At 65.4% G+C, this 56,709-nt stretch carries 49 protein-coding genes; 33 read left to right on the top strand and 16 right to left on the bottom strand.

All coding sequences use genetic code 11. The features are described 5' to 3' along the window. On the top strand, positions 1 to 699 hold the full coding sequence (locus ACE3OV_RS00245; RefSeq protein WP_374323845.1) for a YXWGXW repeat-containing protein: 699 nt from the start codon (positions 1 to 3) through the stop codon (positions 697 to 699). A gap of 39 nt (positions 700 to 738) precedes the next feature. On the opposite strand, the gene glnE is transcribed toward ACE3OV_RS00245, so the two are convergent. Continuing rightward, positions 739 to 3,450, bottom strand: coding sequence for a bifunctional [glutamate--ammonia ligase]-adenylyl-L-tyrosine phosphorylase/[glutamate--ammonia-ligase] adenylyltransferase (gene glnE / locus ACE3OV_RS00240; RefSeq protein ID WP_374323843.1), 2,712 nt, complete (start codon positions 3,448 to 3,450; stop codon positions 739 to 741). Between the two features lie 101 nt (positions 3,451 to 3,551). Between glnE and ACE3OV_RS00235 the strand changes: the two genes are divergently transcribed. From ACE3OV_RS00235 to aroG, 5 genes are all read left to right on the top strand, one after another. Further along, positions 3,552 to 7,448, top strand: a complete 3,897-nt coding sequence (locus ACE3OV_RS00235) for a YhdP family protein (RefSeq protein WP_374323840.1) — start codon at positions 3,552 to 3,554, stop codon at positions 7,446 to 7,448. Next, complete coding sequence (locus ACE3OV_RS00230; protein ID WP_374323839.1) at positions 7,445 to 8,254, top strand: carbon-nitrogen hydrolase family protein; 810 nt, start codon at positions 7,445 to 7,447, stop codon at positions 8,252 to 8,254. Before ACE3OV_RS00235 ends, ACE3OV_RS00230 begins: the two co-directional genes overlap by 4 nt. Before the next feature lie 9 nt (positions 8,255 to 8,263). Then, on the top strand, positions 8,264 to 9,709 hold the full coding sequence (gene tldD, locus ACE3OV_RS00225; RefSeq protein ID WP_374323837.1) for a metalloprotease TldD: 1,446 nt from the start codon (positions 8,264 to 8,266) through the stop codon (positions 9,707 to 9,709). Between the two features lie 31 nt (positions 9,710 to 9,740). Then, entirely contained in the window at positions 9,741 to 10,358 is a 618-nt protein-coding gene (locus ACE3OV_RS00220) for a cytochrome c (RefSeq protein WP_374323835.1), read from the top strand. Positions 10,359 to 10,433: 75 nt separating this feature from the next. Then, the gene (gene aroG, locus ACE3OV_RS00215; RefSeq protein WP_374323833.1) at positions 10,434 to 11,525 is read left to right on the top strand and encodes a 3-deoxy-7-phosphoheptulonate synthase AroG; all 1,092 of its coding nucleotides are present in this window, start codon (positions 10,434 to 10,436) and stop codon (positions 11,523 to 11,525) included. A 1-nt stretch (position 11,526) separates the two neighbouring features. Here the strand turns inward: aroG and ACE3OV_RS00210 are convergent, their stop codons facing one another. Together ACE3OV_RS00210 and queD are read right to left on the bottom strand one after the other, a co-directional pair. Continuing rightward, positions 11,527 to 12,672 carry a patatin-like phospholipase family protein gene (locus ACE3OV_RS00210; RefSeq protein ID WP_374323831.1) on the bottom strand — a complete coding sequence of 382 codons (1,146 nt, stop codon included), beginning with the start codon at positions 12,670 to 12,672 and terminating at the stop codon, positions 11,527 to 11,529. Next, positions 12,669 to 13,121, bottom strand: coding sequence for a 6-carboxytetrahydropterin synthase QueD (queD, locus tag ACE3OV_RS00205; protein ID WP_374323830.1), 453 nt, complete (start codon positions 13,119 to 13,121; stop codon positions 12,669 to 12,671). The genes ACE3OV_RS00210 and queD overlap by 4 nt, the downstream gene beginning before the upstream one ends. A gap of 47 nt (positions 13,122 to 13,168) precedes the next feature. On the opposite strand from queD, the gene ACE3OV_RS00200 reads away from it, so the two are divergent. Beyond that, complete coding sequence (locus ACE3OV_RS00200) at positions 13,169 to 13,999, top strand: radical SAM protein (RefSeq protein ID WP_374323828.1); 831 nt, start codon at positions 13,169 to 13,171, stop codon at positions 13,997 to 13,999. A 37-nt stretch (positions 14,000 to 14,036) separates the two neighbouring features. Here the strand turns inward: ACE3OV_RS00200 and ACE3OV_RS00195 are convergent, their stop codons facing one another. Next, a complete protein-coding gene (locus ACE3OV_RS00195) occupies positions 14,037 to 14,342 on the bottom strand; it encodes a helix-turn-helix domain-containing protein (RefSeq protein ID WP_374323826.1) in 306 nt (101 codons plus the stop codon). Between the two features lie 276 nt (positions 14,343 to 14,618). Between ACE3OV_RS00195 and ACE3OV_RS00190 the strand changes: the two genes are divergently transcribed. The 24 genes from ACE3OV_RS00190 (at position 14,619) to ACE3OV_RS00075 (ending at position 40,207) form a co-directional block, all read left to right on the top strand. Further along, complete coding sequence (locus ACE3OV_RS00190; protein ID WP_374323823.1) at positions 14,619 to 15,056, top strand: CBS domain-containing protein; 438 nt, start codon at positions 14,619 to 14,621, stop codon at positions 15,054 to 15,056. A 59-nt stretch (positions 15,057 to 15,115) separates the two neighbouring features. Beyond that, complete coding sequence (aroC, locus tag ACE3OV_RS00185) at positions 15,116 to 16,216, top strand: chorismate synthase (RefSeq protein WP_374323821.1); 1,101 nt, start codon at positions 15,116 to 15,118, stop codon at positions 16,214 to 16,216. Positions 16,217 to 16,267: 51 nt separating this feature from the next. Next, positions 16,268 to 16,531, top strand: a complete 264-nt coding sequence (locus ACE3OV_RS00180; protein ID WP_374323819.1) for a YdcH family protein — start codon at positions 16,268 to 16,270, stop codon at positions 16,529 to 16,531. Positions 16,532 to 16,571: 40 nt separating this feature from the next. Further along, on the top strand, positions 16,572 to 17,759 hold the full coding sequence (locus ACE3OV_RS00175) for an MFS transporter (protein WP_374323816.1): 1,188 nt from the start codon (positions 16,572 to 16,574) through the stop codon (positions 17,757 to 17,759). A gap of 31 nt (positions 17,760 to 17,790) precedes the next feature. Beyond that, the gene (gene leuC, locus ACE3OV_RS00170) at positions 17,791 to 19,197 is read left to right on the top strand and encodes a 3-isopropylmalate dehydratase large subunit (RefSeq protein ID WP_374323814.1); all 1,407 of its coding nucleotides are present in this window, start codon (positions 17,791 to 17,793) and stop codon (positions 19,195 to 19,197) included. 12 nt (positions 19,198 to 19,209) lie between these two features. After that, a complete protein-coding gene (locus tag ACE3OV_RS00165) occupies positions 19,210 to 19,338 on the top strand; it encodes an entericidin A/B family lipoprotein (protein WP_374323812.1) in 129 nt (42 codons plus the stop codon). A gap of 9 nt (positions 19,339 to 19,347) precedes the next feature. Continuing rightward, positions 19,348 to 19,989 carry a 3-isopropylmalate dehydratase small subunit gene (gene leuD, locus ACE3OV_RS00160; RefSeq protein ID WP_374323810.1) on the top strand — a complete coding sequence of 214 codons (642 nt, stop codon included), beginning with the start codon at positions 19,348 to 19,350 and terminating at the stop codon, positions 19,987 to 19,989. A gap of 9 nt (positions 19,990 to 19,998) precedes the next feature. Then, entirely contained in the window at positions 19,999 to 21,054 is a 1,056-nt protein-coding gene (gene leuB, locus ACE3OV_RS00155; RefSeq protein WP_374323808.1) for a 3-isopropylmalate dehydrogenase, read from the top strand. Positions 21,055 to 21,105: 51 nt separating this feature from the next. Further along, positions 21,106 to 22,239: an aspartate-semialdehyde dehydrogenase gene (gene asd / locus ACE3OV_RS00150; RefSeq protein WP_374323806.1), complete on the top strand. Its 1,134-nt coding sequence runs from the start codon at positions 21,106 to 21,108 to the stop codon at positions 22,237 to 22,239. 263 nt (positions 22,240 to 22,502) lie between these two features. Further along, positions 22,503 to 25,433, top strand: a complete 2,931-nt coding sequence (locus tag ACE3OV_RS00145) for a FimV/HubP family polar landmark protein (RefSeq protein ID WP_374323804.1) — start codon at positions 22,503 to 22,505, stop codon at positions 25,431 to 25,433. A gap of 62 nt (positions 25,434 to 25,495) precedes the next feature. Continuing rightward, positions 25,496 to 26,086: a hypothetical protein gene (locus ACE3OV_RS00140; RefSeq protein ID WP_374323802.1), complete on the top strand. Its 591-nt coding sequence runs from the start codon at positions 25,496 to 25,498 to the stop codon at positions 26,084 to 26,086. Continuing rightward, on the top strand, positions 26,083 to 26,871 hold the full coding sequence (gene truA / locus ACE3OV_RS00135) for a tRNA pseudouridine(38-40) synthase TruA (RefSeq protein WP_374323800.1): 789 nt from the start codon (positions 26,083 to 26,085) through the stop codon (positions 26,869 to 26,871). Before ACE3OV_RS00140 ends, truA begins: the two co-directional genes overlap by 4 nt. After that, positions 26,868 to 27,497: a phosphoribosylanthranilate isomerase gene (locus ACE3OV_RS00130; protein ID WP_374323798.1), complete on the top strand. Its 630-nt coding sequence runs from the start codon at positions 26,868 to 26,870 to the stop codon at positions 27,495 to 27,497. Before truA ends, ACE3OV_RS00130 begins: the two co-directional genes overlap by 4 nt. Before the next feature lie 129 nt (positions 27,498 to 27,626). After that, positions 27,627 to 28,832, top strand: a complete 1,206-nt coding sequence (gene trpB / locus ACE3OV_RS00125) for a tryptophan synthase subunit beta (protein ID WP_374323796.1) — start codon at positions 27,627 to 27,629, stop codon at positions 28,830 to 28,832. Positions 28,833 to 28,834: 2 nt separating this feature from the next. After that, positions 28,835 to 29,641 carry a tryptophan synthase subunit alpha gene (trpA, locus tag ACE3OV_RS00120; RefSeq protein ID WP_374323794.1) on the top strand — a complete coding sequence of 269 codons (807 nt, stop codon included), beginning with the start codon at positions 28,835 to 28,837 and terminating at the stop codon, positions 29,639 to 29,641. Continuing rightward, positions 29,638 to 30,507, top strand: a complete 870-nt coding sequence (accD, locus tag ACE3OV_RS00115) for an acetyl-CoA carboxylase, carboxyltransferase subunit beta (protein ID WP_374323792.1) — start codon at positions 29,638 to 29,640, stop codon at positions 30,505 to 30,507. The genes trpA and accD overlap by 4 nt, the downstream gene beginning before the upstream one ends. After that, entirely contained in the window at positions 30,504 to 31,811 is a 1,308-nt protein-coding gene (gene folC / locus ACE3OV_RS00110; protein ID WP_374323790.1) for a bifunctional tetrahydrofolate synthase/dihydrofolate synthase, read from the top strand. Before accD ends, folC begins: the two co-directional genes overlap by 4 nt. A gap of 3 nt (positions 31,812 to 31,814) precedes the next feature. Next, entirely contained in the window at positions 31,815 to 32,681 is an 867-nt protein-coding gene (locus ACE3OV_RS00105; RefSeq protein WP_374323788.1) for an SPOR domain-containing protein, read from the top strand. Next, positions 32,678 to 33,169 carry a CvpA family protein gene (locus tag ACE3OV_RS00100; protein ID WP_374323786.1) on the top strand — a complete coding sequence of 164 codons (492 nt, stop codon included), beginning with the start codon at positions 32,678 to 32,680 and terminating at the stop codon, positions 33,167 to 33,169. The genes ACE3OV_RS00105 and ACE3OV_RS00100 overlap by 4 nt, the downstream gene beginning before the upstream one ends. 14 nt (positions 33,170 to 33,183) lie before the next feature. Further along, the gene (gene purF, locus ACE3OV_RS00095; protein WP_374323783.1) at positions 33,184 to 34,719 is read left to right on the top strand and encodes an amidophosphoribosyltransferase; all 1,536 of its coding nucleotides are present in this window, start codon (positions 33,184 to 33,186) and stop codon (positions 34,717 to 34,719) included. Positions 34,720 to 34,721: 2 nt separating this feature from the next. Then, positions 34,722 to 35,909: an O-succinylhomoserine sulfhydrylase gene (locus ACE3OV_RS00090; protein ID WP_374323781.1), complete on the top strand. Its 1,188-nt coding sequence runs from the start codon at positions 34,722 to 34,724 to the stop codon at positions 35,907 to 35,909. Next, positions 35,906 to 37,147 carry an HD-GYP domain-containing protein gene (locus tag ACE3OV_RS00085; RefSeq protein WP_374323778.1) on the top strand — a complete coding sequence of 414 codons (1,242 nt, stop codon included), beginning with the start codon at positions 35,906 to 35,908 and terminating at the stop codon, positions 37,145 to 37,147. The genes ACE3OV_RS00090 and ACE3OV_RS00085 overlap by 4 nt, the downstream gene beginning before the upstream one ends. 52 nt (positions 37,148 to 37,199) lie before the next feature. Beyond that, entirely contained in the window at positions 37,200 to 38,474 is a 1,275-nt protein-coding gene (locus tag ACE3OV_RS00080; RefSeq protein WP_374323777.1) for a DEAD/DEAH box helicase, read from the top strand. A 74-nt stretch (positions 38,475 to 38,548) separates the two neighbouring features. Further along, positions 38,549 to 40,207: a fatty acid--CoA ligase gene (locus ACE3OV_RS00075; protein ID WP_374323775.1), complete on the top strand. Its 1,659-nt coding sequence runs from the start codon at positions 38,549 to 38,551 to the stop codon at positions 40,205 to 40,207. 9 nt (positions 40,208 to 40,216) lie between these two features. Here ACE3OV_RS00075 and ACE3OV_RS00070 read toward each other — a convergent pair whose 3' ends face one another. From ACE3OV_RS00070 to ACE3OV_RS00040, 7 genes are all read right to left on the bottom strand, one after another. Beyond that, positions 40,217 to 40,834, bottom strand: a complete 618-nt coding sequence (locus tag ACE3OV_RS00070) for a DUF2238 domain-containing protein (RefSeq protein WP_374323773.1) — start codon at positions 40,832 to 40,834, stop codon at positions 40,217 to 40,219. Beyond that, entirely contained in the window at positions 40,821 to 42,650 is a 1,830-nt protein-coding gene (recQ, locus tag ACE3OV_RS00065; RefSeq protein ID WP_374323771.1) for a DNA helicase RecQ, read from the bottom strand. Before recQ ends, ACE3OV_RS00070 begins: the two co-directional genes overlap by 14 nt. After that, positions 42,647 to 43,381: a UDP-2,3-diacylglucosamine diphosphatase gene (locus ACE3OV_RS00060; protein WP_374323769.1), complete on the bottom strand. Its 735-nt coding sequence runs from the start codon at positions 43,379 to 43,381 to the stop codon at positions 42,647 to 42,649. Before ACE3OV_RS00060 ends, recQ begins: the two co-directional genes overlap by 4 nt. After that, positions 43,378 to 43,869 carry a peptidylprolyl isomerase gene (locus ACE3OV_RS00055; RefSeq protein ID WP_374323767.1) on the bottom strand — a complete coding sequence of 164 codons (492 nt, stop codon included), beginning with the start codon at positions 43,867 to 43,869 and terminating at the stop codon, positions 43,378 to 43,380. Before ACE3OV_RS00055 ends, ACE3OV_RS00060 begins: the two co-directional genes overlap by 4 nt. 10 nt (positions 43,870 to 43,879) lie before the next feature. Next, positions 43,880 to 44,440 (bottom strand): peptidylprolyl isomerase, encoded by a 561-nt coding sequence (locus tag ACE3OV_RS00050; protein ID WP_374323765.1) that lies wholly within the window; start codon positions 44,438 to 44,440, stop codon positions 43,880 to 43,882. Position 44,441: 1 nt separating this feature from the next. Beyond that, the gene (locus ACE3OV_RS00045; RefSeq protein WP_374323763.1) at positions 44,442 to 45,614 is read right to left on the bottom strand and encodes a murein L,D-transpeptidase family protein; all 1,173 of its coding nucleotides are present in this window, start codon (positions 45,612 to 45,614) and stop codon (positions 44,442 to 44,444) included. A gap of 128 nt (positions 45,615 to 45,742) precedes the next feature. Next, positions 45,743 to 46,834 carry a tetratricopeptide repeat protein gene (locus tag ACE3OV_RS00040; RefSeq protein WP_374323761.1) on the bottom strand — a complete coding sequence of 364 codons (1,092 nt, stop codon included), beginning with the start codon at positions 46,832 to 46,834 and terminating at the stop codon, positions 45,743 to 45,745. A gap of 102 nt (positions 46,835 to 46,936) precedes the next feature. Here ACE3OV_RS00040 and cysS point away from each other — a divergent pair, with 102 nt between their 5' ends. Beyond that, positions 46,937 to 48,307, top strand: coding sequence for a cysteine--tRNA ligase (cysS, locus tag ACE3OV_RS00035; protein ID WP_374323758.1), 1,371 nt, complete (start codon positions 46,937 to 46,939; stop codon positions 48,305 to 48,307). A gap of 167 nt (positions 48,308 to 48,474) precedes the next feature. Here the strand turns inward: cysS and dnaJ are convergent, their stop codons facing one another. From dnaJ to grpE, 3 genes are all read right to left on the bottom strand, one after another. After that, positions 48,475 to 49,626 (bottom strand): molecular chaperone DnaJ, encoded by a 1,152-nt coding sequence (gene dnaJ, locus ACE3OV_RS00030; RefSeq protein ID WP_374323756.1) that lies wholly within the window; start codon positions 49,624 to 49,626, stop codon positions 48,475 to 48,477. Positions 49,627 to 49,723: 97 nt separating this feature from the next. Beyond that, complete coding sequence (gene dnaK / locus ACE3OV_RS00025; protein WP_374323754.1) at positions 49,724 to 51,667, bottom strand: molecular chaperone DnaK; 1,944 nt, start codon at positions 51,665 to 51,667, stop codon at positions 49,724 to 49,726. Between the two features lie 67 nt (positions 51,668 to 51,734). Further along, positions 51,735 to 52,289: a nucleotide exchange factor GrpE gene (grpE, locus tag ACE3OV_RS00020; protein WP_374323752.1), complete on the bottom strand. Its 555-nt coding sequence runs from the start codon at positions 52,287 to 52,289 to the stop codon at positions 51,735 to 51,737. 153 nt (positions 52,290 to 52,442) lie between these two features. Here grpE and ACE3OV_RS00015 point away from each other — a divergent pair, with 153 nt between their 5' ends. After that, positions 52,443 to 53,801 carry a protein kinase gene (locus ACE3OV_RS00015; protein WP_374323749.1) on the top strand — a complete coding sequence of 453 codons (1,359 nt, stop codon included), beginning with the start codon at positions 52,443 to 52,445 and terminating at the stop codon, positions 53,799 to 53,801. Positions 53,802 to 53,843: 42 nt separating this feature from the next. Here the strand turns inward: ACE3OV_RS00015 and ACE3OV_RS00010 are convergent, their stop codons facing one another. Together ACE3OV_RS00010 and ACE3OV_RS00005 are read right to left on the bottom strand one after the other, a co-directional pair. Then, positions 53,844 to 55,463, bottom strand: coding sequence for a methyl-accepting chemotaxis protein (locus ACE3OV_RS00010; protein WP_374323747.1), 1,620 nt, complete (start codon positions 55,461 to 55,463; stop codon positions 53,844 to 53,846). A gap of 35 nt (positions 55,464 to 55,498) precedes the next feature. Beyond that, entirely contained in the window at positions 55,499 to 56,548 is a 1,050-nt protein-coding gene (locus ACE3OV_RS00005) for a VCBS repeat-containing protein (RefSeq protein ID WP_374323744.1), read from the bottom strand. Between the last annotated feature and the right edge of the window lie 161 nt (positions 56,549 to 56,709).

Here is a 56,709-nt window from a genome sequence, read left to right as displayed (position 1 = left end):
ATGAAGCGCAAGCTCATCCTGATCGCGCTGCTCGGCAGTTTGCTCGGCGCTTGCGCCGTGGTGCCGGCCGATCCTTATTACGACGACGATGTGATCGTCACCGCACCGCCGCCACCGCGCGTCGAGTACCCAGGATACGCGCCTTATCCCGGTCATGTCTGGATCAGCGGTTACTGGTCCTGGGGCGGTCGGCAGCATGTCTGGGTACCGGGACGCTGGGTTGAACCGCGCCCGGGCCATGTCTGGGTGCAACCGCGCTGGGTCCAGGATGGACGTCGCTGGCGCATGCATGAGGGGCGCTGGGAGGCCGGTCCGCCGCACCGCGGGGCGCCGCCGCATGTCGTGCCGCCGCCGCACGTGGTACCGCCACCGCGGCGCGATTTCGATGATCGGCGTGACGACAGACGCGATGACCGGCGTTTCGACCGCCGGGACGACCGTCGGGATGACCGTCATTGGCCAGGGCAGTCGCCGCGTGGCCGTGACGATGGGCAGTCGGGCCGCGACTACCGTGGCGGTACGCCACATGTGGTGCCGCCGCCCCGCCCGCGCGACGAGGGTCGCACGCGGCGCGACTATCGGGCCGATCCGCCACCGCCGCGCAGTGATCGCGACTATCGGCGCGAACAGCGCAAGCGGGACGAGGCGCGGGATGCCGTGGATCGCTACCGCAATTTGCCGCCCGATACCGATCGCTGAACAGCTTCTCCCCAAACGGCGGCCACGGGCCGCCGTTTTTCATCCGGCACCGTGGCTGGCGCCAAACACCGTCTGCCACAGGGCAGCGACGGCAGCAATGTGCTTTTCCACCTGTTCGCGCGGCACCGGTGCCTTCGGTGTTGCCGACAGGCGGCGGGCGTGCTGCAGGCGGCGGTATTCGCGGTAGGCATTGCCGGCAGCCAGCGCCTGCGCCGGATCGATCAGGCCCAGCTCGCCGGCAATGCGCAGCAGCGCGATGTTGCCCAGGTTGCCGGTCAGTTCGCAGTGCCGGTGGGCGTGCCCGAGCACCAGGTACTGGACGATGAACTCGACGTCGATGATGCCGCCTGGGTCGTGCTTGAGGCCGAACATTTCATCGCTGTTCGAGGCGTGCGCGTCGTACATCTTCTGGCGCATGGCGACGACCTCGTCGCGCAGCTTGTCGAGATCGCGCGGCTGGCGCAGGATTTCGCAACGGATGCTCTCGAAGCGAGCGCCCACTTCGCTATCGCCGGCGCAGAAACGCGCCCGGGTCAGCGCCTGGTGTTCCCAGGTCCAGGCGTGCTTGAGCTGGTAGTCGCGGAAGGCGTCGACGGTCACCGCGAGCAGCCCGGCGTCGCCGTTCGGACGCAGGCGCAGGTCGGTCTCGAACAGGATGCCGGCCGGCGTCTGGCTCGACAGCCAGGTGTTCAGGCGCTGGGCCAGGCGGGTGTAGTTCTCCTGCGCGTCCTGGTCGTCATCGTCGTAGAGGTAGACGAGGTCGAGGTCGGAGGCGTAGCCGAGTTCCTTGCCGCCCATCTTGCCGTAGCCGATGACGGCGAAGCGCGGCGTTTCGCGGTGGCGTTTCTTGATCTTGGTCCAAACCAGCGGCAGGGTTTCCTGGACGATGCTGTCGGCCAGTTCGGTGAGGTGGTCGGACAGCTTTTCGATGGTCTGCAGGCCGGCCAGGTCCTGGGCCAGCAGGCGAAACACCTGGCCGTGGTGCATCTCGCGCAGGATGTCCATCTCGCGTTCGGTGTCGTCGCGGTGGTCGGCCAGATTGCGTTGCAGCAGGTCGCGGAAAGCGGCCCAGTCGGTGGCGATTTCGTAGAGCCGGGGATCGAGCAGTTCGTCGAGGAGCAGCGGGTGACGGTTCAGGTAGTCGCTCGCCCAGGTCGAGGCGCCGACCATGTCGGCGACGCGCTTCAGGGCCAGCGGATATTGTTGCAGTAGCGCCAGGTAGGCGCCGCGGCGGGCGATGCCTTCGAGCAGGGCGATGCCGCGGACCAGCGTCGTGTCCGGGTCGGGCGTCTGGCCGGCAGCTTCGATCAGGCGCGGGCCGACGGCGTCGAGGCGCTGCCGGTTGCTCGCCGGCAGTTGCTGGTAGCGGCTGGAGCTGCGCAGGTCGCCGAGGCGGGCAATGGCGTCGGCCGGCCGGCGGAAGCCGAGGTTGCCGAAGGCTTCGAGCGCGGTGTCGTCGTCGAGCTGGCCGAGCCAGAGGCCGGTCAGCGGGTGGTCGCCGGCTTCCGGGTCGGAGAAGACCGCTTCGAAGTGGCGGCTGACCTTCTGCCGGTGATCGTCGAGTACGGCGAGCAGCGCCGGCCAGTCGGCGAAATCCATGCTCGCCGCGATCTTCTGGCGCTCGTCCGGATCGCTCGGCAGCATGTGTGTCTGCGCGTCGTTCACGTACTGCAGTCGATGTTCCAGGCGGCGCAGGAAGACGTAGGCGGCGTGTAATTCCTGTTCGGTCTCGGCCGGGATCAGCTGGCGCCCGACCAGCAGCTTGAGCACCTGCAGGGTCGGCCGGATTTGCAGGCCGGGGTCGCGGCCGCCGCGGATCAGCTGGAACACCTGGGCCATGAACTCGATTTCGCGGATGCCGCCGGGGCCGAGCTTGATGTGGTCGACCATGTCCTTGCGCGCGACCTCGCGGCGGATCTGCGCGTGCAGGTCGCGCATTGCGTTGATCGCGCCGAAGTCGAGGTACTTGCGGAAGACGAAGGGGCGGGCGATCTTCTGCATCGCTTCGACCCATTCCGGCTGCAGGTTGATGCCGGCGTTCATCGTCCGCCCCTTGATCCAGGCGTAGCGTTCCCACTCGCGACCCTGGGTGATGAAGTAGTTTTCCAGCGAGTCTAGCGAGCAGACCAGCGGGCCGGAATCGCCGTTCGGGCGCAGCCGCATGTCGACGCGGAAGACCTGGCCGTCGGCGGTGATGTCGCCAAGCGCCTGGATCACGCGCTTGCCCAGACGGGTGAAGAAATCGTAGTTTTCGATCGACTTCGGGCCGGCGGTGTCGCCTTCCTCGGGATAGACGAAGATGTAATCGACGTCGGAGGAAACGTTCAGCTCGCGCCCGCCGAGCTTGCCCATGCCGATCACCAGCAGGCGCTGCGGCCGGCCGCGGCTGTCGAGCGGCTCGCCATAGGTGGCGGCGAGCTGGCGGTGGTAGTGGGCGAGGGCGAAGTTGGTGGTGACGTCGGCGAGCAGGGTCATGCTCTCGACCACTTCGGCGAGCGGCGCCAGACCGCACAGGTCGCGCAGCATCAGGTGGGCCATGGCGCGGTGACGCAGGCGGCGCAGCGCCGACTTGAGTGCTTCGTCGTCGGCGAAATCCTGGGTCAGCGGGGCCGTCAGCAGGGCTTCGTCGAGCGGCTGCAGCCAGCTTGCCGCCAGTTCTGGAAGCAGCGCCGGGTGCGCCTGCAAGAGGTTGCTCAGGTAGCGGCTGTGGGCGAGGGCGGCCTGCCAGCGGGGGTCGGGAAGGGTGTCCATGGGATTCTGTCGGCAACGGGGCGAGAAGGTAGAATACGCCCTCAAATAAATTTTCCCGATTGTAGTGACCTCCGACCGCATCTGGCAAAGCGACGCGACGCTTGAATAATCCGTCCGGCCAAAACGAAACCAGCGCTGCCCATCTGATCCACCAGGGGCTGTATTACCGGCTGCACGGCCTGCGCGCCTTGCTCGGCCGGCCTTTTGTCGCGTCCGCGCTGCGCCTCGGCGGCTGGCTGCTGGTTGCCGGCTGGCTGTTGTTCGTCATGCTGGTCCTGCTGCTGCGCTTTGCCGTGCTGCCCTCGATCACCGACTATCGGGCCGACATCGAGCGCCTGGCGGGCAAGGCGGTGGGTCAGGAAGTGCGCATCGGCAGCATTGCCGCCCACTGGCGCGGCCTCAACCCGGAACTGGTGCTCGATGGCGTCTCGCTGCTGGCGGCCGATGGCGCGCCGAGCTTCTCGCTGCAACGGGTTGATGCTGTCCTCTCCTGGCACACCCTGTGGCGCCTGCGCCCGGTGCTGGCGCTGCTTTCCTTCGACCATCCCGTGCTACATGTGCGCCGTGCCGGCGACGGGAAAATCAGCGTTGCCGGCATCGAATCGAGCGGCGACAGCGATCCGGCCTTTGCTGAATGGGTGCTCGAACAGAAGCGCATCCGCATCCACGACGCGACCATCGTCTGGGAGGATGCCTTGCGCGGCGCGCCGCCGCTGATTCTCGAAGACCTCCAGTTCGGCCTCGACAACCGCGGGCAGCACCATCGCTTCGGCCTGTCGGCGGTGCCGCCGGCCGAACTGGCAGCGCGCATCGACCTGCGCGGCGAGATCGACGGCGACCTGCATGACGCCTTCGAACGTTACGCCGGCAATCTCTACCTCGAACTCGAATACGCCGATCTGGCCGGCTGGCAGCCCTGGTTCGACTACCCGGTCGACCTGCCGCACGGGCGCGGCGGCCTGCGCCTGTGGGGCGAGATCGAAGAGGGCGAAAGCCGGCTCACCGCCGATCTGGCGCTGCAGGAATTGCGCATCCGCCTCGGTCGCAAGCTGCCGGCACTCGATCTTGACCGTCTGCACGGCCGGGTTACCGCCACTTACGGCAAGGCGGCCTGGTCGGTCGCCGCCCGCCAGCTGGAGCTGCAGACCAGCGACGGCATCCGGCTGGCGCCGACGGATTTCCAGCTCGACTGGCGGCAGACTGCCGCCGCGATCAACGGCAACTTCCGGGCGAACCAGCTCGACCTCGCGGTGCTTTCCCGACTCGCCACCTTCCTGCCGCTCGATTCGCGGACCCGCCAGCTGCTGCTCGCCTACGCGCCGCAGGGGCAGATCAGCGAATTGCGTACGAGCTGGGGGCTGCAGGGCGAGAGCCTGGCGCGTTACGCGCTGGCGGCCAGGTTCGCCGATCTGGGTGTGCGCGCCGAGAGCTATTTTCCGGGCGCCCGCGGCCTGGCCGGCAGCATCGACCTGAGCGAGAAGGGCGGCCGCCTCAACATCGATGCCGCGGCTTCCGCGCTCTCGTTGCCGGCGGTCTTCCCCGAGCCGGACATCGGTTTCGACCAGCTCAAGGCGCGGGTCGGCTGGACGCAGGCCGCGGACGGCGTGCGGGTGGACATCGAGCGGGTCGATTTCAGCAGTCCCGACGCCACCGGCAACGCCCACGGCAGTTATCACTACAACGGCGACGGGCCGGGCGTGATCGACCTCCAGGCGAGCATCAGCCGTGCCGATGGCAGCGCGGTCTGGCGCTACATGCCGCACGCGGTGAACGCCGAAGCCCGCGCCTGGCTGAGGCGCGGCATCGTCGGCGGCACGGCGCACGACGCCCGCCTGGTGCTGCAGGGCAATCTGCGCGATTTTCCCTTCCGCGACCCGGCGACCGGCAAGTTCCTGGTTACCGCCAAGGCGAGCAAGGCCCGCGTCGACTACGCCGACGGCTGGCCGGTGATCGACGACATCGAAGCCGACATGGCTTTCGATTACGGCATGCGGGTCAATGCCAGCGCCGGCCGCATCCTCGGCGCCAGCCTCGGCAACGTCGCCGTGACCATCCCCGACTTCGACGTCCATGACGAAATGCTGCTGGTGCGTGGCGCAGCCAGCGGACCGACCGCCGCCTTCCTGGAATTCATCGAGCGCAGTCCGGTGGCGGCCTCGATTGATCACTTCACCGAAGGCATGCGTGCCATCGGCAACGGGCGGCTCGACCTCGAACTCGACATCCCGCTGCGTCGGGCGCTGGAAACCCGGATGCGCGGCAGCTATCACTTTCACGACAATCAGGTGCATCTGGTCGACGGCCTGCCGATGATCGGCCAGGTCAACGGCCGGCTCGACCTCACCGACAAGTCGGTGGCGGCCAGCGAGATCACCGGTCGCGGCTTCGGTGGGCCGCTGCGCGTCAAGGTCGGCAGCGAGGGCGGCAAGGTCCTGGTGTCGGCGGCAGGCAGCGCGGCGATCGGCGAAGTCGCCAGTCATTTCGGCTGGCCGCTGCTCGACCAGCTGGCGGGCAGCACGCCGTGGAAGGCCGATGTCGCGATCCAGAAACGCAACGCCTACGTACTGGTGACTTCCGACCTGGTCGGCATCAGTTCGCCGCTGCCCGATCCGTTGAACAAGACAGCGACCGCCCGCCTGCCGCTGCGCATCGAACGCAGTGCGCCGAGTGCCGGTAGCGAGCAGTACCGCATCACGCTCGGCGACGTCGCCCGTGGCACCGTCGTCCGCCGTGATGGTAAATGGGCGCAGGGGGTCTTCGCGGTCGGCAATGGCGACGCCAGCCTGCCGCCGCAGGGGCTGGTGGTGCGGCTCGCCGCGCCGCGCCTCGACGGCGACGCCTGGCGCACCTTCCTCAGCCTGGGCCAGAATGGCAGCAACGGCGGTGGCAATGGCGACAGCGGCTTGGTACTCGCCGAAGTCAGCGTCAAGACGCCGCAGCTGCACCTGTTCGGCAGCGATTACCACGACATCGACCTGCGCGTCGCGCCGCAGGGCGCCGCCTGGCGCATCTCGCTGCAGGCGCCGGAAGCGGCCGGCGAGCTGACCTGGCGCGGTGCCGACGATGGCTGGATCGAGGGCCGTTTCCGCCACCTGCGCCTGGCCCAGCCGGAAAGCGGCGGGCCGGCCGGCAGCGAAAGCAGCGTCATCGATTCGCTGCCCGGCATGAATCTCGAGGTCGACGACCTCTGGCTAGGCAAGAAGTCGCTCGGCCACCTCGAACTGCGCGCCCGCAACCTGCGCGGTTCCTGGCTGCTGGAGAAGCTGCGTCTGCGCAATCCGGATGGCGAACTGAGCGGCAGCGGTCGCTGGACGCGCGGCGCCCGGCAGCGCACCGACCTCGATTTCGAACTGACTGCCGCCGACAGCGGCAAGCTGCTCACCCGGCTCGGCTACGCCAACGCCGTCCGCCAGGGCAAGGCGCGGCTGGCCGGCAGCCTGCGCTGGGATGGCGCGCTGACCGCGCTGCATTACCCGAGCCTGAGCGGCGAACTTGAAGTGAAGGCGGAAAAGGGCCAGTTCAACAAGCTCGAACCCGGCGTCGGCCGCCTGCTCGGCCTGATCTCGCTGCAGTCGCTGCCACGCCGCCTGACCCTGGATTTTCGCGATCTCTTCAGCGAAGGCCTGGCCTTCGACAGTATCGACGGCAAACTTTCCATTGCCGGCGGCGTCATGAAAACCCTTGCCCCGCTCAACATCAGCGGGCCGGCGGTGCAGGTGGCGATCGACGGCAGCACCGACCTGCAGCACGAGACCCAGGACCTGATGGTCGTCGTCCGGCCGGAGATGAGCGGCCTGGCAATCGGTGCCGCGACCCTGGTCAATCCGGTGGCTGGCGCCGCGGCGCTGGTCGCCAACACGGTGCTGAAAAGCCCGCTCAACCAGCTTTTCAGCTACCGTTACCATGTCACCGGCAACTGGAGCGAGCCGCTGGTCGACAAGGTCGGCAAGAGTGAAGCGGCCGCCCCGGCCGCAGTCCCCGAGGAGCAGAAACCATGACCCCGCAGAATTGCCGCATCGCCGCCCTGCAGATGGTGTCCGGCCCGCGCGTTGCCGACAACCTGGCCGTCGCCGCTCGCCTGGTCGACGCGGCGGTGGCGCAGGGTGCGCAACTGGCCGTGCTGCCCGAGTACTTTCCGGTCATCGGCGCCGCCGACGCCGACCGCGTGCGGGCGCGCGAGGATTTCGGCCGCGGCCCGGTGCAGGACTGGCTGGCGCAGACCGCGCAGCGCCACGGCCTGTGGCTGGTCGCCGGATCGATCCCGCTGACGGCGAGCACGCCCGACAAGATGCTGAACAGCAGCCTGGTCTTCAACCCGCAGGGCGAATGCGTCGCCCGCTACGACAAGATCCACCTGTTCGGCTTCAGGAAGGGCGACGAGGCCTACGACGAAGCCGCCTTCATCGAAGCCGGCAAGACGCCGGTGGCGGTGAGCACGCCGTTTGGCCGCATCGCCCTGTCGATCTGCTACGACCTGCGTTTCCCCGAGCTTTACCGCGGCCTTGGTCCGGTCGACCTGATCCTGGTGCCGGCCGCCTTCACCGAGACGACCGGGCGCGCCCACTGGGAAATCCTGCTCCGTGCCCGCGCCATCGAGAACCAGTGCTACCTGCTGGCGGTCGGCCAGGGTGGTCGCCACGAAAGCGGTCGCCTGACCCACGGCAACAGCATGATCATCGATCCCTGGGGCGAGATTCTCGACCGCAAGCTGAAGGGGCCCGGCGTCGTCATCGCCGACCTCGACCACCAACGCATCGCCGACGTTCGCGAGAGCCTGCCGGCGCTCGCCCACCGCAAACTATAAGGAAGTCCCATGAGCCAACCCAACGCGCTGGCGCAAGCCGAATCCCTGCTGCTGACGCCCTTCTCCCTGAGCGAGGCGGACCTGTCGCGGACCTTCGGGCAGATCCTGACGCACCAGGTCGATTACGCCGACCTCTACTTCCAGTATTCGCGCTCCGAGGCTTGGAGCCTCGACGAGGGCATCGTCAAGTCGGGCAGTTTCAACATCGACCAGGGGGTCGGCGTGCGCGCCATTTCCGGCGAGAAGACCGCCTTCGCCTACTCCGACGACATCAGCGCCGCCGCATTGGGCGACGCCGCCAGCGCGGTGCGCGCCATCGCTGCCGCCGGCCAGACCGGCGCGCTGCCGGCGCTGCGCGCGTCGACCGGAGCGCGCGCGCTTTACCTGCCGAACGACCCGCTCGCCTCGCTGCCGGCCGAGGCCAAGGTCAAGCTGCTTGAACGCCTGGAAGGCTTCGCCCGCGCCCTTGATCCGCGCGTGCTGCAGGTCAATGCCTCGCTCGCCGGCGAGTACGAGGTGATCCTGGTCGCCGGTTCCGACGGTCGGCTGGCCGCCGACATCCGGCCGCTGGTGCGCTGCTCGATTTCGGTCATCGTTGAAGAAAACGGCAAGCGCGAGCAGGGCGCCGCGGGCGGCGGTGGCCGCTTTGACTTCGGCTATTTCGACGATGTCGTGCTGCAGCGCTACGCCCAGGAGGCGGTGCACCAGGCAGTGACCAACCTCAAGGCCGAACCGGCGCCGGCCGGTCAGATGACCGTCGTCCTCGGCGCCGGCTGGCCCGGCATCCTGCTGCACGAAGCGGTCGGCCACGGCCTTGAAGGCGATTTCAACCGCAAGGGCAGTTCGACCTTCGCCGGGCGCATCGGCGAGCGCGTTGCCGCCAAGGGCGTCACCGTCATCGACGACGGCACCATCGCCGACCGCCGCGGTTCGCTCAATATCGACGACGAGGGCAACCCCTCGCAACGCACCGTGCTGATCGAGGACGGCATCCTCAAGGGCTACATGCAGGACAGCCTGAACGCCCGCCTGATGGGCGTCGCGCCGACCGGCAACGGGCGCCGTGAATCCTTCGCCCACCTACCGCTGCCGCGCATGACCAACACCATGATGCTGGCCGGCAGCCACGATCCGCAGGAAATCATCGCCTCGGTCAAGAAGGGCATCTACGCCGCCAACTTCGGTGGCGGCCAGGTCGATATCACCAGCGGCAAGTTCGTCTTCTCGATGAGCGAGGCCTATCTGATCGAGGACGGCAAGGTGACGCGGCCGATCAAGGGGGCGACGCTGATCGGCAACGGGCCGGACGCAATGACCCGCGTTTCGATGATCGGCAACGACCTCAAGCTCGACCCCGGCGTCGGCACCTGCGGCAAGGAAGGGCAGAGCGTGCCGGTCGGCGTTGGTCAGCCGACACTGCGGATCGATGGACTGACCGTAGGCGGAACGGCATAATTACGGCTTGGCTGACAAAGGGAGTCGATTGATGCGCGCGATCCTGTTTCTGGCAGGTCTGATGGCAAGTGGTGCCTTGTTCGCGCAGACGCCGGCGCATCAACGCATGCAGGCCCTGCTGGCCGATCCGGCGGCGTTGCAGGCGGCGGTGGCGGCCGGCGGCAAGGCCAGCTTCTTCTGCGCCAACTGCCACGGCGAAAACGGTATCTCGAAGACGGGCGATGTACCCAACCTGGCCGGCCAGCATCCCGATTACCTGCTCGAGCAGATTCGCAAGTTCGGCACCGGCGAGCGCAAGGATGCCTTCATGCAGGGGCTGATCAAGGTGCTCAGCGACGAGGAGCGGGCGCAGGTCACCCTCTACTACGCCAAGGTCAAGGTGCCGCCGAACCAGTCCGATCCTGCTCAGGCAGCGCGCGGCAAGGTTTTGTTCGACAAGCTCTGTGTCCGCTGCCATGGCCAGGACGCCCACGGTGGCAAGACCTTTCCCCGGCTGGCCGGTCAGCAGCGCGCCTATCTGCAGAAGTCGATCACGCATTACCGCGACGGTACCGGCGTGCGTAACGACAAGCTGATGGCGATCGCCACCTCGGTGCTCAAGGACGACGACATCGTTGCCCTGGCGCATTACCTGACGCAACTGCCCTGAATCGCGCAGCGTCGATTTCGTCCTTCGCCTTCCGGTAGAATGGCCGGTTTCGGCGATTGATGGATGGTGCAGCAAATGGCAGCGAACACGACGACAGCAGGCAAGCCGGTCACCGACGATGTGCGGATCCGGGAAATCAAGGAACTGGTGCCGCCGGCCCACGTCTTTCGTGAATATCCGGCATCCGGGCGCGCCGCGCAGACCACCTACGCCACCCGTCAGGCCATCCACCGCGTCCTGCATGGCGCCGACGATCGCCTGCTGGTGGTGATCGGCCCCTGCTCGATCCACGATTACGATGCGGCGATGGAGTACGCCAAGCGTCTGGCCCGCGAGGCTGACAAGTACGCCGACGACCTGATCGTCGTCATGCGCGTCTATTTCGAGAAGCCGCGCACCACGGTCGGCTGGAAGGGGCTGATCAACGATCCGCGCCTCGACAACACCTTCCGCATCAATGAAGGCATCCGTCTGGCGCGGCGCATCCTGCTCGAAGTCAACGAACTCGGCCTGCCCTGCGCGACCGAGTTCCTCGACACGATCACCCCGCAATACACCGCCGACCTGATCGCCTGGGGCGCCATCGGCGCCCGCACCACCGAGTCGCAGGTGCACCGCGAGCTGGCTTCCGGGCTGTCCTGCCCGGTCGGTTTCAAAAATGGTACCGATGGCAACATGCGCATTGCGGTCGACGCCATCCGCTCGGCCAATTCGCCGCACCATTTCCTGTCGGTGACCAAGTCCGGCCATACCGCCATCGTGTCCACGATGGGCAACGAGGACTGCCACGTCATCCTGCGCGGCGGCAAGGAACCCAACTACGACGCCGCCAGTGTCGATGCAGCCTGTCAGGAAATCGCCAAGGCCGGTCTGGCGGCGCGGCTGATGGTCGATTTCTCGCACGGCAACAGCCGCAAGCAGTACAAGCTGCAGATGGAAGTCTGCGACAGCGTCGCCGCTCAACTGACGGCTGGCGAGGAGCGTATCGTCGGGGTGATGGTCGAGTCGCACCTGGTCGAAGGCCGTCAGGACATCGTGCCGGACCAGCCGCTGACCTACGGTCAGAGCGTCACCGACGCCTGCCTCAACTGGGACGACAGCCTGCTCGTGCTCGAACGCCTGGCTGCCGGGGTGCGCGCCCGTCGTCTGGTCGAGGCCAGCGCCTGAGTCAGAGGTCGAGGAAGCGGCCAACCTCGTCGGCACGCGCCAGCGTGTCGGCGTGGCCGAGTTCGATCAGCTTGCGCGTGTAGGGCTTCTCGAACAGCAGGTAGCTGGTCAGCGCGCCGCCCTGCCGGTTCATCGCGCCGATCCCGCCGAGCAGCAGACGAATCGGCCAGGGCAGGGCGCCGGCGTGTTCGGCGGCGATGCGGTCGAGGCTTTCCGACGGCGAGATGATCAGTGTTTCGATCGGCCGCAGCGCGATCCCGGCCTGCGCCCGTTGCGCATTCGGAATCGCCGAGACGGTGCGGTTGATGCGCTGGATGCGCTCGATGTCGACGGCCAGCCCGTCGACGAAGATGCTCGACAAGGCGTGCCCGGCAATCTGCGCCAGCGATGGATAGTCGTCGACCTGGCGACGTTCGCGCTTCTCGTTGCCGCGCGTCGCGCCGACCACCAGCAGCCGTTCGGCGCCCAGGTGGATGGCCGGCGACAGCGGCGCCAACTGGCGCATCGAACCGTCGCCGAAATATTCGCGGTTGATCCGCGTCGCCGGGAAGATGAAGGGAATCGCGCTCGACGCCAGCAGGTGTTCGACGCCCAGTTGCGCGCGCACGCCGATGCGCTGGAAGCGGTGCCAGGGGGCGGCGTCGGGATGCGCCTGGAAGAAGTTGATGTTCTCGCCCGATTCGTAACCGGAAGCGGAGATGCTGACCGCGCGCAGCGCGCCGTTGGCGATCGCCCGTTCGATGCCGGCGAAGTCCATGCTGCGGCGAAGCAGGGTGGCGAGTGGCGCGTTGTCGAGCAGCGAGCGCGGCGCCCGGCCAAGCAGCCAGCCGAACGATAGCGCGCCCAGCCAGCGGGCGCCGGCGGCACCGACGCCGAGCGCATCGCTGCGGTAGATCTCGGCGGCGTGCAGGTCGCGCCAGAAACGCGCCAGGGTGGTTGTGGCGCGGCCGAAATGCTCGGCCTGGCAAGCCAGCCCGACGGCGTTGATGGCGCCGGCCGAGGTGCCGCAGACGATGGGAAAAGGATTATGGCGACGTTGCCGGCCGGCAAGTTTGGCCACCGCGGTGAGGACGCCGACCTGGTAGGCCGCCCGGGCGCCGCCGCCGGTCAGGACCAGCGCCGTGCCGTGGCGGACCGGGGAATTCAATCGCCCTGCGGCCGGGTTGCGTCGGCCCAGCAGTTGGGGGTTTCGTAGAGGCGCACCTGGGCGAGCCGTAGCTGGTTGCCGTAGGTGTCGCGGTATACCGCGTCGAGGCAGTCGAAGGCGAGGCGGGCGAGATTTTCGGCGGTCGGCACGCGGTCGAGGATGACCGTCTTGTGGTCAGGGATGCTGGCCAGGAAGTCGACGATGGCGCGGTCGCCTTCGTACACCAGGAAGGCGTGATCCCAACGGCCGACCAGGTGGGTCATCGCCAGTTCCTTGACCTGCGAGAAGTCCATCACCATGCCGTTGGCGGCGTCGCCGGCCTTGTTGATGATGGTGCCGGAAAGGGTGATCTCGATCGCGTAGCGGTGGCCGTGCAGGTGGCGGCATTGGCTCTTGTGGTCGGGGATGCGGTGGCCTGCGTCGAATTCCAGGCGGCGGGTGATGAGCATTTGGGATTGGGGTTCGCCAAGACGGGGGCTGATTATACAATGCCCCCATGCTGCGAACCGACGACCACCGCCGCGACAGTGCCGGCCTCCGCTACGTTTATCCCGTGATTTCCCGGCGTGCCGGCGGCGTCTCGGTCGGCATCAACCTCAATCCGAACAACGCCTGCAACTGGGCTTGCGTCTATTGTCAGGTCGAGGGGCTGAGCCGTGGCGGTCCGCCGCCGCTCGAGCTTGACCGCCTGGAGGCTGAGCTGGCGGGCTTTCTCGGCGACGCGATCAACGGCGATTTCATGCGCCGCCAGGTGCCGGAGACGGCGCGCCGCTTGGTCGATGTCGCTTTTTCCGGCAACGGCGAGCCGACTTCGGCGCCGGAATTTGCCGACGCCGTGGCACGCGTGGCGCAAGTGCTCGGCCGTTTCGGCCTCGCCGTGCCGCTGCGCCTGATCAGCAACGGCAGCCTGCTACACCGGCCGGCGGTACAGGATGGCATCCGCCGCCTGGACGAGGCCGGCGGCGAGGTCTGGTTCAAGCTGGATCGGGCAACGGCCGCCGAAGTCGCCGCGATCAACGGCGTCGCCTGGGCGCCGGAAAAAGCGGCGCGCAACCTGGAAACCTGCGCCGCGCTGGCGCCGACCTGGGTGCAAACCTGCTGGTTCGCGTTCGATGGCCTGGCGCCGGACGCCGCTTCGCTGGCCGCTTATTGCGCCTTGCTGGCGCCGCTCGCCGACCAATTGGCCGGCGTTCATCTCTATGGTCTGGCGCGGCCCTCGCAGCAGCCGGCGGCGCCGCGCCTCGCCGCGCTGTCGGAGGCCGCGTTGCGCGAAGTGGCGGCGAGCATCGAAAAAGAAACGGGGCTCCGGGTGATCGTTTCACCCTGAGCCCCGTTGTCGATTTGCCGCCCGTCGGGCGGTTGAATCAGGCAGCTTTCTTGGCGTGGCTACGCGCCGACTTCTTCAGCGACTTGAACAGTTCCGGTTCCTGCGCCTTCAGGTATTCGACGACTTCCCAGTCGTCGCGCTTGATGTTGCGGATGTCGATCTGTTCGACATGGACCAGGCGCAGCAGTTCGCGCACCGGACGCGGCATGTTGCGGCCGCTCTCGTAGCGGGAGCCACCGCTCTGGGTGACACCCAGGGCAGACCAGAATTGTTGCTGGTTGAGGCCGAGCTTGCGGCGGATTTCACGGGCGTCGATTTTTTCGATGGTTTTGACGGAAGTCATGGATTCTCTCCTAATGCGATAAAAATAATCATATTGACCTGTCCTGCTGGGGTATTACTTAGGTCATATGTCAAAGTGTATAGCTAACTATGACGTTCGGCAAGTGGCAAAGCCATAAATTTTGTTAAATGCTCTGATAGTTTTTCGCTTTCGTATGGCATGAATTTCCGGCTCCTGCGGCAGGGGCTGGAATGCGCCTGGCGACGCCACTTTGCGAATCGTCCGGGCTGATCTAAGATCGTTGCAACAGCCGCTCGGCGGCGCCAAGGAGAAAACATGCTGGTCAGTGAAATACTGCGGGTGAAGGGCGGCGCCCTTTACACCACGACGCCGGGGCAGAAGCTGTCGGCGGTGATCGACGCCATGGCTGAACTCGATGTCGGGTCGCTGGTGGTGATGGGCGAAGGACGGATGGTCGGCATCGTCACCTTCCGCGAAGTGATCAAGGCGATGCAGGCGGGCAATCCCGATCTGCAGGTGCGCGACTTCATGGTTGCCGATCCGGTGACGGCCTTCCCGGACATGGAAGCCAACTCGCTGCGCCGCCTGATGATCGAAAAGCACTCGCGCTATCTGCCGGTGCTCGACCAGGGGCAACTGCTCGGTGTCATTTCCTTTCTTGACGTCGCCAAGGCGGTGCTCGAGGAGCAGACGCTGGAGAACACCCTGCTCAAGAACTACATCAAGAACTGGCCGGAAGAGGCGCGTTCCTGAGCGGCGGAGCGACTGGGGGCGCATGCTAGAATCCGCCCTCCCCAAACAGGTGTGATCTCATGTCCGGCAACACTTTCGGTACCCTTTTCACGGTGACTTCGTTCGGCGAGTCGCACGGCGCCGCGATCGGCTGCGTCGTGGACGGTTGCCCGCCCGGGCTGGCCTTGTGCGAAGCCGACATCCAGGCCGAACTCGACCGGCGCAAGCCGGGCACTTCGCGCCACGTGACGCAGCGGCGCGAGCCGGACAGCGTCGAGATCCTGTCCGGCGTCTTCGAGGGCAAGACCACCGGCACGCCGATTGCCCTGCTGATCCGCAACCAGGACCAGCGCAGCAAGGATTACGGCAACATCGCGACGACCTTCCGTCCCGGTCACGCCGACTATACGTATACCCAGAAGTACGGTTTCCGCGATTACCGCGGTGGCGGCCGCTCGTCGGCACGTGAGACGGCGGTCCGTGTCGCCGCCGGAGCGATTGCCCGCAAGTGGCTGAAGGAACGCTACGGCGTCAGCATCCGCGGCTGGATGAGCGCCCTCGGGCCGATCGAGATTCCCTTCGTCAGTGCCGACGAGATCGACGGCAACGCCTTCTTCGCGCCCAACGCGGCGCTCGTGCCGACGCTGGAAAGCTACATGGACGAGCTGCGCAAGTCGCTCGATTCGGTCGGCGCGAAGATTACCGTCACCGCCGATGGCGTGCCGCCGGGCTGGGGCGAGCCGGTGTTCGACCGCCTCGATGCCGAGATCGCCTACGCGATGATGGGGATCAACGCGGTCAAGGGGGTCGAGGTCGGCGACGGTTTCGCGTCGGTTGCCCAGAAGGGCAGCGAACACGGCGACGAGATGACCCCCGAGGGCTTTGCCAGCAACCACGCCGGCGGCGTTCTCGGCGGCATTTCCACCGGCCAGCAGATTGTTGTCAATCTGGCGATCAAGCCGACCTCGTCGATCGCCCAGGCGCGCCGCTCGGTTGATGTCGACGGCAAGGCGGTCGAGGTGGCGACGCAGGGGCGGCACGACCCTTGTGTCGGCATCCGGGCGACGCCGATCGCCGAAGCGATGCTGGCCCTGGTGCTGATCGACCATGCCTTGCGCCACCGGGCGCAGTGCGGCGACGTGGTTTGCACGACGCCGCGCCTGCCGGGGCGCATCGCCTGAGATTTTTCGAATGCCCGCCGGGGGCGGGCGCTGCGTCTTGAGGAGAGCATCATGCAGGTTGAACACCACGATCTTCAGCAGGAGTTTCCCGAATTCACCGATGCGATTGCTGCGCTGAAGGCCGGCAACGCGCATTTTTCCCGGCTCCACGCCAGCTACCACCGCCTGACCGGCAAGGTCGAGGATCTGGAAGAGCACGACATGCCGGTCGCCGATTTCACCTTCGAGGACATGAAGAAGCAGCGGGTCAAGCTGAAGGATGAGCTTTACCATCTGCTGCTCGCCTACCGTGCCGGCCAGCAGTCGGCGAAATAGGGCGGCATCCGCCCGCCACCGGCGCTGATCCGGAGGTCGGATGCAGGTTCCGTACCGCTGGCCCCTGGCGGGCTACTATTTTTTCTACTTCGCCTTCATCGGCGCGTTTTCCCCGTACTTCGGGCTCTACCTGCAGGCGCGCGGATTTTCCGCCTGGGACATCGGCCTCTTGATGTCGCAGATGCAGTTGATGCGCCTGTTCGGTCCCAACCTCTGGGGCTGGGTGGCCGACCGCTTCGGCCACCGCATGCTGATCATTCGCCTTGCTGGTCTGGTTGGTTTGGCGGGGTTCTCCGCCTTCTTCTGGCTCGATCGACTGTCCGGCATGCTGCTGGCGATGGCGATCCTTGCCTTCTTCTGGAGCGGCGCGCTGCCGCTGGTCGAGACGCTGACCTTCGACCATCTGCGCGAGGAGCGCGGCCGCTACGGCCGTATCCGCCTGTGGGGGTCGATCGGTTTCATTGTTGCCGTGATGAGTACCGGCGCCCTGCTCGATGCCGTGGCGCCGGTTGGCGTGCTCTGGGTGTGTACGCTGATCCTCGCCGGGATCCTCGGTTTTGCGCTGATTCTGCCGGAAGCGCCGGTGCATCAGGTAACGGTCGAGTCGCCGCCGATTGCGCGCATTCTGAGTCAGCCCAAGGTGCTGGCGCTGCTCGGCGCCTGTTTCGCGATGTCGGCGGCGCACGGCGCTTTCTACGTCTTCTACTCGATCCATCTCAGCGGCCACGGCTACGCCAAGACCGCGGTCGGCCTCCTGTGGTCGCTCGGCGTGCTCGCCGAGATCGGCGTCTTCCTGCTGATGCCGCGGCTTAGCCGGCGTTTCTCGCTGCGCGACATCCTGCTCGTCAGCTTCGCGGCGGCGGTATTGCGTTTTCTGATCATGGGCTGGGCAGTTGAATCGGCGGCGGCAATGATCTTCGCCCAGTTGCTGCACGGGCTGACCTTCGGCGCCTACCATGCTGCGGCGATCGCTGCCATTACCCAATGGTTTCCCGGCAAATCGCAAGGCCGCGGTCAGGCCTTGTACTCCAGCCTGTCCTTTGGTGCTGGCGGCCTGGTCGGCGCGTTGATCAGCGGGCGCACCTGGGACGACTGGGGGGCCGGCTGGAGCTTTTCGCTCGGTGCGGCATTCGCGCTCGCCGGCTGGCTGCTGATTTACCGCTGGGTCGCCGCCGATGCGGCCGCCGTCGGCGGCGGGCGGGAAAAATCCGCCGATCCTGTGCAATAATCCAAGGCTTTACCGCACAACTTCAGGTTCCATGTCGAAGACCCTTTACGACAAGCTCTGGGAGAATCACGTCGTCCATCAGGAAGCGGATGGGACGGCCCTCCTTTACATCGATCGTCACCTTGTGCACGAAGTCACCAGCCCGCAGGCCTTCGAGGGCCTGAAACTGGCCGGACGCAAGCCGTGGCGGGTTTCTTCCATCGTGTCGACGCCGGATCACAACACGCCGACCGATCACTGGGAAGAGGGGATCAAGGACCCGATTTCCCGCCTGCAGGTCGAGACGCTCGACGCCAACATCCGCGAGGTCGGCGCGCTCGCCTACTTCCCTTTCAAGGACCCGCGGATGGGCATCCTGCACGTCGTTGGTCCGGAGAACGGCGCCACGCTGCCCGGCATGACCGTCGTTTGCGGCGATTCGCACACCTCGACGCACGGCGCCTTCGGCTGTCTGGCGCACGGTATCGGCACCTCCGAGGTCGAGCATGTGCTGGCGACGCAGTGCCTGGTGCAGAAGAAGTCGAAGACCATGCTGATCGCCGTCGAGGGCCGCCTCGGCAAGGGCGTCACCGCCAAGGATGTGGCGCTTGCCATCATCGGTGCCATCGGTACCGCTGGCGGTACCGGCTATGCTGTCGAATTCGGCGGCAGTGCGATCCGCAGCCTGTCGATGGAAGGGCGCATGACCCTGTGCAACATGGCGATCGAAGGCGGCGCGCGGATGGGTTTTGTCGCCGTCGACGACACCACGATCAACTACCTGAAGGGGCGGCCGTTCTCGCCCACGGGCGAAACCTGGGACAAGGCGGTCGCCTACTGGCGCACCCTGCATTCCGACCCGGGTGCCAGCTTCGACCGTGTGCTCACGCTGAAGGCCGAAGAGATCCGGCCGCAGGTGACCTGGGGTACCTCGCCGGAAATGGTGGTCGGTATCGACGCCGCCGTTCCGGATCCGGCGAAGGAAGCCGATCCGGTCAAGCGCGAGGGGATGGAACGCGCACTGCAGTACATGGGGCTCAATCCGAACACGCCGATTCAGAACATCGCCATCGACAAGGTTTTCATCGGTTCGTGCACCAATTCGCGGATCGAGGATCTGCGCCAGGCGGCGGCCGTGCTCAAGGGGCGGCATGTCGCCGCCAGCGTCAAGCTGGCGCTCGCGGTGCCGGGTTCCGGCCTGGTCAAGCGCCAGGCCGAGGAAGAAGGCCTGGACAAGGTTTTCATCGCCGCCGGTTTCGAATGGCGCGAGCCGGGTTGCTCGATGTGTCTGGCGATGAACGCCGACCGTCTCGAGCCGGGCGAGCGTTGCGCCTCGACCTCGAACCGCAATTTCGAAGGCCGCCAGGGTCCTGGCGGCCGGACTCACCTGCTCAGCCCGGCGATGGCTGCTGCTGCCGCGGTGGCCGGCCGTTTCGCTGACGTCCGCGACATTCTCTGAAAGGAGCCAATGATGAAGAAAGCGATTGTTTTGCTGTTGGCCATGGCTGGCCTGGTATCCGCGACGGGCTGCAACACCGTTCAGGGAATCGGCAAGGACATCGAGAGGGGTGGCGAAGCCATCCAGCGTTCGACCAGATAAGGCAGTTTCATGGATAAATTTGTACGTCTCGACGGTTTGGTGGCGCCGCTCGACCGCAGCAACGTCGATACCGACGCGATCATCCCGAAGCAGTTCCTGAAGTCAATCAAGCGTTCCGGCTTCGGCCCGAACGCCTTCGACGAGTGGCGCTACATGGATGTCGGCCAGCCCGGCCAGGATAATTCGCAGCGCCCGAAGAACCCCAATTTCGTGCTCAACCAGCCGCGCTACCAGGGCGCCGAAGTGCTGCTGACGCGCGCCAACTTCGGCTGCGGCAGCTCGCGCGAGCACGCGCCGTGGGCACTGCTCGACTATGGTTTCAAGGCGATTGTCGCCGAGAGCTTCGCCGACATCTTCTTCAACAACTGCTTCAAGAACGGCATCCTGCCGATCGTCCTGCCGGCTGCCGAAATCGAGGCGCTGTTCCAGCAGGTCGAGGCGACGCCGGGTTACAAGCTGATCGTCGACCTGCCGGCGCAGGCGGTGGTGCGCCCCGATGGTCACGCCATTCCCTTCTCGATCGACGCCTTCCGCAAGGAATGCCTGTTGAACGGCTGGGACGACATCGGCCTGACCCTGCGTCACGCCGACAAGATCAAGGCCTTCGAAGAGAAGCGCCGTGTCGAGCAGCCCTGGCTGTTCGCCCAATAAGGAGACAACATGAAGATTTGTGTGCTGCCGGGTGACGGCATTGGTCCGGAAATTACCGCCGAAGCGGTGCGGGTGCTCAAGGCGCTCGACCTCAAGTTCGAGATGGAAGAAGCGCTGCTTGGCGGCTGTGCGGTCGATGCGACCGGCAACCCCTATCCGGAAGCGACGCAGAAACTGGCGCGCGAAGCCGATGCCATCCTGCTCGGCGCTGTCGGCGGCCCGCAATGGGACGGCCTGCCTCGCGAGCAGCGTCCGGAACGAGGCCTGCTCGGCATCCGCAAGGATCTCAACCTGTTTGCCAACCTGCGCCCGGCGATCCTTTATCCGGAACTGGCCAATGCCTCGACGCTGAAGGCGGAAGTCGTCGCCGGACTCGACATCCTGATCGTCCGCGAACTGACCGGCGACATCTACTTCGGCCAGCCGCGCGGCGTGCGCGAGGAAAACGGCGAGCGCGTCGGCTTCAATACCATGGTCTATAGCGAGTCGGAAATCCGCCGTATCGGCCACGTTGCCTTCCAGGCGGCGCAGAAGCGCAACAAGCGCCTGTGCTCGGTGGACAAGATGAACGTCCTCGAATGCACGCAACTGTGGCGCGACGTGATGATCGAAGTGAGCAAGGACTACCCCGACGTCGAACTGAGCCACATGCTGGTCGACAACGCCGCGATGCAACTCGTGAAGGCGCCCAAGCAGTTCGATGTGATGGTTACCGGCAACATGTTCGGCGACATCCTGTCCGACGAAGCCTCGATGCTGACCGGTTCGATCGGCATGCTGCCGTCGGCCTCGCTCGACGACAAGAACAAGGGCCTCTACGAGCCGTCGCACGGTTCGGCACCGGACATCGCCGGCAAGGGCGTGGCCAATCCGCTGGCCACCATCCTGTCGGCGGCAATGCTGCTGCGCTACTCATTTGGCCTGGAAGAGCAGGCCCTGCGCGTCGAGAGCGCGGTCAAGAAGGTGCTCGCGCAGGGCTATCGTACCGGTGATATCTACGAGCGCGGGACGAACCGCGTCGGCACCCGGGAGATGGGCGACGCAGTTCTCGCCGCGCTGGCGTAAACCATCTGCGCGGTCGACGCGTTGAACAAGGATATTTTGGGAGAGTTTCAGATGAAGAAGGTTGGTCTGGTCGGTTGGCGTGGCATGGTCGGTTCCGTGCTGATGCAGCGCATGGTCGAGGAGGGTGATTTCGCCTTCATCGATCCGGTCTATTTCTCGACGTCCGCCGCCGGCGGCAAGGCGCCCGTCTTTGGCGGCAAGGAAGCCTCGCTGCCGCTGCAGGATGCCTCCAATATCGACGCGCTGAAGGCCTGCGAAATCATCATCACCTGCCAGGGCGGCGACTACACCAAGGAAGTCTTCCCCAAGCTGCGCGCTGCCGGCTGGAACGGCCACTGGATCGATGCTGCCTCGTCGTTGCGCATGGCTGACGACGCGGTGATCGTGCTCGATCCGGTCAACATGCACGTGATCAAGGACGCGCTGGCCAAGGGCGGCAAGAACTGGATCGGTGGCAACTGCACCGTCTCGCTGATGCTGATGGGGCTTGGTGGTCTGTTCCAGAACGACCTGGTCGAATGGGCGACCTCGATGACCTATCAGGCAGCCTCTGGTGCCGGCGCGCAGAACATGCGCGAGCTGATTTCGCAGATGGGCGTCATCCATGACTCGGTAAAGGACCTGCTGGCCGACCCGGCCTCCGCGATCCTCGACATCGACCGCAAGGTCGCCGAGACCATTCGTTCGGATAGCTTCCCGAAGAAGAACTTCCGCAACACGCCGCTCGCCGGTTCGCTGATCCCGTGGATCGACGTGCCCTACGAAAACGGCCAGTCCAAGGAAGAGTGGAAGGGCGGCGCCGAATGCAACAAGATCCTCGGCAAGCCGGCCTTCCGTACGGCCGGTGCTATCCCCATCGACGGTCTGTGCGTGCGTATCGGTGCCATGCGTTGCCACAGCCAGGCGCTGACCATCAAGCTGAAGAAGGATGTGCCGCTCGACGAGATCAGCGACATGCTGGCCAAGGCCAATCAATGGGCCAAGGTCGTACCGAACGATCGCGAGATTTCCGAGCGCGAACTGACCCCGGCTGCCGTTACCGGCACGCTGACGGTGCCGGTCGGTCGTCTGCACAAGATGGCGATGGGCCCGGAATACCTGGCCGCCTTCACCTGTGGTGACCAGTTGCTGTGGGGCGCTGCCGAGCCGCTGCGCCGCATGCTGCGCATCCTGCTCGACGCCTGATATGGCATGAATTGCCAAAAAACGGGGCTTTTGCCCCGTTTTTTTATTTGTTGGCTAGATGCAAAAAGTCCGTAACTCAGAAGCGGGTTTAGCTTGCAATGCTAAGTCCATGATGTTAATTTGATTCTCTCAAGTCATACGCTCAGGGCATGGTCGTGATCGAGAATAATTCTGTCAAATTCAAGAAATGTGCGCTGGCTCTGGCCGTCGCTTCGTCATTGTCGCTCGCGACCTCGCTTGCCGAAGCCGCCGGACTTGGGAAGTTGACGGTCTTTTCCAGTCTGGGGCAGCCGCTCAAGGCTGAAGTGGAAATTGCAGCGACTGGCGAAGAACTGCAGGGGATGACAGCGCGTCTGGCTCCACCCGATGTGTTCAAGCAGGCCGGTGTCGACTATGCTTCGGCCCTCGGTGATCTGCAGTTCAAGGTCGAGAAGCGGCGCAACGGCAAGACCATCTTGCGTCTGTCCTCGATCCACCCGGTCAATGAGCCTTTCCTCGATTTCCTGGTCGAGTTGAACTGGCCGGCCGGACGGTTGGTCCGTGAGTACACCTTCCTGCTCGATCCGCCGGAATTCACGGCGCAGCAGGGGCAGCGCAACATCGTGGACGCCAAGGTGGTGGAAACCGTCCGCGGCGGAGCGGCGGCAGCGCCGAAACCGGCGGCGCCAGCGAAACCGAAAATTGACGAGAAGCCCGCTGAAGGTGGCGCAGCCAATAACAGTGACGACAAGACACACCTCGTCGCCAAGGGCGATACCCTGGTCAAGATTGCTCGCGAGCGTCGTTATGCATCGGTATCGCTGGAGCAGATGCTGGTCGGCCTCTACCGCGGCAACAGCGACGCCTTCATCGGCAAGGACATCAATCGCCTGAAATCGGGTGTCATCCTCAATGTTCCCGAGGAGAGCGTGGTCGCTGCAGTTCCGCAGCGCGAAGCCCGTGCCGTCTATGTCTCTGCCGGCGATTTTGCCGCCTACCGGCGCAAGTTGGCGGCTGCTGCGGCCGCCGCACCGGCGGCCAAGGTGGAAGCACCTGCCGCGCAGAGCAGCGGTGGCAAGATTACGCCGAAGATCGAAGAAAAGGCCCCGGTGGTCGACGCGACGCGCGATCAGGTCAAGGTTTCCCGGGCAGATTCGCCATCGGCTGCGGTCATCGATCGGGTTGCCTCGGAAAAGGCTATGCAGGAGTCGCAGACCCGATTGGCGCAACTGGAACGCAACATCAGCGAACTGCAGAAACTGCTTGAGCTGAAGAACCAGCGTCTGGCCGAACTGGAAAAGCCGGCGAAGGCACCGACGCCGACCCCAGCCCCGGTCGCCAAGCCGGAACCGGCGGCTCAAGCCGAACCGACACCGCCGACCGCTGCGCCTGTTGCGCCTGTTGCGTCGACGGTCCCGCCGGCCCCGCCGGTCGCTGCTGAAGGTGGGGCTCGTGTCATTGACGCCAGTGCACCGCCGCCGGTCGAAGAGAAGCCGGCCGAACCGCCGGCACCGGTAGCGCCACCGGCGCCGCCGCAACCGCAACCGGTTGCACCAGCGCCGGCACCTGAACCGGTCGAGGAACCGAGCGAACTGGAGGGGGCGATGCCCTTGCTCGGTGGTGCAGCGCTTCTTGCCATGCTCGGTGCCGGCTGGTTGTACAGCCGGCGGCGCAAGAGCCCGGCAGGACCGGTCACGCAGGTGACTGCTGTGCCGCCGCCTTCCAGCCTCGGGCCCAATTCGGTGTTCGGTGTGACTGGTGGGCAGAGTGTCGATACCGGCAGCACGCCGCCGCATACGGGCGATTTCAGCCAGGCTGGACCGGGAACCATCGATACCGACGAAGTTGATCCGGTGGCCGAGGCCGATGTCTACATGGCCTATGGCCGCGATGCGCAAGCGGAAGAAATCCTGCTCGAAGCAATGCAGAAGGACCCGAGCCGTCTGGCGATCCACGTCAAGCTACTCGAGATTTACGCCGGCCGGCGCAGCCTCAAGCAGTTCGAAACCCTGGCCACCGAGTTCTATGCGCTGACCAGCGGCCAGGGGCCGGAATGGGAAAAGGTCGCCGCACTCGGTGCCGGCATTGATCCTGGTAATCCGCTGTACGGCGGCGTGGCGAAAGAAAAGGCTTTCGATCCGGACGCCACGCTGGTCGCTTCCTCGGCGGCCATTGCCGCGGCCACCGCGGCGGCGCAGACTGCAGCCGCCGAAGTCGTGGCGCCGGTCGTCGCGACGGCAGCGCCGGCACTCGCCGCCGCAGCGGCCGAGTTGCCGCCCGAGCCTGTTGCCGTACCGATGGTCGAATCCCTGGCGGCCGAGCCGGCGTTGCCGGAAGACGAAGGGATGAGTCTGGATTTCGATCTGGGTGATACCGCGACGGTGGCGGTGGCGCCGGCGGAAGAAGAGGTGCCGGTTCCGGTCGAGCCCTATGTCGATACCGTGGTGACCGGCGAAAACGTTGCCGATGCCCTCGATTTCGACCTCAGTGGCCTGGTTGGCGCTGAAGCCGCGGCGGCAGAAGCGCCGTCGGCAGCTGAAGAAGCCCCTGGCACTGAAGATCTGGTTGTTGATTTTGCAAACATCGATCTGCCCGAAAGTGCCGATTTCGATGCGGCTGGCCCGGATGAGGCGGCATCTCCCGATTTCTCGCCCGAGGGCACGCTGGTCGTGTCCAGTACTGGTCTCGGCCAGATGTCGGCCAGCGACTTTTCCTTCGACGCGGTGCGCGCGCTGGAGCCGGCTCCCACCGCCCCTGAGCCGGCGCCGAGTGCTGGCGACAAGCACGAACCGGTCAGCGACGCGCTGACGGAGAGTGGCCTGGGCGAAATCGACCATCCGGGGCTGACCAGTACCGTGGTCAATCCGGACGGCCTGGCCGGTGACATGGACTTCGATGTCAAGCTCAGCGATTCCGTGTTCCTCGGTCAGCCGATGATGAATTCGGATTTCGACATGGACGCGATCAACCTGGATCTTTCGGTGCCGCCGTCCGCACCATCCGCTGCACCGGCAGCTGCGGCAGAGGGCGTTGCCGCCGAACCGGAAAAGGACGCCCACTGGGAAGAGGTCAACACCAAGCTTGATCTGGCAAAGGCCTACGAGGAAATGGGCGACCTCGAAGGCGCCCGCGAACTGCTCCAGGAAGTCCTCGGTGAAGGTTCGGCAGACCTGGTGGCGCAGGCGCAGGAAATCCTCGGTCGCATTGGCGGGTAAAATCACTCTCCCGCACTTGGCAGACGGCCCCGCTGGGGCCGTCTGTGTTTGATGGAACTGTTTTGCATCCCACTGCCGCCCTGATCCTCTGGTCGTCCGCCGTGATCGCCGTGCAATACCTGGCCTATCCGCCGCTGGCGGCTTTTGCCGTCCTGCTCAGCGTACAGCTTGGCGTGCTGCGCGTCTGGCTCGGTTTCGTCTACCGGGCGCGCTGGCTGCTGCTGACGCTGTGGCTGATCCTGGCCTACAACACGCCAGGGGAAGCCTATGCCGACCTGGTCTGGGCACCGACCTACGAAGGCATCGCCGAGGCGAGCCTGCACGCGGTCAGGCTGCTTGTCGTTCTCGGCTGCCTGTCCTGGCTGCTCGTTCGCCTCGGGCGCGACGGCATGCTCGCCGGTCTGTGGGGCGCCCTGGCGCCGGCGCGGGCTTGCGGGCTGGACAGCGAGCGTCTGCTGGTACGGCTGGCGCTGGTGCTCGAGCGTCTGCAGGCGCCGCCGGAAAAAGGCGCCTGGCGTCGCCTGCTGCACACGACGCCGGATTTCGCCGTGGGCAGCGCCGTCGTCCGCCTGGAATACCCGGCCTGGCGGGCGCGTGATGCCTGGCCCGTGCTGCTGGCCTGCCTCCTGTTGCTGGGCGTGGCGCTGACATGAGGCTGGCGCTCGGCGTCGAATATTTCGGTTCGCCCTTCCGCGGCTGGCAGAGTCAAGCCGGTGGCGGCACCGTGCAGGATGCGCTGGAGGCGGCGCTGGCGAAGATCGCCGGGCAGCCGGTGGCGACCCTGTGTGCCGGCCGCACCGACGCCGGCGTGCATGCCATCCAGCAAGTGGTGCATTTCGACGCGCCGGTCGAGCGTCCGCTTTCCGCCTGGGTGCGCGGCGTCAATACACATCTGCCGGACGGCGTCGCGGTGCGCTGGGCGCAGCCGGTGAGCGACGAATTCCATGCCCGTTTCAGCGCGCACGGCCGGCGCTATCGCTACCTGTTGCTCAACCGGCCGCAGCGGCCGGGGCTCTGGCAGGGCAGGGTGGGCTGGTTCCATCTGCCGCTCGACCTGGCGGCGATGCAGGACGCCTGCGCCCGCCTGCCCGGCGAGCATGACTTCTCGGCCTTTCGCGCCGCGCAGTGCCAGGCCAAGTCGCCGGTCAAGCTGATGACGGCGGCCTCGGTACGTCAATGCGGCGCGATGTTCGTCTTCGACTTCGCGGCCAGCGCCTTTCTGCACCACATGGTGCGCAATCTGGTCGGCAGCCTGGTCTACATCGGCAAGGGCGTGCAGCCGCCCGGCTGGATCGACGAGCTGCTGCAGATGCGCGACCGCAAGCTGGCGGCGCCGACCTTCTCGCCCGACGGACTTTACTTCCGTGGGCCGGTCTATGAGCCGCACTGGGGGCTGCCCGAGCCGGCCGACGATTTTCTCGATGGAATGCTGACATGAAAACCCGCATCAAGATCTGCGGCCTGACCCGCGAAGCCGACGTCGATGCCGCCGTCGCCGCTGGTGCCGACGCTATCGGCTACGTTTTCTACCCGCCCAGCCCGCGCTACGTGACGCCAGCGCGCGCCGCCGAACTGGCGCGGCGGGTGCCGCCCTTCGTCGAGGTCGTTGGCCTCTTCGTCAATGCCAGCAGCGAGGAGATCGCCGCGACCTGCGCGACGGTGCCGCTCAACCTGCTGCAATTTCATGGCGACGAGGTGCCAGAATTCTGTCGCAGCTTCGCCAGACCCTGGCTACGCGCGGCGCGCGTGAGGCCCGGGCTCGATCTGGTAGAATTCGCCCGCTCACATGCTGAGGCGCGCGGCTTGCTGCTCGATGCTTTCGTCGACGGCTACGGCGGTGGCGGTCATGTCTTCGACTGGACGCTGATTCCGCCGGATTTGCCGGGGCATCTGGTGTTGTCCGGCGGCTTGCATGCCGGCAATGTCGGCGATGCCATCCGCCGGGTGCGGCCGGTGGCGGTCGATGTCTCGTCGGGTGTCGAAGCGGGCAAGGGCATCAAGGATCACGGCAAGATCGCCGCGTTTGTCGCCGCCGTGCGGGCGGCCGATGCGGCGGCGGGCTGAATTTAGGAAAGAACATGCGGAAATCGGCGGGTGGCATCACCCGGAACTGCTGGCGGCGTCATCAGGCGAACCATCCCTGAAACGGGAGGCTCGTCTTTTCCCGTTCACCCATTTCCCAGGAGTTTCGCCATGTCCCAATCGCAATACAGTTTTCCCGACGCCAGCGGCCATTTCGGTCCCTACGGCGGCGTTTTCGTCGCCGAAACGCTGTTCGGCGCGCTCGATGAACTGAAGGCCGCCTACGCCGCCGCCCAGGCCGATCCGGCCTTCCGCGCCGAGTACGATTACGAACTCAAGCATTTCGTCGGCCGTCCGTCGCCGATCTACCACGCCAAGCGCCTGTCCGAAGTCTGCGGCGGCGCCCAGATCTACCTCAAGCGCGAGGATCTGAACCACACCGGTGCGCACAAGGTGAACAACTGCATCGGCCAGGCCCTGCTCGCCAAGCGCATGGGCAAGCCGCGCGTCATCGCCGAAACCGGCGCCGGCCAGCACGGCGTCGCCACGGCGACGGTCGCCGCCCGATATGGCTTCGAGTGCGTGGTGTACATGGGCAGCGAGGACGTGCGTCGCCAGGCGGCCAACGTCTATCGCATGAAGCTGCTCGGCGCCACCGTGGTGCCGGTCGAATCCGGTTCCAAGACCCTGAAGGACGCGCTCAACGAGGCGATGCGCGACTGGGTCACCAATATCCACAACACCTTCTACATTATCGGCACCGTCGCCGGCCCGCACCCTTACCCGATGCTGGTGCGCGACTTCCAGAAGATCATCGGCGAGGAATGCCTCGAACAGATGCCGGAAATGGCCGGCCGCCAGCCGGACGCGGTGATCGCCGCGGTCGGCGGCGGCTCCAACGCGATGGGCATCTTCTACCCCTACATCGATGTGCCGGACGTCCGCCTGATCGGCGTCGAAGCCGCCGGTTCGGGCATCGAGATCGGCCTGCACGCCGCCTCGCTGACCGCCGGCGTGCCCGGTGTGCTGCACGGCAACCGCACCTACCTGCTGCAGAACGAGGACGGCCAGATCATCGAGACGCACTCAGTCTCGGCCGGCCTCGACTATCCCGGTGTCGGCCCGGAACACGCCTGGCTGAAGGATATCGGCCGCGCCGAATACCAGCCGATCAAGGACGACGAGGCGCTCAAGGCCTTCCACGACCTGTGCCGCCTGGAAGGCATCATTCCGGCGCTGGAGTCCAGCCACGCCATCGCCTACGCGATGAAGCTGGCGCCGACCCTGGCGAAAGACAAGATTCTGCTGGTCAACCTCTCCGGCCGGGGTGACAAGGATATGCACACCGTGGCCGAGAAATCCGGGATTGTTTTCTGACCATGTCGCGCATCCAACAAACTTTTACACGCCTCAATGGCGAGGGCCGCAAGGCGCTGATTCCCTTCATTACCGCCGGCGATCCCGACGCCGACCTGACCGTGCCGTTGATGCACGCGCTGGTCGACGCCGGCGCCGACATCATTGAGCTGGGGGTGCCGTTTTCCGACCCGATGGCCGACGGTCCGACCATCCAGCGCGCTTCCGAGCGGGCGCTGGCCAAGGGCATGAGCCTGCGCAAGGTGCTGCAACTGGTGACCCGCTTCCGTACCGAGGACGATAAGACGCCGGTGGTGCTGATGGGCTACGCCAACCCGATCGAGGCGATGGGGCTGGAGACGTTTGCCGAGAAGGCCGCGCAATCGGGCGTCGATGGCGTGCTGGTGGTCGATTACCCGCCCGAGGAAGCTGAGCGCTTCGGCGCCGCGATGAAGGCCAACGGCATGGATCCGATCTTCCTCATTGCGCCGACTTCCAGCGCCGAGCGCATCGCCCACACGGCGAAGATCGCCAGCGGTTATGTCTATTACGTGTCGCTGGCCGGGGTCACCGGCTCAGGCGCGCTCAACGTGGAGGCGGTGGCGCAGAAGCTGCCGCTGATCCGCGAACAGACCGGTCTGCCGGTCGGTGTCGGCTTCGGCATCCGCGACGCGGCCACCGCCGCGCGTATCGCCGCCTTTGCCGATGCCGTCGTGGTCGGCAGCCGGATTATCGAAGAAATCGAGAAATCGACCGCGGCAACTGCCTGCGCCAACGTCACAGCGTTGGTGGCGGATATCCGCCGCGGTGTGGACGAGGTGAAAGCATGAGCTGGCTGGACAAACTCCTTCCCCCCAAGATCAAGCGCGAGCAGGGCGGCCAGCGCCGCAGCAACCTGCCGGAAGGCCTGTGGAGCAAGTGCCCGGCCTGCGAGGCGGTGCTCTATGCGACCGATCTGGAGAAAAACCTCAACGTCTGCCCCAAGTGCGGCCACCACAACCGCATCAACGCTCGCCAGCGCCTCGATCTGCTGCTCGATCCGGAAGGCCGCTTCGAGATCGGCGTCGAGGTGCTGCCGGTCGATACGCTGAAATTCAAGGACTCCAAGAAGTATCCGGAGCGCCTGATGGATGCCAACCGCGACACCGGCGAGAGCGACTCGCTGGTGGTCATGCAGGGAGCGATCAAGAACCTGCCGGTGGTCGCCGCCGCTTTTGAATTCGACTTCATGGGCGGTTCGATGGGTTCGGTGCTCGGCGAACGTTTCGTGCGCGGGGTCAACGCGGCGATCGAACAGAAGGCCCCGTTCATCTGCGTCGCGGCCTCCGGCGGCGCGCGCATGCAGGAAGGCCTGTTCTCGCTGATGCAGATGGCCAAGACGACGGCGGCGCTGACCCGGCTGTCGCAGATCGGTCAGCCCTTCATCTCGATCCTCACCGACCCGACCATGGGCGGCGTTTCGGCGTCCTTCGCCTTCGTCGGCGACGTGGTCATCGCCGAACCCAACGCGCTGATCGGCTTCGCCGGGCCGCGCGTGATCGAGCAGACGGTGCGCGAAAAACTGCCCGAAGGCTTCCAGCGCGCCGAATTCCTGCTCGAAAAGGGTGCCATCGACCTCATCGTCGACCGCCGCGAACTGCGCGACAAGGTCGCCGCCACCCTGTCGCTGCTCCTCAAGCAGCCGGCCGCCGCTTGAAGACGCTCGCCGACTGGCTGGCTCACCTCGAAGGGCTGCATCCGAAAGGCCAGGCCGGCATCGAGCTCGGTCTCGACCGCGTGCGCCGGGTCAAGGAAGCGCTGGCGCAGACTCAGCACTGCCCGGTGATCATCGTCGGTGGCACCAATGGCAAGGGCTCGACCTGCGCCTACCTGGCCAACATCATCGACCGCGCCGGCTACCGCGTCGGCTGCTATACCTCGCCGCACCTGCTCGCCTACAACGAGCGCGTCCGTCTCAACGGTCAGCCGGTCGATGATGCCGCGCTGTGCGCCGCTTTCGCCCGGGTCGAGGCGGCCCGCCTGGCGAGCGGCGTTGCGCTGACCTATTTCGAGTTCGGCACCCTGGCCGCCTGGGAAGTCTTCGCCGCCGCCGGTGTCGAAGCGGCGATCCTCGAAGTCGGCCTCGGTGGCCGGCTCGACGCGGTCAATATCTACGAGCCGGACGTCGCCATCGTCACCGGCATCGCTCTTGACCACACCGACTGGCTGGGGCCGGACCGGGAATCGATCGGTTACGAGAAGGCTGGCATCTTTCGCGCCGGCAAGCCGGCACTGTGCGCCGATCCGCAGCCGCCGCAGTCGCTGCTCGATCATGCGGCGGCGATCGGTGCCGACCTGCGCCTGCTCGGTCGCGACTTCGGGTTCGAGCGGCCGACCGCCGATGCGGCAGAGAATCGCCTGCAGTGGCGCTGGTGGTGCCGCAGCGGCGAGCGTCTGGTCAAGCGCACGCTGGCCCATCCCGGTCTGCGCGGGCCGACCCAGCTGCTCAACGCCAGCGTCGCGCTGGCCGCGCTGGAGGCGCTCGGCGACCGCCTGCCGGTGACCATGCAGGCGATCCGCCCGGGCCTGATCGAAACCGAACTGGCCGGCCGCTTCCAGGTCATCCCCGGCAAGCCGGCGATCGTCCTCGACGTCGGTCACAACCCGCAGGCGATCCGCGTGCTGGCCGACAACATTTCCAGCATGGGGTTTTTCGACCGCACCTACGCCGTCGTCGGCATGCTTGCCGACAAGGATATCGCCGGCGCGCTGGCGCCGCTCAAGGGTCGGGTCGACGTCTGGCACCTGACGACGCTAGGCGGACCGCGCGGCACCAGCGCCGCGGCGCTGGCGGAAATCGTCCGCGCCGGAGAGCTCGGCGGTAGCGTCGTCTGTCACGAAACGCCCGCCGCCGCGCTGCAGGCGGCCCGGGAGGCGGCCGGTGAAAGTGATAGAATCCTCGCCTTCGGATCGTTCTATACCGTGGCCGGCGCGCTCGCAGCGCTAAACAGGAAGGCCTGATTGATGGAAGACAACGACGCTCAGCTGCAACTCAAGAAACGTGCCCGTCGCCGCCTGGTCGGCGCGGTTTTTTTCGTCTCCGTGGTTGCCCTGGTGTTGCCGATGCTGATGGACCACGATCCGCGCCCGCCGCTGCAGGATGTCGAAATCCGCATCCCGGGGCAGGACGAGAAGCCGTTCAATCCGGCGATGGTCGCGGTGCCGCAGGAAAGCGAGCCGGGGCGCGGCGCTGGCGAAGCCGCCGCGCCCCGGGCCGTGGAAGCGGCGCCACCGATGGCCGAGGCGCCGGTGCAATCCTCCGTCGAAGCCCGTCCGCTCGACGTGGCGCCGGCTGCGCGTGTTGTCGAGACGGTGCGCACGCAACCTGTGCTCGGTGCCGATGGCAAGCCGAAGAAGCCGGCTGACGCGCCGGCAACGGAAAAGCCGGCGGCCAAGCCGGCTGAAAGCAAGCCGGCAAAGAACGCCGAAAAGCCGCCGGAAAAACCGGCCAAGCCGAGCCCCGAAAAGAAACCCGAGCCGCCCGCCAAACCGCCGGCCGAGAAGAAGGCCGAGGCCGCCAAGCCGGCCGCTGACGACGAAGCCAAGCGCGCCGCCGCGATCCTCGCCGGCAAGCCGGCGACCGCCGCGCCGGCCGCCAGCGGGGCGCACCTGATCCTGATCGGCGCCTTCACCAATGAGGCCAACGTCGTCAATCTGCGCAAGAAGCTCGGCGAACTCGGCATCAAGACCTACACCGAGCCGCTCGATTCGCCGCAGGGCAGGAAGATCCGCGTCCGCGCCGGTCCCTTCCCGAACCGCGACGCGGCCGACAAGGCGCTGGCCAGGATGCAGAAGATCGGCGTTTCCGGAGTGGTGGCGCCCAAGCCATGACGATGTTCGATTACATCGCGCTGACCGTCGTCGGGTTGTCGCTCGTCTTCGGCTTGTGGCGCGGCATGATCAGCGAAGTGATCGCGCTGCTTGCCTGGGGGCTTGGCATCTTTGCCGCCTTCAGCTTTGGCGCCCAGCTCGGCGCGCTGCTACCACTTGATCTCGCCGATGCGACGGTCCGTACCCTGATCGGCTGCGTGCTGATCTTCGTCGGCATCCTGATCATCATGGCCATCGTCCGCCTGCTGCTGCTGAAGGCGATCAAGGCGCTCGGCCTGACCGTTTCCGACCGCCTGCTCGGCATGTTCTTCGGACTGGCGCGCGGGCTCTTGATCATCATGCTTCTGGTGGCGCTTGGCGGCATGACCGCCGCGCCCAGCCAACCCTGGTGGCGCGAGGCGACGCTCGCGCCGCCGCTGGAAACTGCCGTTCTTGCGCTCAAGCCGATGCTGCCGCTCGATCTGGCAAAACGTATTCGATTCAGTTAATCAGGAAACAAACTATGTGCGGGATTCTCGGTGTCATGGCAACCACGCCGGTCAACCAGTTGCTTTACGACGGCTTGATGGTGCTCCAGCATCGCGGCCAGGACGCTGCCGGCATTGCCACGGCCGAGGGCAACACCTTCCATCTGCACAAGGGCCCAGGGCTGGTGCGCGACGTCTTCCGCACCCGCAACATGCGCGCCCTGCCCGGTAACTGGGGGATCGGCCACGTCCGCTACCCGACTGCCGGGTCGGCCTACAACTTCGCCGAGGCCCAGCCCTTCTACGTCAATTCGCCGTTTGGCCTCGTCCTCGGCCACAACGGCAACCTGACCAATGCCGAACAACTGAAGGACGAGATGTTCCGTCTCGACCGCCGGCATATCAACACCAATTCCGATTCGGAAGTGCTGCTCAATGTGCTGGCGCACGAACTGCAGTCGGCAGCGCACGGTTACGAACTCGACGTCGACAGCATTTTCCAGGCGGTCGCCGGCGTCCATCGCCGTTGTCGTGGCGCCTACGCCGTGGTGGTGCTGATCGCCGGTTACGGCCTGCTCGCTTTCCGTGATCCGCACGGCATCCGGCCGCTGGTCTATGGCCAGAACGAAACCCCCGAAGGGACGGAATACCTGGTTTCTTCCGAGTCGGTCGCGCTCGACACCCTCGGTTTCAAGATGGTGCGCGACATCGAGCCGGGCGAGGCGGTCTTCGTCGACCTCGAATACAAGCTGCACAGCCGCCAGTGCGCGCAGCAGCCGATCTATGCGCCATGCATCTTCGAGTATGTCTACCTGGCGCGTCCGGACACGGTGATCGACGGTGTTTCCGTCTATGAAGCGCGTCTGGCGATGGGCGAACTGCTGGCCGAGAAGGTCCAGAAGGTGATCCCGGTCGAAGAGATCGACGTCGTCATCCCGATTCCCGACTCCAGCCGGCCGTCGGCGATGCAACTGGCGCAGGCGCTGGGCATTCCGTTCCGCGAAGGTTTCGTCAAGAACCGCTACGTCGGTCGCACCTTCATCATGCCCGGCCAGGCGATGCGCCGGAAATCGGTCCGCCAGAAGCTCAACACTGTCGGCCAGGAGTTCAAGGGCAAGCGCGTGCTACTGGTCGATGACTCCATCGTCCGTGGCACGACCAGCCGCGAGATCGTCGAGATGGCCCGCGCCGCCGGCGCGACCAAGGTCTACTTCGCCTCGGCGGCGCCTCCGGTACGTTACCCGAACGTCTACGGCATCGACATGCCGACCCGTGCCGAGCTGATCGCCACCGGCCGCAATGACGCCCAGATCGCCGCCGAGATCGGCGCCGACGCGCTGGTCTATCAGGACATCGAAGCGCTCAAGCAGTCGGTGACCAAGCTGCGTCCGGACCTGACGCTGTTCGACGCTTCCTGCTTCGACGGTTGCTATGTGACCGGCGACATCGACGAGTATTACCTCGACGCGGTCGAAGGCAAGCGTGGCGGCAAGGCCGGCAAGAATGACGAGGACGGCGACGGCAAGGCATCGCAGCAACTGGTGCTGGGACTGGCCGAGGGACAGGACTGAGCATGGGCGAGCCGACGAATTACCAGCCGGAAACCCTGGCCGTCCGCGCCGGGCAGCAGCGCAGCCAGTTTGGCGAGCACGCCGAGGCGCTTTACCTGACCTCCAGCTTCGTCTTCGACAGCGCGGCGCAGGCCGCCCGCCGCTTTTCCGGCGAGGAGGAGGGCAACGTCTACGCCCGTTTCTCCAACCCGACGGTGAGCATGTTCGAGGAACGCCTCGCCGCGCTGGAAGGCGCCGAGGATTGCGTCGCCACGGCGAGTGGCATGTCGGCGATCATGGCGCTGGTGCTGGCCCACCTCAAGCAGGGCGACCATATCGTCGCCTCGAACAGCTTGTTCGGCGCCACCGTCCAGTTGTTCTCGAACATCCTGGCGCGCACCGGCATCACCACCAGTTTCGTGCCGGCCACCGACCCGGCGGCCTGGGCGGCGGCGATCCGGCCGGAAACCAAACTGTTCTTCCTCGAAACGCCGTCCAACCCGCTTACCGAAATCGCCGACATCCGGGCGCTGGCGGCGATTGCCCACGAGCGCGGCATCCTGGTCGCGGTCGATAACTGCTTTTGCACGCCTATCCTGCAAAAGCCGCTGGCACTGGGCGCCGATCTGGTCGTCCATTCGGCGACCAAGTACATCGACGGCCAGGGCCGGGTGCTCGGTGGCGCCGTCTGCGGTCCGAAAAAGCTGACCGAGGAAGTCTTCAAGTACCTGCGCACCGCTGGCCCGACCCTCTCGGCGTTCAACGCCTGGGTTCTGCTCAAGGGGCTGGAGACGCTGCAACTGCGCGTCGAGGCGCAATCCGCCAACGCCGCCAAGCTGGCCGCCTGGCTGGAAGCGCACCCGCAGGTGGCGCGTGTTTATTACCCGGGGCTGGCTTCGCATCCGCAGCACGCGCTGGCGCAGACGCAGCAGAAGTCCGGCGGCGCCATCGTCTCCTTCGAAGTGCGCGGCGGTCGTGCCGAAGCCTGGGGCGTCGTCGACCACTGCCGCCTGTTGTCGATCACCGCCAATCTCGGCGACGTCAAGACGACGATCACCCACCCGGCGTCCACCACGCACGGCCGGATTTCCCCGGAAGCGCGGGCGGCGGCGGGGATCGGCGAGGGCCTGCTGCGCATCGCCGTCGGCCTGGAAGCGCAGGCCGACCTGCAGGCCGACCTCGACCGCGGTCTTTCCTTGATCGGCGCATGAAACACACGGTCCCGGTCGATCGGCTGCAGCCTGGCGTCTTCATCTCGATCACCGGGCTGGGTTGGCTCGACCACCCGTTTCTGCTCAACCGCTTCCGACTGACCAGCCACGACCAGATCAAGGTCCTGCGCAGCCTGGGCTTCAAGGAAATCGAATGGGACCCGGTGCGCAGCACGGCGCAGCCGCTGCCGGAACAGAAGGCGTTGCCGCCGGAAGAGGATTTCTCGGCGGCGGTGATGGCGTCGATGATCCACGACAAGCGCGAACGCACCGAGCGCGTACGCGCCCAGCGCGAGGGCCTGGCCCGCTGCGAACGTCTGTACGAGCAGGAAGCGAGCGGCGTTCAGGACATCCTGCGCGACCTCGGCAGCCGCCCCGCTGAATCCTACGGCAAGGCCAAGAACACCGTCGGCCGCATGGTCAGCAGCCTGATCGGCAGCCAGAGCGTCGCCATCCACCTGGTCAACATGAAGGTCAAGGAACCGGGCATGGCCCAGCACGCGATGAACGTCGCCGTGCTGTCGCTGCTGCTCGGCCGGGCGCTCGGCCTGGAAGAGGAGGAAATGCGCTGGCTCGGCCTGGGCGCCATGTTTCACGACATCGGCAAGCTTGAGGTGCCGGCCCGCGTGCTGCGCAACAGCCAGCGCACGCACGCCGAGGAGCAGTTCTACCAGGCGCATGTCGGCTACGGCATCAAGCACGTCGCGGTGATTCCCGAACTGCCGGTCGGCGTGCGCAACGTCATCGCCTGCCACCATGAACGCTGGGATGGCAGCGGTTTTCCCAATCATCTGCAGGCCGGCCGCATCCCGCGGCTGGCGCGGATTGTCGCCATCGCCAACCGCTACGACAACCTGTGCAACCCGTTCGACCTGAGCACTGCGCGTACCCCCGGCGAGGCCGTGGCGCACATGTTCAAGCGCGAAAGCTCGCATTACGACCCCGAACTGCTGCAACTCTTCGTCAAGTCGGTCGGTGTCTATCCGCCCGGCTGTTTCGTCGCCCTCAACGACGGCAGCGTCGGCCTGGTCGTCGAGACCAACAGCAGCGATCTGCTGCACCCCTTGGTCATGCTGCACGACCCCGGGGTGCCGCGTAGCGAGGCCCTGCTGGTCGACCTGCGCGAGGCCGACGTGAAGATCGATAGCGTCCTCAACCCGGCCAAGCTGCCGGTCGAGGTCGTCGAATACCTGGCGCCGCGCGGTCGCGTCGACTACTACATCGAAGGTCTGCACTGACCTTCAGCCTGGGCGCCGCCGGTGCCCGAACGCATTTTTCCGGAGTCATTCCATGCAGTTTTCCGAACTCGGCCTTTCCGCCGACATTCAACGCGCCGTTGCCGAACAGGGCTACGACACCCCGACACCGATCCAGCAGCAGGCGATCCCCGCCGTGCTCGCCGGTCACGACCTGATGGCCACGGCGCAGACCGGCACCGGCAAGACCGCCGGCTTCACGCTGCCCATCCTGCAGCGCCTGACTGCGGGCGCCAACGACCGCCTCAGCCGCGTCGCCCGCACACCGCGCGTGCTGGTGCTGACGCCGACCCGCGAACTGGCGATCCAGGTCGAGGAAAGCGTGCGCACCTACGGCAAGCACCTGCCGATCAACTCGCTGGCCGTCTTCGGCGGCGTCGGCATCAACCCGCAGATCGCCGGTCTGCGCCGCGGTGTCGACATCCTGGTGGCGACGCCGGGCCGCCTGCTCGACCACGTCCAGCAGAAGACCGTCGATCTCGGCAGTATCGAAATCTTCGTCCTTGACGAAGCCGACCGCATGCTCGACATGGGCTTCATCCGCGACATCCGCAAGATCATCGCGCTGTTGCCCAAGCAGCGGCAGAACCTGCTTTTTTCCGCCACCTTCTCGCCGGAAATCCGCGAGCTGGCGAGTGGTCTGCTGCATCAGCCGGTCTCGGTCGACGTCGCGCCGCGCAACACGGCGGCGGAAACGGTGGCGCAGCGGGTCATCGAATGCAACCGCGAGCAGAAGAAGGATCTCCTCAAGCATCTGTTCGAAACGCGCAGCCTGCACCAGGTACTGATCTTCGCCCGCACCAAGCACGGCGCTGATGCGCTGGCGCGGGCGCTGGACAAGGCCGGCATCAAGGCGGCGGCGATCCATGGCGACAAGTCGCAGGGCGCGCGCACCCGGGTGCTTGGCGAGTTCAAGGAAGGCAAGCTGGCGGCGCTGGTCGCCACCGACATCGCGGCGCGCGGCATCGACATCGACGCCTTGCCCTACGTGATCAACTACGAGTTGCCCAACGTGCCCGAGGACTACGTGCACCGCATCGGCCGTACCGGCCGCGCCGGCATGGAAGGCGAGGCAATCTCGCTGGTCTGCCACGACGAGCGGCCGCAACTGAAGGACATCGAGAAGCTGATCAAGCGCAATCTCGAGCGCCTCGTCATCGAAGGTTTCGAGCCGGCGGCGCATGCCGCGCCCCGGCCGCCGCAGCCGCCGCGCGGCGGGCGTTCGGCGCAGCCGGCGCGGGCACCGGCAAAGGCGGCGAAAAAACCCGGCGGGCCGCAACAACATCGCAGCGGCAGCCGGCATCGCTGACCCCGCGCCGCCCGGCCGGGCGTAAAATCCCTGAAATCCAGTGGTAAAGAACAGTGTTTCGGGGAGAGAACCAGATGCCGGTAAAAATCGTCGGGGCGACGCCGTCGGCCTATCAATATCCGCTGCTGATCAAGCAGTTGCTGCTGACGCCGCTGGCCACCGCGCCGGACCAGGAAATCACCTACCAGGGCCGGCTGCGCTACACCTACCGCGAGCTGCGCCAGCGCATCGGCCGCCTGGCCAACGTGCTCTCCTCTCTCGGCGTCGAGGCCGGCCACACGGTGGCGATGATGGACTGGGACAGCCATCGCTACCTGGAGAGCTTCTTCGCGGTGCCGATGATGGGGGCGGTACTGCAGACGGTGAACGTCCGCCTCAGTCCGGAACAGATCCTGTACACGCTGAACCACGCGTGCGCCGACGTGGTCATGGTCAATAGCGAGTTCTTTCCCATCCTGGCCGAGATCGCCGGCCGCCTGGAGAGTGTGCGCGCTTTCATCCTGATCAGCGATGAGCAGTCGCTGCCGGTGGCACCGGTGGTCGCCGCCGGCGAGTACGAGGCGATGCTGGCCGCCGCCGGCGCCGACTACAATTTCCCGGATTTCGACGAGAACGCGCAGGCGACGACCTTCTACACCACTGGCACGACTGGCAACCCGAAGGGCGTCTATTTCAGCCACCGGCAACTGGTCCTGCACACCCTCGGCATTGCCAGTGGCACCGGCAACGCGGCCGGCCAGGGGCGCCTGCACCGCGAAGACGTGTACATGCCGCTGACGCCGATGTTCCACGTCCACGCCTGGGGCTTTCCCTATCTGGCAACGATGCTTGGCCTGAAGCAGGTCTATCCCGGCCGCTATCAGCCCGACCTGATCTGTCGCCTGGTCGAGGAGGAGGGGGTCAGTTTTTCGCATTGCGTGCCGACCATCCTGCACATGGTGTTTGGCCATCCGGCGGCGGCGAAAACCGATTTTTCCGGCTGGAAGCTGGTCATCGGCGGCGCGGCGATGCCGGAAGCCATGGCCAGCGCCGCGCTGGCTCGCGGCATCGACTTGTTCACCGGCTACGGCATGTCGGAAACCTGCCCGGTGCTGACGCTGGCCCAACTGTCGGGCGCCGATCTGGAAAAGTCGCCGGCCGAGCAGGCGGTAATCCGGGCCAAGACCGGCCGGCCGATACCGCTGGTCGACCTGCGCATCGTCGATGCGCAGATGCGCGACGTGGCGCACGACGGCAAGACGACCGGCGAAGTCGTTGTCCGTTCGCCCTGGCTGACCCAGGGTTATCTGCACGCGCCGGAAGCTTCGGAGGAGCTGTGGGCGGGCGGTTACCTGCATACGGCCGACATTGGCAACATCGACCCGGCCGGCTATCTCAAGGTCACCGACCGGATCAAGGACGTGATCAAGACCGGTGGCGAGTGGACATCGTCGCTGCAACTCGAGGACATCGTCGCCAGGCACGAGGCGGTACATGAGGTGGCGGTGATTGGCGTGCCCGATGACAAGTGGGGCGAGCGGCCGCTGGCGCTGGTGCTGTTGAAGCCCGAATTCGTCGGCCAGGTCAGCGAGCACGCGTTGCGCAATTTTGCCGCGCACGCCATCGAGGCGGCCGGCGTTTCGCGTTACGGCGTGCTGCTGCAGGTGCGCTTCGTCAAGACGCTGGTCAAGACCAGTGTCGGCAAGATGAACAAGCGCCTGATGCGCGCCGACCCCGACGCGCTCTGCCTCTGAGGCAGCCGCTCAACCGCGCCGCAGGCGGTGCAACTGCCGGTTGTGCCAGCCGGAGAGCAGGAGCAGCGCGGCGATCGCGCCGAGCAGCGCGAGGAACATGTCGGACTGGGTATCCCAGGGGTCGCCCTGGGTGCCGAGGAATTCGTCGGCGCCCTGGCCCATGGCCAGCGCCGCCGCCCACTCGATCAGCTCGTAGCAGGCGCTGATCGCCAGCGCGATGCAGACGCAGAGGAAGGCGGTCATCTTGGCACCGCGCACCCAGTCGCCGCGCAGCAGGATCTCGCGGGCGATCAGCGCCGGCACGAAGCCTTGCAGGAAATGGCCGATCTTGTCGTAGGGGTTGCGCGTCGTGCCGAGCAGGTCCTGCAGCCAGAAGCCGAGCGGTACCCGGGCGTAGGTCCAGGCGCCGCCGCCGATCAGGACCAGCGCGTGGATGGCGATCAGCACGTAGAGCAGCGCGGTCAGCGGGTAGCTGCGCCGGGTCAGCCAGAGCAAGGGCAGGGCGAGCAGCACCGGCGCCACTTCCATCAGCCAGGTGGCGCGGTCGTAAGGGGCGATGCCGGAAACGATCAGGGCGACGATGACGATGCTGCCGAGGATGGCGGTCAGACGGTCAGGATGCTTCATGGCTGGCTTCCTCGCGGATCAGTTGCAGCAGTTCCTCGCCGTAGTGCTCGATCTTGGCGCTGCCCATGCCGGTGATGCCGGCGAGCAGGCCGTGGCTGACCGGGCGGCACTCGGCGAGTTCGCGCAGGGTCTTGTCGTGCAGGATGACGTAGGCCGGCACGCCCTGTTCGCGCGCGGTGTCGGCGCGCCACTGGCGCAGGCGCTGGAACAGCGCGGCGTCGGCCGGCGCCAGGTCGACCACTGGGGCGCGGCTGGTCTTGCTCGGCGCGCTGCGTTTTTTGGTTGGTCGGCGCAGTTGCACCGTGCGCTGCCCCTTGAGCACTTCGCGTGCCGCTTCGGTCAGTTGCAGGGCGCCGTGCTCGGTCATGTCGACATGGACCAGGCCGGCGGCGGCGAGCTGGCGGAAGACGCTCTTCCATTCGCGCTCGTCAAGTTCGCCGCCGACGCCGAAGGTGGGCAGGCGGTCGTGCCCCCACTGGCGCATCTTGTCGCTGGTCTTGCCGCGCAGCACGTCGATCAGGTGGCTGACGCCGAAGCGCATGCCGGTGCGGTAGATCGCCGACAGCGCCTTTTGCGCCGCCTGCGTGCCGTCCCATAGTTCCGGCGGTTCGGCGCAGACGTCGCAGTTGCCGCAGGGCTGGCGTTCCTCGCCGAAATAGTTGAGCAGCACCTGGCGCCGGCAGCGCGGCGCCTCGCAATAGGCGAGCAGGGCGGTCAGGCGTTGTGATTCGAGGATTTTCTGGCCTTCGCCAGCGCCCGATTCGGCGATGCGCGCGTGCTGCAAGGCGACGTCCTGCATGCCGTAGGCCATCCAGGCTTCCGACGGCTCGCCGTCGCGGCCGGCGCGGCCTGTCTCCTGATAGTAGGCCTCGATACTCTTCGGCAGGTCGAGGTGGGCGACGAAGCGCACGTCGGGTTTGTCGATGCCCATGCCGAAGGCGATCGTCGCGCACATGACCAGGCCGTCCTCACGCAGGAAGCGGCGCTGGTTGGCGGCGCGCTCGTCGGCCGGCAGGCCGGCGTGGTAGGGCAGCGCCGGGTAGCCTTGGGTCGACAGCCAGGCAGCGGTTTCCTCGACTTTTTTGCGCGACAGGCAATAGACGATGCCGGCCTGGCCTTTGCGCCCGCCTAGGAAGCCGAGCAGTTGCTGGCGGGCGTTGTCCTTCTCGACCACGGTGTAGCGGATGTTCGGGCGGTCGAAGCTGGACAGGAAGACGCGCGCTTCGCCCAGCCCCAGGCGCTGCAGCATCTCGTTCTGCGTCGCCCGGTCGGCGGTGGCGGTGAGCGCGATGCGCGGCACCCGCGGGTAGCGCTCGTGCAGCGCGGAAAGCTGCAGGTATTCCGGGCGGAAATCGTGGCCCCATTGCGATACGCAGTGCGCCTCGTCGATGGCGAACAGGGCGAGTTTGCCGGCTTCGTAGAGGGCGTCGAACATGGCCAGGGTGCGGTCAAGCATCAGCCGTTCGGGGGCGATGTAGACTAGGTCGAGCTGGCCGGCGAAGATCGCCTGTTCGACGCCTTGCGCGGCGCGCCGGTCGAGCGTGGAGTTGAGCACGGCAGCGCGCACGCCAAGCTGGGTCAGTGCGTCGACCTGGTCCTGCATCAGGGCGATCAGCGGCGAAACGACGATGGCGCAACCCGGGCGTAGCAGCGCCGGAATCTGGTAGCAGAGGCTCTTGCCACCGCCGGTCGGCATCAGCACCAGGGCATCGCCACCGCCGGCGACATGGGCGATGATCTGTGCCTGCTCGCCGCGGAAGGCGGGGTAGCCGAAGACATCGCGCAGGATGTCGAGGGCGTTGGCCGGCGGTTTCATCGGGCTGCCGGGTGTAGAACTTCGCGGTGCAGCGCCTCGCCGTCCCAGACCAGGCATTCGCCGCGGTCTTCGTGCCAGTCGGCGAGCACCCAGCGTTCGACGTGGATGCCGTCGACAATATGGTCGTGCGTTGCCGGCTGGTGCGTGTGGCCGTGGATGAAGGTCGCGTAGCCGTGGGCGCGCAGGAAATCTTCGGTGGCGGCCGCTTGCAGGTCGCTGTAGGGCGTCTCGCGCTGGCGCTGGCTGGCGGCGCTGGCGGCACGCATGCCGTCGGCGATGGCTCGCCGCTCGGCCAGCGGCCGGGCGAGGAAGGCGCTGTGCCAGGCCGGCGTGCGGACTTCGGCGCGGAAGCGCATGTAGTCGGCGTCGTCGAGACAGAGGGCATCGCCGTGGGCGAGCACGAACTGCCATTCGGCGGTGGACAGGATATACGGTTCGCTGATCAGGCAGACGCCGGCAGCGGCGGCGAAGGCGTCGCCGAGAAGGAAGTCGCGGTTGCCGTGCATGATGCTGATGGCGAGGCCGGCAGCGCTGGCGGCACGCAGCGCGGCGATGATTTCAGCGTGTTCGGGGGAGTCGATGTCGTCGTCACCGATCCAGGTCTCGAACAGGTCGCCGAGAATGTAGAGTTCGCTGGCCTGGCGGGCGCGCCCGGCGAGGAACTCGAGGAACAGCGCCGTCGCCCCGGGTGTGCGGGGCGACAGGTGGAGGTCGGCAACGAAGAGGATCAAACCACTTCCGCTTTTTCGATGATCACGTCCTCGATCGGCACGTCCTGGTGAAAGCCCTTGTTGCCGGTGCGCACGGCGCGGATCTTGTCGACCACGTCCATGCCGTCGGCGACCTGGCCGAAGACGCAGTAGCCCCAGCCCTGGCCGGCCGGTGCCTTGAAGTCGAGGAAGTCGTTGTCGACGGTGTTGATGAAGAACTGGGCGGTGGCCGAATGCGGGTCGCTGGTGCGCGCCATGGCGATGCTGCCGCGGACGTTCTTCAGGCCGTTGGCGGCCTCGTTCTCGATTGGCGCGCGGGTTTCCTTCTGCTTCATGCCGGCTTCCATGCCGCCGCCCTGGATCATGAAGTTCTTGATCACGCGGTGGAAGATGGTGCCGTCGTAATGGCCGGCCTCGACGTAGGCGATGAAGTTCTCTACGGTTTTCGGCGCCTTCTCGGCGTCGAGTTCGAGGCTGATGACGCCGAAGTTGGTGGTGAGCTTGATCATGGGGATTTCCTTATTTTTCGCTGAGGATCTTGACGTTCTGGATGACCACCGGCGTGCGCGGCACGTCCTGGTGGAAACCCTTGCTGGAAGTGGGCTGGCTGGCGATCTTGTCGACCACGTCCATGCCCTCGGTGACCTTGCCGAAGACCGCATAACCCCAGCCGTCACGGCTCGGGTAATCGAGCGGAGCATTGTCGGCGTGGTTGATGAAGAACTGCGCGGTCGCCGAGTGCGGGTCCATGGTGCGGGCCATGGCCAGCGTGCCGCGGCGGTTCCTGAGACCGTTCCTGGCTTCATTCTCGATCGCCGGGCGGGTCGCCTTCTGCGCCATGCCGGCGTCGAACCCGCCACCCTGGATCATGAAACCGGGGATCACGCGGTGGAAGACGGTGCCGTTGTAGAAACCGTCCTTCGCATATTGCAGGAAGTTGGCGCTGCTCTTCGGTGCCTTCTCGGCGTCGAGTTCGACGACGATGCGGCCGAGGCTGGTCTGCAGTTCCAGGGTCGGCGCGGCCTGGGCGAGCGTCGCGCACAGCGTCAGGGCGGCGAGAATGCCGGTCAGTTTCTTCATGTCAGGCGGCTCCTTCGTAGATGATCTTCCATTGACCGCCTTCGCGCACCCAGTACTGGCGCTTCTTCATGCGGTTGTTGAGGTTGTTGCTGCGGTAATCCTGATCGAAAGTGACGACGATCAGTTCTTCCTTGCCCGGATTGCGGAATACCGTGAGGTTGTCGAGACGGACCTTGATCCATTCCTTGCTGGCGTTGACCACCCGCTTCTGATCGGCAAACTGTGCAAAGTTCTGGCCGCCGCCGCTGAACTGACGGGAATAATGGCTCAGGTAGCGGGCGCTGTCGCGGCTTTCCCAGTCGGCGCGCCAGGCCTCGATGGTCCGGTTGAGCGTTTCGCGTTCCTTGGCCCAGTCGTCGAGCGACAGCCATTCGATGCTGTTGCTGATGATTACCGGCGTCAGCCCGACCTGCAGATTGCTGCGGATGGCTTCCAGATCCTGATTGGTGAGCACGACGCAGCCGTCGGAGGCGAGCGGCGGCCGGGCAAAGGTGTCGGACGGCGTGCCGTGCAGCCAGATGCCGCTACCACCGCGGCCCTGGCGGCGGTCCCATTCGTTCGGGTAATTGATCGGGAAGGCGCCGTTGCCGTAAAGGTCCGGCAACTTCTGGCGCGAGAGGTCAGCGGTCACATGGTAGACGCCGATCGGCGTCTTCTTGTCGCCTTCGGCCAGCTTGTCGGCGCCCAGTTTGCCCTGGGTTATGTAGTAATCGGCGACGAAACGCGGCCGGCCGCCATTCTGCTGGTCGTTTTCGTAGAGATAGAGGCGCGAGCGCTGGGTGTCGATGACCACGGCGTAGCGCTGGTCGGGGCGCATCTGCACCAGATAGCGCGGAACGTAGTCCGCCGGGGGTTTTTCCCGATAGCCCTGCAGCCGCTTGAGCGCCTCGGCGCGCAGATCGGCGATGCGCTCGGCCGGCGCACCCTGCGCCGCACCGAAATTGTCGATCGGCCGGGTCCTTGCCAGCAGCAGGTCGCCCTTGATCAGGTAGGCCAGCCGGTAATTCGGATGTTGTTGGAGCAAGGCCTCGGTGAGTTCCAGCGCACGATTCAGGTTGCGCTGTTCGATCTCGCGGAAGATGCCGACTAGGCGGGCTTCCGGGCTGCCGTCGGCGAGTTCTGCCGGGGTTGGTGCCACTGCGGCCGGCGTCTCATGCGTCGGCCAGATCTGCATTGTCGGGGGATTCTGTGCCGCTGCCTGACTGACCGGTTCAGGATGTTTTTCCCGTGGGAAAAAATACAGTGCAGAAACGACAACTGCCAGGCCGGTCAGGCCTGGCAGCAACAACTTCCTGATACGCATCAACGAGCTTTTTCTTCCTGGATCAGCCACTTGCTACCGGAGCGAACGAACACCAGCGTCTTCCAGCTCGAACTGTTGAGGCCAGGCGCCTTGTAATGCTGACGGAAGCGGGCGGTGGCGGTGTTGCCGTCAATGCTGATGGTCGGCTCTTCGTAAGTGACCGAAATCTTGCCCGGGCGATCGCCGATCCGCTGTTCGCGCTCGCTTTCCCAGGCCTTGCGGCTGACGCCCTTGCCCGGCTCGAAGTTGTTGGCGTAGGCGGCGAAGTAGGCCTTCATGTCCTTCTGCGACCAGGCTTGCGCCCAGGCGGCGATGGCCTGCGCGATTTCGTCGCTGCCTGCAGCCTTGGCCGGCGCAGCTGCTGCCGGTGCTGCTGCGGGGGGCGGGCGTTTGGCTTCAGCGGCAACCGGAGCAGGTGCCGCAGCCGCCGGCGTGGTGGCGACGACGGTGGCGGTCGGTGGTGCTTTGACAGCGGCGACCGGCGCTGCAGCGGGGGCGGCTGCAGGTGCCGCCGCCGGTGCGGCAGCGGCGACCACCGGTGGCCGGACATTGCCCTTGCCGGAAGTGCTGATCAGATCGCGGATCAGCGCCAGCTTGTTCTGCGTCGTCGCATTCGCGCCGTCGAGTTGCAGCGCCTTGTCGTAGGCCTGGCTGGCCAGCTTGGCATAGACGTCGCCGAGGTTCTCGTAGGCGATGGCGTAGGAAGGATGGGTGCGGATCGCCATTTCCAGGGCGGTGCGCGCCTTGTCATATTGTTTCTGCTGGGCGTAGAGCACGGCCAGGTTGTTGTAGGGCTCGGGCAGTTCCGGGTAGTCCTCGGACAGCTTGGTGAAGACGCCAATGGCGTCAGCCGGACGGTTCAGCTCGGTGAGGATCAGGCCCTTCAGGAAACGACCCTGGGCATCCTTGGGGCGGCTGCTCAGGTATTGATCGACCTTTTCCAGGGCCTGGGCGTGCTGTCCCTGTTTGATCAAGCGCTGGATGTCCGGCAGGTTGTCGGCCAGTGCGGGGCCGGCAAAACCGAGAGACAAGCAGAAGGCGAACGCGCGCAGCGTCCGGAAGCGAGGCTGGAACAAGGAGTGGGTGGTCATCGCCGTGCTATAATTTCTGAGTTTTTCAATCACTCGATTCTACCAAAGAAGCCGATAAAGCCATAGGTTTGTGAGGTCGAATCTGCATCTTTTCATTCCGTCATGCTAAAGATATTCAACTCGCTCAAGCGCGAAAAACAGGTTTTCGAACCGATCGAGGCCAACAAGGTTCGCATGTATGTCTGCGGGATGACGGTTTACGATTATTGTCACCTCGGTCATGCCCGGGTGATGGTTGTCTTCGACATGGTTTACCGCTGGCTGCGGGCGCGGGGCTACGAGGTCACCTACGTCCGCAACATCACCGATATTGATGACAAGATCATCCGGCGGGCGGCGGAAAACGGCGAGAGCATCCAGCAACTGACCGATCGTTTCATTGCCTGCATGCACGAGGATGCCGATGCGCTGGGTGTGTTGCGCCCCGATCACGAGCCGCGGGCGACCGAATATGTGCCGCAGATGCTCGATCTGATCGGCAAGCTCGAAGCCAATGGCCTGGCCTATCTGGCGGCCGACGGCGACGTCAATTATGCGGTGCGCAAGTTTCCGGGCTACGGCAAGCTGTCCGGCAAATCGCTCGACGACCTGCGCGCCGGTGAGCGCGTCGAGGTCGATACCGCCAAACAGGATCCGCTCGACTTCGTGCTCTGGAAGCATGCCAAGCTGGGCGAGCCGGCCTGGGCGTCGCCCTGGGGTGAAGGGCGGCCGGGCTGGCACATCGAATGCTCGGCGATGAGTTCCTCTCTGCTCGGCAAGCATTTCGACATCCACGGTGGCGGTCAGGATCTGCAGTTCCCGCATCACGAGAACGAGATCGCTCAGTCCGAGGGCGCCAATTGCTGCGGCTACGTCAATTACTGGATGCACAACGGTTTTGTCCGGGTCGACAACGAGAAGATGTCGAAGTCGCTGGGCAACTTCTTCACCATCCGCGAAGTGTTGAAGAAGTTTGATGCTGAAGTCGTGCGCTTCTTCATCCTGCGTGCCCATTACCGTAGCCCGCTGAACTACTCCGATGCCCACCTCGACGATGCCAAGCGTTCGCTCGACGGTCTGTACTTCACCTTGCGCGACGTGCCGCCGGCGCCGGTGGCCATCGACTGGGCGCAGGATTTTGCCGCCCGTTTCGCCGCTGCCTTGAACGAGGATTTCGATTCGCACGGTGCGATCGCAGTGCTCTTCGAGCTGGCAGCCGAAGCCAACCGCCAGAAGTCCGGGGAACTGTCCGGTCTGCTCAAGGCTTTGGCCGGGGTGATCGGCCTGCTCGAACGCGAACCGCAGGCCTACCTGCGCGCTGGCGGTTCGGCCGACGGGATCGACGAAGCAGCGATCGGCGCCTTGATCGAGCGCCGCGCCGCGGCCAAGAAGGCGCGCGATTTTGCCGAGGCCGACCGCATCCGTGACGAACTGAAGGCGGCCGGCATCGTTCTCGACGACAGTCCGCAGGGAACCACCTGGCGGCGCGCCTGAACTGCGGCGCATACGCCAAATGAAAACGGCCCGTCAGCGAACGGGCCGTTTTCATTTCTGGTGGCGCGGGCTCACTCGCCGAAGAATTCACGGGCCTTGTGGTTCCGGCCGGGGCTACGCCCCTTAACCTGCTTGTGCAAGTCAGCCTTCACCGCAAGGTCAGGGAATCATTCTCCGAAGAATTCCCGTACTTTGTCCATCCACGACTTGGCGCGCGGGTTGTGCTTGTGGTCGGAGCCCTTGCTTGATTCCTCGAGTTCGCGCAGCAGATCCTTCTGGCGCTCGGTCAGGTTGACCGGGGTCTCGACGACGACGTGGCAGAGCAGGTCGCCGTGGGTGTGGCTGCGCACCCCCTTGATGCCCTTGCCGCGCAGGCGGAAGACGCGGCCGGACTGGGTTTCCGGTGGAATCTTGATGGCCGCGGCGCCGTCCAGCGTCGGGATTTCGATCTCGCCACCGAGCGCTGCCGTGGTGAAGGAAATCGGCATCTCGCAGTGGAGGTCGTTGTGGTCGCGCTGGAAGACGGCGTGCTGTTTGAGGTGGATCTGCACGTAGAGGTCGCCCGGCGGGCCGCCGTTGACGCCGTGCTCGCCTTCGCCGGCGAGCCGGATGCGATCACCTTCGTCCACGCCGGCCGGAATCTTCACCGCCAGCGTCTTGTGCTGCTTGATGCGGCCGGCGCCACCACAGCTGGTGCACGGGTCGGCGATGAAGCGGCCGGTGCCGTGGCATTTGTGACAGGTCTGCTGGATCGAGAAGAAGCCCTGCTGCAGACGGACCTGGCCGGAACCGCCGCAGGTCGGACAGGTCTTCGGCTGGGTGCCGGCCTTGGCGCCGGAACCGTGGCAGACCTCGCATTCCTCCATGGTTGGAATGCGAATCTTGGTTTCGGTGCCGTGTGCCGCCTGTTCGAGGGTGATTTCCAGGTTGTAACGCAGGTCGGCACCGCGGTAGATGTTGGAACGACCGCCGCCACCGCCACCGCCGCCGCCGGCCCGGCCACCGAAGATCTCGTCGAAGATGCCGCCGAAGGCATCGGCGAAGCCGCCCATGCCGGCACCGCCACCGCCGAAACCGCCCATCCCCGATTGTGGATCGACGCCGGCGTGGCCGTACTGGTCGTAGGCCGCACGCTTCTGGCTGTCGGAGAGGATTTCGTAGGCTTCCTTGGCTTCCTTGAACTTTTCCTCGGCGCCCGGATTGTCCGGATTGCGGTCCGGGTGGTGCTTCATGGCCAGCTTGCGGTAGGCCTTCTTGATTTCGTCGTCCGAGGCGTCGCGGTTGACGCCGAGGATTTCATAAAAATCGCGTTTAGACATGACTGGTTCCCGTCAGTTACTGCACAAAGGCCGGATCAAGCGGCGCCGGGGCGTCCGCTTCGATCCGGCCACTTAAAACGGCGTTTTGACGTCCGTTTTAAGCCTTCTTGTCCTTGTTCACTTCCGTGAATTCGGCATCGACGACATCGCCTTCGACGGTCTTTTCCTTCGCCTCGTTAGCACTCGCACCGGCCGCACCGGCCGCCGCGCCTTCGGCCTGCTGCTGGGCGTACATCTTCTCGCCGAGCTTCTGGGCTGCTTGCGACAGGGCTTCGGTCTTGGCAGTGATGACCTCCTTGTCGCCGTCGCGCAGCACGTCCTCGACGTCCTTGATGGCGGCTTCGATGGCTTCCTTTTCAGCGGCGTCGAGCTTGTCGCCGTATTCGGTCAGCGACTTCTTGACCATGTGCACCATGCCATCGGCCTGGTTGCGGGCATCGGCCAGTTCGTGCGCCTTCTTGTCTTCTTCGGCGTGCAGCTCGGCGTCCTTGACCATGCGTTGAATTTCTTCTTCGCTCAAGCCGGAGTTGGCCTTGATGGTGATCTTGTTTTCCTTGCCGGTGGCCTTGTCCTTGGCGGTGACGTGCATGATGCCGTTGGCGTCGATGTCGAAGATGACTTCGATCTGCGGCGTGCCACGCGGGGCCGGCGGGATGCCTTCCAGGTTGAACTGGCCGAGGCTCTTGTTGCCGCCGGCGACTTCGCGTTCGCCCTGGAGCACGTGGATGGTCACGGCGTTCTGGTTGTCGTCGGCGGTCGAGAAGACCTGGCTGGCCTTGGTCGGGATCGTCGTGTTCTTCTGGATCAGCTTGGTCATGATGCCGCCCAGAGTTTCGATGCCGAGCGACAGCGGGGTGACGTCGAGCAGCAGCACGTCCTTGACTTCGCCTTGCAGCACGCCGCCCTGGATGGCGGCGCCGACGGCGACGGCTTCATCCGGGTTGACGTCCTTGCGCGGCTCCTTGCCGAACACTTCCTTGACCTTTTCCTGCACCTTCGGCATGCGCGACTGGCCGCCGACCAGGATCACGTCGTCGATGTCGCCGATCTTGCAGCCGGCGTCCTTGAGGGCGGTCAGGCAGGGGGCAACGGTGCGCTCGATCAGTTCGTCGACCAGCGACTCGAACTTGGCGCGGGTGATCTTCAGCGCCAGGTGCTTCGGGCCGGAGGCGTCGGCGGTGATGTAGGGCAGGTTGATTTCGGTCTGCTGGCTGGAGGACAGCTCGATCTTGGCCTTTTCGGCGGCTTCCTTCAGGCGTTGCAGGGCGAGCACGTCCTTCTTCAGGTCGACGCCGGATTCCTTCTTGAATTCGTCGATGATGTAGTCGATCAGGCGCTGGTCGAAGTCTTCGCCGCCGAGGAAGGTGTCACCGTTGGTGGCCAGCACTTCGAACTGCTTTTCGCCATCGACGTCGGCAATTTCGATGATCGAGATATCAAACGTGCCGCCGCCCAGGTCATAGACGGCGATCTTCTTGTCCTTGCCGGCGACTTTGTCCATGCCGAAGGCGAGTGCGGCGGCGGTCGGTTCGTTGATGATGCGCTTGACTTCCAGGCCGGCGATGCGGCCGGCGTCCTTGGTCGCCTGGCGCTGGCTGTCGTTGAAGTAGGCCGGCACGGTGATGACGGCTTCGGTGACTTCCTCGCCGAGGTAGTCTTCGGCGGTCTTCTTCATCTTGCGCAGCACTTCGGCGGAAACCTGCGGCGGCGCGATCTTCTTGTCGCGCGCTTCGACCCAGGCGTCACCGTTGTCGGCCTTGACGATCTTGAAGGGCATCAGGGCGATGTCCTTCTGCACTTCCTTCTCTTCGAAGCGGCGGCCGATTAAACGCTTGACCGCGTACAGCGTGTTCTTCGGGTTGGTGACGGCCTGACGCTTGGCCGGGGCGCCGCACAGAATCTCGCCGTCGTCGGTGTAGCCGATGACCGACGGGGTGGTGCGTGCGCCTTCCGCGTTTTCGATGACCTTCGGCGTGCCGCCTTCCATGATGGCGACGCAGCTGTTGGTGGTGCCGAGGTCGATGCCAATGATCTTGCCCATGTTCGTATCCCTAAGTGAATTGTCGATGTTCGTGAAGTGGGGGCATCGCCCCGGATTTCAAGTGGATTTATTTGCCCTTGGCGACCATGACCAGCGCTGGCCGCAGCACGCGGTCGGCGATCAGGTAGCCTTTTTGCAGGACGGTGACGACGGTGTTCGCTTCCTGCTCGGAGTCGACCATGCCGATCGCCTGGTGCTTGTGCGGGTCGAATTTCTCGCCGACCGGGTTGACCTCGTTCAGCGCGTTCTTCTCAAAAGCCGAAACGAGCTGCTTGAGGGTCAGTTCGACCCCGGACTGGAAGCTGTCGACCGTCTGTTCCGGCACCGCCAGCGCCGCTTCCAGGCTGTCCTTGACGGCGAGTAGTTCACCGGCGAATTTCTCGACCGCGAACTTGTGTGCCTTGCTGATGTCTTCCTGGGCACGGCGGCGAATGTTTTCGCCTTCGGCCTTGGCGCGCAGCCAGGCGTCGTGGGTTTCGGCGACCTTCAGTTCCAGTGCCTTGATCTGTTCTTCCAGGCTCGGCAGAACGTCGATGTGGCGTTCCTTTTCCGGTTCGCTGGCCGGCGTTTCCGCCTGGGCGGCATCGAGCAGGTTGTCCTGCGGGGTTTCCTCGTTAGACATGCGCATTTTCTCCAATAAACCGAACGGGGAGATGGGGATGGAAAATGGCATTTCAAGAGCCGCTCGAAAATTTTTTACTACACATTTGTTTGCTTTATTGAGCGCGTCGGCGTGCTAGCATCGCCAACGAAGCATTCATTCGACGTCAATGTCATGGAAACGATAGGCAAATACCGCGTCATCCGCGAGCTCGGCAAGGGGGCGACCGCTACGGTCTACCTTTGTGACGACCCGGAAAATGCGCGGCAGATTGCCGTCAAGGTGATCCGCTTCGGCCAGGATTGCGCTGCCATGTCGCGCCGCATGCGCAAGCTGTTCCAGAACGAAGGGATGGTCTCCCGGCGCCTTGATCACCCGAACATCGTCCGGGTCTACGACGCGGTGGTCGAGGACGAATTCGCCTACCTGGCGATGGAGTATGTCGACGGCTTCAGCCTTGAGCAGCATTGCCGGATCGACAAGCTGCTGCCGCTGCATCGCGTCGTCAGCATCATCTTCAAGTGCTGCATGGCGCTCGACGCGGCCTACCGGCAGGGCATCATCCACCGCGACATCAAGCCGGCCAACATCATGATCGCTGCCGGCGACGAGCCGAAGATCGCCGATTTCGGGCTGGCGCTGAACCTGAACAAGGATCTCGACCGCGACTCGACCTTCATCATGGGGGTCGGTTCGCCGGCCTACATGTCGCCGGAGCAGATCAAGGGCTACCCGCTGAACCAGAAGACCGATCTCTATTCGCTCGGCGTCGTCATGTTCCAGTTGTTGACCGGGCGTTTGCCTTTCCGCGCCAACAACCAGGCGACGCTGGTGTACAAGATCGTCAATACCGATCCGCCGCCCGTCAGTGCGCTCAACCCGGCGCTTCCCGAAGGGCTCGACGCGATCCTGCGCAAGGCGCTGGAAAAGGACCTGTACAGTCGTTACCGCAACGGCGCGGAAATGGCCAAGGATTTGTCGGCGGTGCGCTACAAGATCCTGGAGGAGGACGAGACCGAGCACGACATGCGGCACTTCGAGCAGTTGCGCCGCGTCGAGTTCTTCACCGAATTCGAGAACATCGAACTTTGGGAGGTGCTGCGCGTCTCGCTGTGGCGGCAGGTGGCGGCCAATGTTCCGCTGATCACCGAGGGCAGCAACAGCCGCCTGTTTGGCATCATCCTCGCCGGCAGCGTCGAGGTTTCGCTGGGCGGCAAGGCGCTATGCCGCCTCGGCGTCGGCGAACCGGTCGGCGAGGTGGCTTTCCTGCATCCGTCGAGCGACTTGCGTCATGCGACGGTGGTGACGCTGGAGCCGACCCTGTTCCTCGAGGTCAATGCCTCGGCGCTCGCCTTGTCGTCGGAAGAACTGATGGGCCGTATGCGCGATGCGCTGCTCGCCCGTCTGATCCATCGTCTGCGTGAGGTCAACAAGATCGCCGCCAGTATCGGCCAGCCGGCAGTCAATAGCGCCAGTGGGCATTACGGTGGCAAGTCCTACGGTGGGGTGACGCTGGAACTGGCGCCGGAATGAACAACGCCGCCCGCAGGCGGCGTAGTTGTTGGCGCGGTGGGCTCAGACCTTGAACCGGCCGACCAGGTTGGCCAGTCCTTCGGCCAGGCGGCGCAGGTCGTGGGCGGCGCCGGCGGTCTGTTCGACGGTGCCGGTATTGTCGCGGGCCATGCCGGCGATCGCTTCGATGCTTGATTCGACGTCGCCGGACACGCGGCGTTGCTGGTCGGTGGCCTGGGCAATGGTGTCGAGCCCGTGGCCGACTTCGGCCACCGATCCGTTGGCGGCGTGCAGCACGCTGGAGACCGAGTCGACCGCCGCCTGACTGGTTTCCAGGTGATGCATGCCTTCCTCGATGCTGCGCCGGACGGCAACCGACTGAGCGCTGAGGCTGGCAGTGATGCGGTCGATTTCGCTCGCCGAGTGCGAGGACTTTTCGGCCAGCTTGCGCACCTCGTCGGCGACGACGGCGAAACCGCGGCCCTGTTCGCCGGCGCGGGCGGCCTCGATGGCGGCGTTGAGGGCGAGCAGGTTGGTCTGTTCGGCAATGTCCTTGACCTCGCGCGTCATCATCGTGATCGACTCGGTATTGCGCACGAAATTGTTCACCGAGTCGGCCATTTCCTTGACCGCCCGCTCGACGACGGTCATTTCGCCAAGCAGGGTCTGCAGGTTGCGGTTGCCCTCGTTGGCGCGCGCCAGGCTTTCCTGCGACTGCTGCTGGACATGCTCGGCGCTGCGGGCGATTTCGGAGATGCTCGACACCAGTTGCTCGACGGCCGAAGCGGCGTCGTTCGACTTTTCATTTTGCTGGCGCGAGCTCTGCGCCACCCGGTCGGCGTTTTCAGTCAGCGCGGCGACGCGGCGGGAAACCTGGCTGGCGGAATCGCGGACCTGGCTGACCAGTTGCTGGAAGTTATCCATCATCTGGTTGAAGACATGCGAGGACTGGCCGACTTCATCCATGCCGTTGACCGGCAGGCGGCGGGTCAGGTCGCCTTCGCCGCGGGCGATGTCGCTCAGGCCATGGCGCAGTTGTTCGAGCGGCCTGGTGACGAAGTGGTTGGTCAGGAAGTAGATGATCAACAGTAGCGCACCGAGGGCGCCGATCGCGGCACCGGCGATCTTCAGGCGGAAGCTGGCGACATCGGATTCGACCGAGTCGAGCGACACCTTCATGCTGACCAGGCCAAGCACCGTGCCTTCGGGAACCTGGTGGCAGACGATGCAGTCCTTGCCGAGGTAGTTCTTCGAGGCGTTGGTCGGGTTGATCACGCGCAGGAAGGAACTGCCGTTCTCGTTCTCCACCGAGACGTAAGGTTTCCCCTCCTTCATCACCTGCTGTTCGAGCGCGTCGAGGTCGCGCGTGCTCTTGGTGTCCGGGCCGTAGAGCTTGACCACGGCGTCGCTGCGGGCGACGTGCAGGTCGCGGATCACCGACAGCTGCTTGATCTGGTCGAGGAAGACTTCGCGCTGGCCGACCGTGCCGGTGATCATCATGCCGGTCAGGCCGGCCATCGTCATTTCGTGGATGCTTTGCGAAAATTCCTTGGCCTGCTTGATCGCCGTGTCACGATTGACATTGGTGGTCCAGATGATGGCCCCCGCCCAGATTATCGCGAGGACCAGCCAGATGGCGGCGGTAAGACGGACCCAGATCTTCAAGTCGGCAATACGGGGCATGTTTCAGGCCTTGTTGGTGAAGCAATGGAAGCGGTTCAGACGCTGAGGTCGATTTGCTGAATTGTGCCAGCGCTGCCATCCTCTTGCAAAAATATTCCTGAACTGCGGATATTGCCCAGCGATTGATTGCTGCTGTCATTCAGCGCGAACGGGGTGGCGACCTTGGCCAGGGCAATGGCGCCGACGCCGGCTTCGCCCAGCGATTGCAGTTCGCCATCGCCTTCAGCGCCGGGTTGCCACAGGCTGAGTTGTTTGAAGGCCGCGTCGTTTTCGTCGATCCAGCCGTTGTTGTCGGTGTCGAGCGCGGCCAGTTCGGCAAAACCGTCGCCGCTGGTGGGGCCGAACAGTTCGCTGCCGTCGTTGATCCGGCCATCCTGATTACGGTCGAAGCTGAGGTAGGCGCTACCGCTGGCGAGTTGGGCTATCTGTTCCTTGCTGCCGTCGGCGTCGAGGTCGAAGCTGAAACGCTGGTCGACCAGGTCGGCAGCATTGCCGGCGAAGTTGAGGACCAGCGGATCGACCGGTTTTGCCGCATCGCCCAGGCGCAGGCTGACCGACGTTTCTTCCTGATAACTGCGCGACATCTGCAACTGCAGGTTGAAGCGGATTTCCTGGCCGTCAGCGGTCTTCACCACGCCGTTGGCGGCGAAGCTGGTGCTTTCGCTCTCGCTGTACGATGCCCGGTAGTCGTATTCGATGCCGAAGCCGGCATTGGCTGGCCGGCCAGCGTTGGCAGCGGCTGCCGGCGGGGCTTGCGGCGCAGCTGGTGCGGATTTGCCGGACAACTCGCTGGCGCTGATGGTACGCACCGACTTGCCGGTCATCATTTCCAGCATCAGGCGGATCAGCAGGGTCTTCGGGTCTTCGTCCAGGGTTTCGTCCACCGGTGTGGCGCTGTCGGCTGCCGCTGCCGCCTTGCCGGCATCGGAGAGTACGACGCGTTCGCCGCCGGCGTTACCGCGGCCACGGTTTTCGAAATCCGGCCGTTGCGGGCCGCTCCACATCTTCAGCGATTCCTCGACTTCGCGCGATTGTGCGCTGCTATGCGAGGCGGTGAATTGCAGTTCGCTGCTGGCGATTTTCATGGCGGCCTCCAGTCATTGTTCACTACATTGTTAACAGGCCGTTGAATTTTCCCCTGACGCCTCCGGCAACCGAACTCTGACAAACATGAATCGAACATTCGAAACCCCTTTCTGCGCCTTGAAACCGGATTTCAGCCGGTTTTATGGCCCCGTACTGGGAT

The sequence above is a fragment of the Azonexus sp. genome (assembly GCF_041909095.1).
Classification (GTDB): domain Bacteria; phylum Pseudomonadota; class Gammaproteobacteria; order Burkholderiales; family Rhodocyclaceae; genus Azonexus.
This window is presented reverse-complemented; position numbering and strand designations above follow the sequence as displayed.

Bases quoted from the DNA above. Each gene is read 5' to 3' on its own strand.
- ACE3OV_RS00245 (WP_374323845.1), top strand. From the start codon at position 1: ATGAAGCGCAAGCTCATCCTGATCGCGCTGCTCGGCAGTTTGCTCGGC.
- glnE (WP_374323843.1), bottom strand. From the start codon at position 3,450: ATGGACACCCTTCCCGACCCCCGCTGGCAGGCCGCCCTCGCCCACAGC.
- ACE3OV_RS00230 (WP_374323839.1), top strand. From the start codon at position 7,445: ATGACCCCGCAGAATTGCCGCATCGCCGCCCTGCAGATGGTGTCCGGC.
- tldD (WP_374323837.1), top strand. From the start codon at position 8,264: ATGAGCCAACCCAACGCGCTGGCGCAAGCCGAATCCCTGCTGCTGACG.
- ACE3OV_RS00220 (WP_374323835.1), top strand. From the start codon at position 9,741: ATGCGCGCGATCCTGTTTCTGGCAGGTCTGATGGCAAGTGGTGCCTTG.
- aroG (WP_374323833.1), top strand. From the start codon at position 10,434: ATGGCAGCGAACACGACGACAGCAGGCAAGCCGGTCACCGACGATGTG.
- queD (WP_374323830.1), bottom strand. From the start codon at position 13,121: ATGCTCATCACCCGCCGCCTGGAATTCGACGCAGGCCACCGCATCCCC.
- ACE3OV_RS00200 (WP_374323828.1), top strand. From the start codon at position 13,169: ATGCTGCGAACCGACGACCACCGCCGCGACAGTGCCGGCCTCCGCTAC.
- ACE3OV_RS00195 (WP_374323826.1), bottom strand. From the start codon at position 14,342: ATGACTTCCGTCAAAACCATCGAAAAAATCGACGCCCGTGAAATCCGC.
- ACE3OV_RS00190 (WP_374323823.1), top strand. From the start codon at position 14,619: ATGCTGGTCAGTGAAATACTGCGGGTGAAGGGCGGCGCCCTTTACACC.
- aroC (WP_374323821.1), top strand. From the start codon at position 15,116: ATGTCCGGCAACACTTTCGGTACCCTTTTCACGGTGACTTCGTTCGGC.
- ACE3OV_RS00180 (WP_374323819.1), top strand. From the start codon at position 16,268: ATGCAGGTTGAACACCACGATCTTCAGCAGGAGTTTCCCGAATTCACC.
- ACE3OV_RS00175 (WP_374323816.1), top strand. From the start codon at position 16,572: ATGCAGGTTCCGTACCGCTGGCCCCTGGCGGGCTACTATTTTTTCTAC.
- leuC (WP_374323814.1), top strand. From the start codon at position 17,791: ATGTCGAAGACCCTTTACGACAAGCTCTGGGAGAATCACGTCGTCCAT.
- ACE3OV_RS00165 (WP_374323812.1), top strand. From the start codon at position 19,210: ATGAAGAAAGCGATTGTTTTGCTGTTGGCCATGGCTGGCCTGGTATCC.
- leuD (WP_374323810.1), top strand. From the start codon at position 19,348: ATGGATAAATTTGTACGTCTCGACGGTTTGGTGGCGCCGCTCGACCGC.
- leuB (WP_374323808.1), top strand. From the start codon at position 19,999: ATGAAGATTTGTGTGCTGCCGGGTGACGGCATTGGTCCGGAAATTACC.
- asd (WP_374323806.1), top strand. From the start codon at position 21,106: ATGAAGAAGGTTGGTCTGGTCGGTTGGCGTGGCATGGTCGGTTCCGTG.
- truA (WP_374323800.1), top strand. From the start codon at position 26,083: ATGAGGCTGGCGCTCGGCGTCGAATATTTCGGTTCGCCCTTCCGCGGC.
- ACE3OV_RS00130 (WP_374323798.1), top strand. From the start codon at position 26,868: ATGAAAACCCGCATCAAGATCTGCGGCCTGACCCGCGAAGCCGACGTC.
- trpB (WP_374323796.1), top strand. From the start codon at position 27,627: ATGTCCCAATCGCAATACAGTTTTCCCGACGCCAGCGGCCATTTCGGT.
- trpA (WP_374323794.1), top strand. From the start codon at position 28,835: ATGTCGCGCATCCAACAAACTTTTACACGCCTCAATGGCGAGGGCCGC.
- accD (WP_374323792.1), top strand. From the start codon at position 29,638: ATGAGCTGGCTGGACAAACTCCTTCCCCCCAAGATCAAGCGCGAGCAG.
- ACE3OV_RS00105 (WP_374323788.1), top strand. From the start codon at position 31,815: ATGGAAGACAACGACGCTCAGCTGCAACTCAAGAAACGTGCCCGTCGC.
- ACE3OV_RS00100 (WP_374323786.1), top strand. From the start codon at position 32,678: ATGACGATGTTCGATTACATCGCGCTGACCGTCGTCGGGTTGTCGCTC.
- purF (WP_374323783.1), top strand. From the start codon at position 33,184: ATGTGCGGGATTCTCGGTGTCATGGCAACCACGCCGGTCAACCAGTTG.
- ACE3OV_RS00090 (WP_374323781.1), top strand. From the start codon at position 34,722: ATGGGCGAGCCGACGAATTACCAGCCGGAAACCCTGGCCGTCCGCGCC.
- ACE3OV_RS00085 (WP_374323778.1), top strand. From the start codon at position 35,906: ATGAAACACACGGTCCCGGTCGATCGGCTGCAGCCTGGCGTCTTCATC.
- ACE3OV_RS00080 (WP_374323777.1), top strand. From the start codon at position 37,200: ATGCAGTTTTCCGAACTCGGCCTTTCCGCCGACATTCAACGCGCCGTT.
- ACE3OV_RS00075 (WP_374323775.1), top strand. From the start codon at position 38,549: ATGCCGGTAAAAATCGTCGGGGCGACGCCGTCGGCCTATCAATATCCG.
- ACE3OV_RS00070 (WP_374323773.1), bottom strand. From the start codon at position 40,834: ATGAAGCATCCTGACCGTCTGACCGCCATCCTCGGCAGCATCGTCATC.
- recQ (WP_374323771.1), bottom strand. From the start codon at position 42,650: ATGAAACCGCCGGCCAACGCCCTCGACATCCTGCGCGATGTCTTCGGC.
- ACE3OV_RS00055 (WP_374323767.1), bottom strand. From the start codon at position 43,869: ATGATCAAGCTCACCACCAACTTCGGCGTCATCAGCCTCGAACTCGAC.
- ACE3OV_RS00050 (WP_374323765.1), bottom strand. From the start codon at position 44,440: ATGAAGAAACTGACCGGCATTCTCGCCGCCCTGACGCTGTGCGCGACG.
- ACE3OV_RS00045 (WP_374323763.1), bottom strand. From the start codon at position 45,614: ATGCAGATCTGGCCGACGCATGAGACGCCGGCCGCAGTGGCACCAACC.
- ACE3OV_RS00040 (WP_374323761.1), bottom strand. From the start codon at position 46,834: ATGACCACCCACTCCTTGTTCCAGCCTCGCTTCCGGACGCTGCGCGCG.
- cysS (WP_374323758.1), top strand. From the start codon at position 46,937: ATGCTAAAGATATTCAACTCGCTCAAGCGCGAAAAACAGGTTTTCGAA.
- dnaJ (WP_374323756.1), bottom strand. From the start codon at position 49,626: ATGTCTAAACGCGATTTTTATGAAATCCTCGGCGTCAACCGCGACGCC.
- dnaK (WP_374323754.1), bottom strand. From the start codon at position 51,667: ATGGGCAAGATCATTGGCATCGACCTCGGCACCACCAACAGCTGCGTC.
- grpE (WP_374323752.1), bottom strand. From the start codon at position 52,289: ATGTCTAACGAGGAAACCCCGCAGGACAACCTGCTCGATGCCGCCCAG.
- ACE3OV_RS00015 (WP_374323749.1), top strand. From the start codon at position 52,443: ATGGAAACGATAGGCAAATACCGCGTCATCCGCGAGCTCGGCAAGGGG.
- ACE3OV_RS00010 (WP_374323747.1), bottom strand. From the start codon at position 55,463: ATGCCCCGTATTGCCGACTTGAAGATCTGGGTCCGTCTTACCGCCGCC.
- ACE3OV_RS00005 (WP_374323744.1), bottom strand. From the start codon at position 56,548: ATGAAAATCGCCAGCAGCGAACTGCAATTCACCGCCTCGCATAGCAGC.